The organism is Microvirga soli, from assembly GCF_016734765.1.
GTDB lineage: Bacteria > Pseudomonadota > Alphaproteobacteria > Rhizobiales > Beijerinckiaceae > Microvirga > Microvirga soli.
Genome location: NZ_JAERQE010000003.1, coordinates 227810 through 285480, shown reverse-complemented (window position 1 = coordinate 285480; position 57671 = coordinate 227810). Strand labels below are relative to the sequence as shown.

General features: G+C 60.6%; 39 protein-coding genes (2 of these 39 running past the window's edge). 16 read left to right on the top strand and 23 right to left on the bottom strand.

The features are described from left to right. Positions 1 to 725, top strand: the 3' portion of a protein-coding gene (locus JKL45_RS05015) for a protein adenylyltransferase SelO (RefSeq protein ID WP_201860014.1). 697 nt of this gene lie to the left of the window's left edge; the window shows 725 of its 1422 coding nt (coding positions 698–1422); its start codon lies off the left edge, out of view; the stop codon is at positions 723 to 725. A gap of 259 nt (positions 726 to 984) precedes the next feature. Beyond that, entirely contained in the window at positions 985 to 1911 is a 927-nt protein-coding gene (locus JKL45_RS05010) for a hypothetical protein (protein WP_201860013.1), read from the top strand. Positions 1912 to 2025: 114 nt separating this feature from the next. Here JKL45_RS05010 and glgA (JKL45_RS05005) read toward each other — a convergent pair whose 3' ends face one another. Next, positions 2026 to 3552 carry a glycogen synthase GlgA gene (glgA, locus tag JKL45_RS05005; RefSeq protein WP_201860012.1) on the bottom strand — a complete coding sequence of 509 codons (1527 nt, stop codon included), beginning with the start codon at positions 3550 to 3552 and terminating at the stop codon, positions 2026 to 2028. 250 nt (positions 3553 to 3802) lie between these two features. Between glgA (JKL45_RS05005) and treZ the strand changes: the two genes are divergently transcribed. The 3 genes from treZ (at position 3803) to glgX (ending at position 12894) form a co-directional block, all read left to right on the top strand. After that, positions 3803 to 5623 carry a malto-oligosyltrehalose trehalohydrolase gene (treZ, locus tag JKL45_RS05000; RefSeq protein WP_201860011.1) on the top strand — a complete coding sequence of 607 codons (1821 nt, stop codon included), beginning with the start codon at positions 3803 to 3805 and terminating at the stop codon, positions 5621 to 5623. After that, positions 5620 to 10488: a malto-oligosyltrehalose synthase gene (locus tag JKL45_RS04995; RefSeq protein WP_201860010.1), complete on the top strand. Its 4869-nt coding sequence runs from the start codon at positions 5620 to 5622 to the stop codon at positions 10486 to 10488. The genes treZ and JKL45_RS04995 overlap by 4 nt, the downstream gene beginning before the upstream one ends. Positions 10489 to 10686: 198 nt before the next feature. Next, positions 10687 to 12894: a glycogen debranching protein GlgX gene (glgX, locus tag JKL45_RS04990; protein WP_201860009.1), complete on the top strand. Its 2208-nt coding sequence runs from the start codon at positions 10687 to 10689 to the stop codon at positions 12892 to 12894. A gap of 22 nt (positions 12895 to 12916) precedes the next feature. Here the strand turns inward: glgX and glgA (JKL45_RS04985) are convergent, their stop codons facing one another. From glgA (JKL45_RS04985) to JKL45_RS04970, 4 genes are all read right to left on the bottom strand, one after another. Then, on the bottom strand, positions 12917 to 14365 hold the full coding sequence (glgA, locus tag JKL45_RS04985) for a glycogen synthase GlgA (RefSeq protein WP_201860008.1): 1449 nt from the start codon (positions 14363 to 14365) through the stop codon (positions 12917 to 12919). Next, a complete protein-coding gene (gene glgC, locus JKL45_RS04980) occupies positions 14362 to 15645 on the bottom strand; it encodes a glucose-1-phosphate adenylyltransferase (protein ID WP_201860007.1) in 1284 nt (427 codons plus the stop codon). Before glgC ends, glgA (JKL45_RS04985) begins: the two co-directional genes overlap by 4 nt. Positions 15646 to 15786: 141 nt before the next feature. Then, a complete protein-coding gene (locus JKL45_RS04975) occupies positions 15787 to 16110 on the bottom strand; it encodes a DUF2934 domain-containing protein (protein WP_201860006.1) in 324 nt (107 codons plus the stop codon). Positions 16111 to 16301: 191 nt separating this feature from the next. Continuing rightward, complete coding sequence (locus JKL45_RS04970) at positions 16302 to 16916, bottom strand: DedA family protein (protein WP_201860005.1); 615 nt, start codon at positions 16914 to 16916, stop codon at positions 16302 to 16304. Positions 16917 to 17077: 161 nt separating this feature from the next. On the opposite strand from JKL45_RS04970, the gene JKL45_RS04965 reads away from it, so the two are divergent. Next, complete coding sequence (locus tag JKL45_RS04965; RefSeq protein WP_312896907.1) at positions 17078 to 18577, top strand: phospholipase D-like domain-containing protein; 1500 nt, start codon at positions 17078 to 17080, stop codon at positions 18575 to 18577. 3 nt (positions 18578 to 18580) lie between these two features. On the opposite strand, the gene JKL45_RS04960 is transcribed toward JKL45_RS04965, so the two are convergent. Together JKL45_RS04960 and JKL45_RS04955 are read right to left on the bottom strand one after the other, a co-directional pair. After that, positions 18581 to 19525 (bottom strand): lysylphosphatidylglycerol synthase domain-containing protein, encoded by a 945-nt coding sequence (locus JKL45_RS04960; protein WP_201860004.1) that lies wholly within the window; start codon positions 19523 to 19525, stop codon positions 18581 to 18583. A 103-nt stretch (positions 19526 to 19628) separates the two neighbouring features. Then, a complete protein-coding gene (locus JKL45_RS04955) occupies positions 19629 to 20402 on the bottom strand; it encodes an endonuclease/exonuclease/phosphatase family protein (RefSeq protein ID WP_312896906.1) in 774 nt (257 codons plus the stop codon). 442 nt (positions 20403 to 20844) lie between these two features. Here JKL45_RS04955 and serA point away from each other — a divergent pair, with 442 nt between their 5' ends. The 3 genes from serA to JKL45_RS04940 all read left to right on the top strand — a co-directional run bounded on the left by serA (position 20845) and on the right by JKL45_RS04940 (position 23561). Beyond that, positions 20845 to 22092, top strand: a complete 1248-nt coding sequence (serA, locus tag JKL45_RS04950) for a phosphoglycerate dehydrogenase (RefSeq protein WP_201860002.1) — start codon at positions 20845 to 20847, stop codon at positions 22090 to 22092. Between the two features lie 134 nt (positions 22093 to 22226). Beyond that, positions 22227 to 22778, top strand: a complete 552-nt coding sequence (locus JKL45_RS04945; protein WP_201860001.1) for a hypothetical protein — start codon at positions 22227 to 22229, stop codon at positions 22776 to 22778. 174 nt (positions 22779 to 22952) lie between these two features. Then, positions 22953 to 23561: a hypothetical protein gene (locus JKL45_RS04940; RefSeq protein ID WP_201860000.1), complete on the top strand. Its 609-nt coding sequence runs from the start codon at positions 22953 to 22955 to the stop codon at positions 23559 to 23561. Here the strand turns inward: JKL45_RS04940 and JKL45_RS04935 are convergent. From JKL45_RS04935 to JKL45_RS04920, 4 genes are read right to left on the bottom strand one after another with little or no spacing between them, the layout of a single operon-like run. Continuing rightward, a complete protein-coding gene (locus tag JKL45_RS04935; protein ID WP_201859999.1) occupies positions 23558 to 24517 on the bottom strand; it encodes a Rossmann-fold NAD(P)-binding domain-containing protein in 960 nt (319 codons plus the stop codon). The genes JKL45_RS04940 and JKL45_RS04935 overlap by 4 nt on opposite strands. Next, a complete protein-coding gene (locus JKL45_RS04930) occupies positions 24514 to 25491 on the bottom strand; it encodes a pyridoxal-phosphate dependent enzyme (RefSeq protein ID WP_201859998.1) in 978 nt (325 codons plus the stop codon). Before JKL45_RS04930 ends, JKL45_RS04935 begins: the two co-directional genes overlap by 4 nt. Further along, a complete protein-coding gene (locus JKL45_RS04925; protein ID WP_201860085.1) occupies positions 25488 to 26876 on the bottom strand; it encodes a M20/M25/M40 family metallo-hydrolase in 1389 nt (462 codons plus the stop codon). Before JKL45_RS04925 ends, JKL45_RS04930 begins: the two co-directional genes overlap by 4 nt. Before the next feature lie 15 nt (positions 26877 to 26891). Next, entirely contained in the window at positions 26892 to 28007 is a 1116-nt protein-coding gene (locus tag JKL45_RS04920; RefSeq protein WP_201859997.1) for an aminotransferase class I/II-fold pyridoxal phosphate-dependent enzyme, read from the bottom strand. A 156-nt stretch (positions 28008 to 28163) separates the two neighbouring features. Here JKL45_RS04920 and JKL45_RS04915 point away from each other — a divergent pair, with 156 nt between their 5' ends. Both JKL45_RS04915 and JKL45_RS04910 read left to right on the top strand, forming a co-directional pair. Next, on the top strand, positions 28164 to 29279 hold the full coding sequence (locus JKL45_RS04915; protein ID WP_201859996.1) for an aminotransferase class I/II-fold pyridoxal phosphate-dependent enzyme: 1116 nt from the start codon (positions 28164 to 28166) through the stop codon (positions 29277 to 29279). Continuing rightward, positions 29276 to 29920 (top strand): helix-turn-helix transcriptional regulator, encoded by a 645-nt coding sequence (locus JKL45_RS04910; protein ID WP_201859995.1) that lies wholly within the window; start codon positions 29276 to 29278, stop codon positions 29918 to 29920. The genes JKL45_RS04915 and JKL45_RS04910 overlap by 4 nt, the downstream gene beginning before the upstream one ends. On the opposite strand, the gene JKL45_RS04905 is transcribed toward JKL45_RS04910, so the two are convergent. The 4 genes from JKL45_RS04905 to JKL45_RS04890 form a co-directional block, all read right to left on the bottom strand. Continuing rightward, on the bottom strand, positions 29911 to 30744 hold the full coding sequence (locus JKL45_RS04905; RefSeq protein WP_201859994.1) for an inositol monophosphatase family protein: 834 nt from the start codon (positions 30742 to 30744) through the stop codon (positions 29911 to 29913). The genes JKL45_RS04910 and JKL45_RS04905 overlap by 10 nt on opposite strands. Positions 30745 to 30756: 12 nt before the next feature. Then, positions 30757 to 31593, bottom strand: a complete 837-nt coding sequence (locus JKL45_RS04900) for an aldo/keto reductase (protein WP_201859993.1) — start codon at positions 31591 to 31593, stop codon at positions 30757 to 30759. Positions 31594 to 31693: 100 nt separating this feature from the next. After that, on the bottom strand, positions 31694 to 32674 hold the full coding sequence (locus tag JKL45_RS04895; RefSeq protein WP_201859992.1) for a S1C family serine protease: 981 nt from the start codon (positions 32672 to 32674) through the stop codon (positions 31694 to 31696). Positions 32675 to 33244: 570 nt separating this feature from the next. Further along, complete coding sequence (locus tag JKL45_RS04890; protein WP_246498305.1) at positions 33245 to 34579, bottom strand: globin-coupled sensor protein; 1335 nt, start codon at positions 34577 to 34579, stop codon at positions 33245 to 33247. A gap of 176 nt (positions 34580 to 34755) precedes the next feature. Between JKL45_RS04890 and JKL45_RS04885 the strand changes: the two genes are divergently transcribed. Then, complete coding sequence (locus JKL45_RS04885) at positions 34756 to 35055, top strand: hypothetical protein (RefSeq protein WP_201859990.1); 300 nt, start codon at positions 34756 to 34758, stop codon at positions 35053 to 35055. Positions 35056 to 35597: 542 nt separating this feature from the next. Here the strand turns inward: JKL45_RS04885 and denD are convergent. The 4 genes from denD to JKL45_RS04865 all read right to left on the bottom strand — a co-directional run bounded on the left by denD (position 35598) and on the right by JKL45_RS04865 (position 39565). Beyond that, complete coding sequence (denD, locus tag JKL45_RS04880; RefSeq protein WP_201859989.1) at positions 35598 to 36581, bottom strand: D-erythronate dehydrogenase; 984 nt, start codon at positions 36579 to 36581, stop codon at positions 35598 to 35600. 114 nt (positions 36582 to 36695) lie between these two features. Continuing rightward, positions 36696 to 37706, bottom strand: a complete 1011-nt coding sequence (locus JKL45_RS04875; protein ID WP_201859988.1) for a TRAP transporter substrate-binding protein — start codon at positions 37704 to 37706, stop codon at positions 36696 to 36698. 36 nt (positions 37707 to 37742) lie between these two features. Beyond that, positions 37743 to 39026: a TRAP transporter large permease subunit gene (locus tag JKL45_RS04870; protein ID WP_201859987.1), complete on the bottom strand. Its 1284-nt coding sequence runs from the start codon at positions 39024 to 39026 to the stop codon at positions 37743 to 37745. After that, positions 39023 to 39565 (bottom strand): TRAP transporter small permease, encoded by a 543-nt coding sequence (locus JKL45_RS04865; RefSeq protein ID WP_201859986.1) that lies wholly within the window; start codon positions 39563 to 39565, stop codon positions 39023 to 39025. The genes JKL45_RS04870 and JKL45_RS04865 overlap by 4 nt, the downstream gene beginning before the upstream one ends. A 329-nt stretch (positions 39566 to 39894) precedes the next feature. Between JKL45_RS04865 and JKL45_RS04860 the strand changes: the two genes are divergently transcribed. From JKL45_RS04860 to JKL45_RS04850, 3 genes are read left to right on the top strand one after another with little or no spacing between them, the layout of a single operon-like run. Next, positions 39895 to 41094 carry a mandelate racemase/muconate lactonizing enzyme family protein gene (locus JKL45_RS04860; protein ID WP_201859985.1) on the top strand — a complete coding sequence of 400 codons (1200 nt, stop codon included), beginning with the start codon at positions 39895 to 39897 and terminating at the stop codon, positions 41092 to 41094. Positions 41095 to 41131: 37 nt separating this feature from the next. Further along, the gene (locus tag JKL45_RS04855; RefSeq protein WP_201859984.1) at positions 41132 to 42508 is read left to right on the top strand and encodes an FAD-binding oxidoreductase; all 1377 of its coding nucleotides are present in this window, start codon (positions 41132 to 41134) and stop codon (positions 42506 to 42508) included. Between the two features lie 28 nt (positions 42509 to 42536). Next, positions 42537 to 43307, top strand: coding sequence for an SDR family oxidoreductase (locus JKL45_RS04850; RefSeq protein WP_201859983.1), 771 nt, complete (start codon positions 42537 to 42539; stop codon positions 43305 to 43307). Positions 43308 to 43760: 453 nt separating this feature from the next. On the opposite strand, the gene JKL45_RS04845 is transcribed toward JKL45_RS04850, so the two are convergent. Further along, positions 43761 to 45869 (bottom strand): PAS domain-containing hybrid sensor histidine kinase/response regulator, encoded by a 2109-nt coding sequence (locus JKL45_RS04845; RefSeq protein ID WP_201859982.1) that lies wholly within the window; start codon positions 45867 to 45869, stop codon positions 43761 to 43763. Next, positions 45866 to 51715 carry a HAMP domain-containing protein gene (locus JKL45_RS04840; protein WP_201859981.1) on the bottom strand — a complete coding sequence of 1950 codons (5850 nt, stop codon included), beginning with the start codon at positions 51713 to 51715 and terminating at the stop codon, positions 45866 to 45868. Before JKL45_RS04840 ends, JKL45_RS04845 begins: the two co-directional genes overlap by 4 nt. Before the next feature lie 310 nt (positions 51716 to 52025). Between JKL45_RS04840 and JKL45_RS04835 the strand changes: the two genes are divergently transcribed. Further along, a complete protein-coding gene (locus tag JKL45_RS04835) occupies positions 52026 to 53027 on the top strand; it encodes a Bug family tripartite tricarboxylate transporter substrate binding protein (RefSeq protein ID WP_201859980.1) in 1002 nt (333 codons plus the stop codon). A gap of 51 nt (positions 53028 to 53078) precedes the next feature. Here JKL45_RS04835 and JKL45_RS04830 read toward each other — a convergent pair whose 3' ends face one another. Together JKL45_RS04830 and JKL45_RS04825 are read right to left on the bottom strand one after the other, a co-directional pair. Next, positions 53079 to 57380, bottom strand: coding sequence for a translocation/assembly module TamB domain-containing protein (locus JKL45_RS04830; RefSeq protein ID WP_201859979.1), 4302 nt, complete (start codon positions 57378 to 57380; stop codon positions 53079 to 53081). Next, positions 57380 to 57671, bottom strand: partial view of an autotransporter assembly complex protein TamA gene (locus JKL45_RS04825; RefSeq protein WP_312896905.1) — the 3' end only. Its footprint extends 1676 nt past the window's final position; the window shows 292 of its 1968 coding nt (coding positions 1677–1968); the start codon falls outside the window, past its right edge; the stop codon is at positions 57380 to 57382. Before JKL45_RS04825 ends, JKL45_RS04830 begins: the two co-directional genes overlap by 1 nt.

Sequence of the window (57671 nt, the reverse complement as noted above, 5' to 3'; positions counted from 1 at the left end):
AGGTCAGCCGGCGTGTTGCTCGCATGGGCGCGCAATGGATGGCTGCGGGTTTCGTGCATGGCGTGCTCAACACCGACAACATCAATGTCACGGGAGAAAGCTTCGACTACGGACCATGGCGCTTTCTGCCACATTACGATCCAGGCTTCACGGCTGCTTATTTCGACGAGACCGGCCTTTATGCCTTCGGACGGCAGCCTGACGCGCTGCTCTGGAACCTCTACCGCTTGGCGGAATGCCTGCTTCCTCTGGCTCCGCAGGATCTGTTGGAGCAGGCTCTCGGGTCTTTCGAACCTGCTCTCCACCAGGAGTTCGCGCACGCGATCTTGCGGCGCCTCGGGATCCAATCCAGGGGTTACGAACATGACGGGGCTTTAGCCAAGCATCTATGGAGCTTCCTTCACGAAACTCGTGCTCCATTCGAGCAGACATTCTTTGACTGGTATGGTGGCGTCCTGAGCACCAAGCGTGCGGAGGCGAGCACATCTGCAAACTTCTATGCGCTCGAATCCTTCCAAGCTTTCAGAAACATCTTCAGCGACTTTACACCCTCGCCTGACATCAATCACGGACACCCATATTTCGGGCGGCAGATACCCTGCACCATGCTGATTGATGATGTGGAGGCAATATGGGCACCTATTGCCGCCGAGGATGATTGGTCACTTTTCACTGCCAAGCTCGCGGACATCCGCGCCATGGCAGAAGCCTACCGGATCAAATGAACTTCTCAGAATAAGATCCTGCTTCCCTAGCGGCCATCATAATGGCCAAGCTATAACCAATGCATACCTTGGTTATATGGATATCAACCAGAGCCTTCTAAGGCACACATAGCGTATGCTTTAGGAAAGTTCCCCCGTTAAGTTGAATAGAATTTTTTCAGTGTGCAGGAACGTTATTCATATACATGCGTATATTAGCCAAGTACGCCGTCACTAAGGTGGCTACACATCACAATTGGCTAATTATGTAGGTGAACACATGAAGCGCTCGCACGCTCTTGCCTTGTCTGGTGCAGCCCTCTTCCTCGCTGTCGGCTCCCCGGCCTCTGCCCAGAATCTTGGGCCCGCACCGCAGTGCGTACCGGCTGTGGCCAATCCATCCATGTACGGCAACTGCCGCCTTCGTATCGTACAGGGCCAGGAAGTCTGCCGTTGCGCCATCCTCCCCCAGGCTCTGCGCAAAATGGATGACCGGACCAGCGAACGGAACCAGACCGATGCTGTGACCGGCTCGATCGGCCGTAATCCTGCTTTCAGTCCGGAAACCGGAAGTCCTGTGGTTGGCTCGTCTGGTGGCGTCAGTGACGGACGTGGCCCCAGCCGTGGCGGCGCGGTTGCGGATCGCGGCAACTCGGGAGCAGGCAGCACTGGCGGTACCGGCGGCACTGGTAGCAGCGGTGGCGCTGGCGGCACAGGTAGCAACGGCGGAACCGGTGATGATGGCGGCAACGGCGGCACTGGTGGAACCGGCGGGAGCGGTGGCTCGGGTGGCAACGGCGGCGCTGGCGGAACCGGTGATGATGGCGGCAATGGTGGCACGGGTGGCAACGGCGGAGCCGGCAACGGAAATGGCGGCGGCCACGGTGGTCATGGCAACAACGGTCATGGCAATGACGCTGACGGTAATGACTCCTCAAACCCGGGCAATTCCAACAATGGTGACGGGTCCGATGCTGATGGGCCCGCCGGAGGCGGAAACGGCAATGGCGGTGGCAAAGGGAACGGCAATGGCGGAGGCCATGGCAACAACGGTCACGGCAATGATCCCGATGGAAACGACTCCTCCAACCCGGGCGGCTCCAACAATGGCGATGGGTCTGATGCGGATGGCCCGGCCGGCGGTGGAAATGGCGGCGGGAACGGAAACGGCGGTGGCAACGGAAATGGCCGCGGCGGCAAGGACTAAATCCGCCTAGCAAAAACAGAGCCCGTGGCCACGAAAGCGGCCACGGGCTTTTTCTGTCAGATCAGAGTTAGGGCAAATCTTGGGCGAGCAACATTCTAAGTTGAATCGTCGAGGCTAAGCCAAAGCCGCTTGGCAGGCCCGCTCGTAGACGTCCTGATAGCGTGAGGCGGAACGGTCCCAACCGTGAGGTCTGTTCATCGCAGCCCGGCGCATGGTGATGAGACGCGATCTCGAACGGAATGTGTCGAGACCTCTTCTGATCGCATCCGTGAAACGACTGAGCGAAGGCTCGCCGAACAGGAAGCCGGTGACGCCGTCCTCAATCGTGTCGGCCAGTCCGCCCGTCTTGTGCGCGATCGGCAGTGAGCCGAAGCGCTGCGCATACATCTGGCTGAGACCGCAGGGCTCGAACCGGGATGGCATGAGTAGAAAATCGCTGCCCGCATACATGCGGCGCGCATCGCCCTCGTCATAACCGATCTTCACGCCGACCGAACCGGGATGGCGCGCCGACAGAGCTTTCAGCTCTGACTCAAAGCGAGCCTCGCCTTGACCGATGACGGCAATCTGCCCCCCTTGAGAAACGATTGTTTCCGCCGCCGAGATGGCGAGATCGACACCCTTCTGATGCACGAGGCGCGATACCACAGCGAAGAGCGGACCGGAGGACAGGTCGAGGCCGAAGCTTCTGCGCACCGTGCTGGCGTTGGCGCGCTTGCCCCGGAAGTTTTCGGTAGAAAACCGGCTGACCAGATAGGGATCCGTGCTCGGGTCCCAGCTTGCATCGATGCCATTGATGATGCCATCAAGACGGCCTTCCTCCGCGCGGGTCCTGAGAAGTCCGTCGAGACCGCAGCCGAATTCCGGGCGCGTGATCTCCTTGGCGTAGGTGGAGCTCACAGTCGTGATATGGGACGAGTAGTAGATCCCTGCTTTCAGGAAGGAGAGCTTGCCGTAGAACTCGACGCCATTGATTTGAAAAGCGGCATCGGGAATGCCCAGATGGGCCAAGCGATTACGATCGAAGTTTCCTTGATAAGCAAGATTGTGGATTGTCAGAATTGTCGGAATGCGCTGCCCGCGCCAAGCGAGGTAGGCGGATGCCAGCCCCGACGGCCAGTCGTTGAGGTGCAGGAGATCGGCCCGCCACAGGGAATCGCCATTGCCACAGGCAATGTCGGCTGCCGCTAATCCAAGACGCGCGAAACGGATGTCGTTGTCGCTCCAGTCATTTCCAAATCTGTCGACATATGGCGATCCGTCGCGATCATACAATTCCGGGCACAGAAGCACATAAACCGTCAAGCCGTCCTGGGTCTTACCGCGTCCAAGGCCGCAGGCCGGTATGCCGAATGAAGCCGGAAGACGGCCAATCTCTTCCACATCGCCGATTTGCGACAGAACCTGACGGTAACCCGGAACGAGAATTCGTACATCGTAGTGATGGCGCAGTGCGCGCGGCAGTGCCGCCGACACCTCGCCAAGCCCTCCGGCCTTGATGTAGTCGGCTATCTCGGATGTTACGAAGAGAATTGACTGACGGCGCTTGATGGAAACAGAAGCCTGGGAGCCGGTCAGAAGTTCGGCATGCGCCAAGGTCGAGACACCTGAAACGGTGTCCACTTGAGATGAATCCAGCATGTTAGCTCAGAGGCGCGATCCCCATCGACTCCCCGCGCCATAGGCAGTCGGGCTCTTAACTCCTTCGCCCCGGATATGGTTCCGCAGAAGTTCTAGAAAATTCCTGACTAGCCCTTTGAGCCAGCTTGGCCGAGCAAGCCTGCGAACTCCATTACAGTCAAAGTCAGCTTGGCTGTTTTTTTCGGCTGCTCTGGAACATTGCCTTGCAATTGTCGTTCGCAAGTGCCTCCCCCTGCTTTCCGGAGTTCAAATGCGGCGCGTTCACTCTATGCCCTTTGGGGCTGAGATAACCCCCGATGGTATTCGCTTTGCTCTCTGGGCGCCTACAGCCCAAGACGTGCGGCTCGTATTGGACAGTGCCGAGCTTCCAATGACAGCCAGTGCCGAAGGCTGGTATCGCCTTGTTTCGCAGGAGGCCCATGCGGGCAGCCGCTACGGGTATAAAATCGATGGCAATATTGTAGTGCCCGACCCGGCCTCCAGATTTCAGCCCGATGATGTTCATGGCCTGAGCCTCGTTGTTGATCCTGGAACATACCAGTGGTCCGATACCAGGTGGAAAGGAAGGCCCTGGGAAGAAACGGTTCTCTATGAGGTCCATGTGGGAACGGCAACGCCGGAGGGCACCTATGCGGGCTTCATGACCAAGCTTGAAGATCTGCGCGACTTGGGCATCACCGCCATCGAGCTCATGCCTATAGGCGAGTTCCCCGGCCGACGGAACTGGGGCTATGACGGCGTTCTGCCCTACGCACCGGATGCAGCCTATGGCAGCCCGGACAACCTGAAGCGGCTCGTGGAGCGTGCGCACACGCTCGGCATCATGGTCTTCCTCGACGTGGTCTATAATCACTTCGGCCCCTCGGGAAATTATCTCCACGCTTATGCCAAGACCTTCTTCACGGAGCGCCATCCGACTCCCTGGGGGGCTGGCATCAATGTGGATGGAGACGGCAGCCGCAACGTGCGCGACTTCTTCTTTCACAATGCGCTTTACTGGCTGGAGGAATTCCATATCGATGGACTTCGCTTCGATGCCGTCCACGCCATTGTGGATGACGGCAAGCCGCACTTCATCGAAGAGCTAGCAAACAGAATCCGTGAAGCCATCCCTGATCGACACGTTCATTTGGTGCTCGAGAACGAAGCGAACCAAGCGCGCTGGCTTGGACGAGACACCAGCGGACAGCCTACGCTCCACACGGCACAATGGGCTGATGACATCCACAACTCCTGGCATGCTCTGCTGACCGGTGAGAGCGAAGGCTATTACGAAGATTATGCCAACCGGCCGCTCGAGCATCTCGGACGGGCGCTGGCGGAAGGCTTCGCCTATCAAGGCGATCCATCTCCGCACAAGGATGGTGTCGTTCGCGGCGAGCCCTCGGGCCATCTGACCCCAGCAGCCTTCGTATCCTTTCTCCAAAACCACGATCAGGTAGGCAATCGCGCATTTGGCGAACGCCTTTCACATTTAATCCCGCCTGAGCGCTTGGATTTCGCGCAAGGCGTCTTCCTCCTGTCGCCACAGATCCCGCTGATCTTCATGGGTGAGGAGTGGTCCGCTTCGACACCATTCCAGTTCTTCGTCGATTTCGAGAGCGAGCCGGATCTCGCCAAGGCTGTGCGTGAAGGAAGACGCGGCGAATTCAAGCGGTTTAAGGCTTTCACGGATCCGGAGATGTCGCAACGCATTCCCGATCCGACGGATCGCGCGACGTTCGAGCGCTCCAAGATCGACTGGTCGGAGGCTGCGCAATCATCTCATCAGGAGATTCTCGCGCGAACCCGTCAACTGCTCGACCTGAGGCAGGCGGAGATCGTACCTCTCCTGAAGAGTCAGTATCGCGGTTCGAACTACACAATTTCGCCTGATAAAGTCCTCGACGTGACCTGGACCTTCTCGGCCGGCACGCTTCGCCTGCTGGCCAACTTCGGCGACGGGATCGTGAGCGGAACGGCGGGCGAGAACACGCGTGTGCTCTGGTCGAGCGAGGGCTCCAAGATTGCTGATAAGAGTCTTCAGCTTCCATCCTGGTCGGCCATCGTCATGAAAGGAATAACCGCATGAGCAAGCTGGACGCTCTGCTGGAGCGGATGGCCGCGCTCGTCGGCATTTCCCCGGACTACAGTGATGCCTTCGGAAAAAGGGTCGAGACGAGTTCCGACACCAGAAAAGCCCTGCTGGCCGCTCTCGGTCTCGATGTCGCAACCGCCAAGGGTGCGCAGGAGAGCCTCGAGCGATTGAAGCGGCTGAAGGCAGGCCCGCTGCCTGCGGTGATGACCGTGGAAGCTGAGGCGCCTGCAACAATCAAATTGCGCAGCGCTGCAGGAGCCTCAGCTTGGGCCCTGACGGAGGAAGGCGGAACCACTCACGAAGCCCGCCTTACCAAAACCAGCCGCGCTCTCGAACTCCCTCCCCTTCCAATGGGCTATCACCGGCTCCAGCTAGGCGACCGGGAGGCGACGATCATTGCCGCTCCCGACAGGTGCTGGGAGCCCGAAATCCTGAAGGGCGACACAAGATTGTGGGGTCTGACGGCACAGGTTTATTCCCTGCGCTCGGAGCGTGACCTCGGGATCGGCGACTACTCGGACGTGGCTCTCACCGCAGAAGCTGTCGGCCGGTTCGGCGGCGCGTTTCTGGGCCTCAGTCCGGTTCATGCGCTCTTCACGGCAGACCGCTCCAAGATATCTCCCTATTCGCCGTCCTCACGCCTGTTCCTCGAGTCACTCTACATCGACCCGACTGATGTCGAGGGCTATGCCGAGAGCGGCGCACAGGAGTTGCTCCAGGGCTCGGACGTGCAGCAGCGCCTCGCCAAGCTGCGTGGCGCCTCGCTCCTCGATTATGCCGAAGTCTGGTCCATCAAGCGCCCTGTCCTTGACGCCCTCTGGTCCTGGTTTCAGACCACTGGCGACAAGGCCGCCTTCGAGGCATTCCGCCGGGAAGGTGGCGAGGCTCTGGAGGCACACGCCACTTTTGAGGCGCTCTCGGAACATTTCCGCGCACAGGGTCTCTTCTGGGCCGGCCAGTGGCCCGAAGCCTTTCGGTCGGTCCATTCGGATGAGGTCAGGCGCTTCCAGGCGCAGGAGGCGGAGCGTGTTGCATTCCATGCCTGGCTGCAGTGGCTAGCCGACTGGCAATTGGGCCAGGCTTCTGAGCGGGCCCACGCCGCGGGACTTCCCATTGGCCTCTATCGCGATCTCGCTGTTGGATCGGATGGCGGCGGATCCGAAATCTGGTCGACCCCAGAGCGCTATGCTCCAGGGCTGTCCATCGGCGCACCGCCCGACCCTCTCGGTCCGCAGGGACAGGATTGGGGTCTGCCGCCCTTCAACCCGCTCACACTCGAGGAACAGGGCCTTGCCGCCTTCCGTGATCTCGTCACGGCCAACATGCGCCATGCCGGCGCGATCCGCATCGATCACGCCTTCCAGCTTCAGCGCCTCTTCCTGATCCCATCCGGCGCTCCTGCCTCGCAGGGGGCCTACGTGGATTATCCGTTCGAGGCCATGCTGGCGGTGTTGCGCATCGAGAGCCACCGCGCCCGCTGCCTTGTGATTGCGGAAGATCTGGGAACGGCACCGGAAGGTTTCTCCGACGCAATCATGGAATCGGGTGTTCTCAGCTACCGGGTTCTGCCCTTCGAACGCGATGGCTCCGCCTTCAAGAAGCCGGACCAGTATCCCCGATCGGCCCTCGCGGTGATCACCACCCATGACCTGCCGACCTTCACCGGGTGGTGGCGTGGCCTCGATGTCGACCTGCGCCAGACTCTCGGCATTTTCGACCCGAAAACATCCGACCGCGAGCGTGCTGCGCGAAAGGCGGACAAGAGCCACTTTACTCAGGCGCTCGCGGCAGAAGGGCTCCTGCCTGCAGCGCAGGTAGCGGAAGAACCGCCCCTTGAGGCGACCATCCGTTATCTCGCCCGCACCTCGTCGGTGCTCACGGCCGTGCAGATCGAGGATGCATCCGGCGAGTTGAACCAGCCCAACATGCCCGGCATGGATGTGGGCCATCCCAACTGGCGCCGCAGACTGTCGAACACCATCGAGGACATCGCTGCGCCAGGTAGCCTCATGGCAAAGCTCGCCGTGGCCCTGACCGAGGAAGGCCGTGATGTGCGTGCGCGCAGGAGCGCCCTCGCCGCGCCGCCACCCCGTGCCACCTATCGCCTGCAATTCCACAAGGATTTCACCTTCGACGATGCCGTAAAAATCGTGCCTTATCTGGCCAGCCTCGGCATCAGCCATGTCTATTCCTCGCCGATTCAGGCGGCGGCTCCCGGATCCACACACGGCTACGACATCGTCGATCATTCCGTCATCAATCCGGAACTCGGCGGAGAGGAAGGATTCGGCCGCTTCTCGGAGGCGCTGAGGAAGCACGGTCTTAAGCTCGTCCTCGATATCGTGCCGAACCATATGGGCGTCGGCGGTCAGTCGAATGGCTGGTGGCTCTCCGTGCTGGAATGGGGGCGTCTCTCCCCCGTGGCCGATGCTTTCGACATTGACTGGGAACGTCCCGGAGCCGGCGGCAAGCTGATCGTCCCGTCCCTGGGCGGTCTCTATGGTGAGGTTCTCGAACGGGGCGAACTGCAGCTGAAATTCGACCCGGAGGACGGCTCCTTCAGCATATGGCATTGGGAGCATCGTTTTCCCGTTTGCCCCACTAATTACCCCAAGATCCTGGGTCACGCGCTGGCGTCGCTCGCCAATCCTGCCAAGGCCGGGAAGCTGCGAAGCATCACCGACCGCCTGCGAGCGATGGGACAGCACGACACCGGGCAGAGTTCCTCTTTCCTTCCGGAGGAAGCGGAGGGGCTCAAGCACGATCTGGCACAGGCGGTTGCAGGTTCGTCGGACCTACGAAAGGCCATCGATCGGGCTGTCGCTGCCATCAATGGCAGTCCGGATGATCCGGGTAGCTTCGATGCCCTGCACCGTCTTCTGGAAGCACAGGCCTACCGCCTCGCCTTCTGGCGGGTAGCATCGAGCGAGATCAACTACCGCCGGTTCTTCGACATCAACACCCTGGCGGGCATTCGCGTCGAGATCCCGCAGATCTTCGAGAAGACCCACGAGCTGATCCTCCGCCTCGTGAACGAGGGTCTCGTTCACGGCCTCAGGATCGACCATATTGACGGTCTTGCCGATCCGGAGGGCTACGCTCGCGCCCTCCAGGAGAAGGTGGGCCCTGGCTTCTATGTGGTGGTCGAGAAGATCCTTGAGCCCGGCGAAGAGTTGCGTTCCTGGCCCGTCGCCGGAACATCGGGATACGATGTGCTCAACGTGATCGATGGCGTGCTGGTGGACACGCGATCAGGAGAAGCCTTCGAGCGGATCTACCGTGAGGCAGCGGGCCTTCAGGGCTCCTATGAGGAACTCCTTAAGGAAGCCAAGATTGACATCACCGAGAAGAACTTCGCCAGCGAGCTCGAGGCTCTGGTCTCGGACATCAAGGCTGTTGCCGATGCCAACCGCCGCACACGCGATTACACGACGTTCGCCCTGCGCCAATCTCTGCTGGAGATTGTTGCCGCGTTTCCCATCTACCGCAGCTATCTGAACGATGGAGCGCCTGCCCCTGAGGACGTCCGCCTGATCGAGGAGACGATTGAGGCCGCCAAAACCTCCAGCGCGCTTCCCGATCAGACCGTGCATGACTTCATCGCCTCAGTCCTTTTGGGACGGACGCAATCCGGCGCCCCTGGTGAAGTGCGCCGCTTCCGCCGCCGTTTCCAGCAGCTCACAGGCCCCGTTATGGCGAAAAGCCTGGAGGACACCCTCTTCTACCGCTATGGGCGCCTGATTGCCTTGAACGAGGTAGGCGGCGACCCCGGGCATTTCGGCCTAACGCCGGACGCCTTCCATCAAGCGAATGCGGACCGTGCCCGGAACTGGCCGCATGCCATGATCGCCACCGCCACGCACGACACCAAGCGCGGCGAGGATGCGCGCGCCCGACTTCTGGCTCTCTCCGAGATGCCGGAAGAATGGGCGAATGCCCTGAGCGTCTGGAAGGAACTGACATCCGCTCACCTGTCTGAGATCGGAGGCGTTCCCGCACCGGACGCCAACGATCAGGTCATCCTGCTGCAGGCTCTGCTCGGCGCGCTGCCCCTGGAGCTTCTGGAGAAGGCTGATCGCAGGAAACTGGCCTCATTCCAGGAGCGGATGGCGGGCTACCTCACCAAAGCGCTTCGTGAAGCCAAAAGGCACACGAGCTGGGTTGCTCCAAACCAAGCCTATGAGGATGCGGCTCTTGCTCTGCTAAGAGCCGTACTCGATCCGAAGAGCTCATTCCTGGAACGTTTCGGTGACTTGGCCCGGCGCCTCTCCACGCTGGGCATGCTGAACGGCTTGACCCGTACAGTTCTTAAGCTGACATTGCCCGGGGTGCCCGATATTTACCAGGGTACGGAGTTCTGGGATTTCTCGTTGGTGGATCCGGACAACCGGCGCCCGGTGGACTATGCGGCCCGCGCAAACGCTTTGGAGAAGAGTGACCCGCTCACATCTCTCATGAGCAACTGGACCGACGGGCGGATCAAGCAGCAGATCATCGCTGCCCTGCTACGTGACCGGCTCCAGTCACCGGCGCTTTATGCCGAGGGGGACTACCGGGTCATACAAGCCGAGGGCGCCCGTGCCGACCGTCTCATAGGCTATCTAAGGCAACATGGCACCAGCACTCTTGCCGTCCTCGTTCCGCGCCTGTGGGCGAGCTTGGTGAAGAAGAGCCCTGACCCAACGGTCGACCCTGCAATCTGGGGCAATACAAGCATCGAGCTAGGACGAGGCACTTGGCTGAACGTGATGACAGGGAACGAGATCCTCATTGATCGAGGGCGGACAAAAGTCTCCGATCTGATGAAGGAATTCCCCTTTGCCGTGCTCAAGCTGAAATCCTCCGAGGGGCATACATGATCGATAAGGGAGCCCACCTCCCAAATCATCCATCCCTGCTCCCTCAGGCTCAAGATTCCGAGCGTTTCAACACTGATTCTTGTGTTCGGTCATGAGAGTGAGGGAGCGAATTTATAGTTCAGCTTGGCGGGGACTTCCGGCAGGCTTGCGCGTTGATGAACACAGGCAATTCGCCTCGCTTGGCTTCTGAGATCTCCAATGAATGATAAAGTCGATATCCGTGAGCAATCGTCGGCTCAGGTCGTAGCCCCGAACGTGCGGCGCACTTCCCGCGTCCGGGAAGGCCTTCCCTATCCCCTTGGAGCCACATGGGATGGGCTAGGCGTGAATTTTGCGATCTTCTCCGCGAATGCCACGAAGGTTGAGCTTTGCCTGTTCGACGAAGACGGCGAACGGGAAATCGAGCGGATCGAGCTTCCGGAATATACCGACGAAGTCTGGCACGGGTACCTGCCGGATGCGCGGCCAGGCACGACTTACGGTTACCGTGTCCATGGCCCCTACGAGCCCACGGCCGGCCATCGCTTCAACCCCAACAAGCTCCTGCTCGATCCTTACGCCAAGCAGCTCATCGGCGACTTGAAGTGGAATCCCGCCCTATTCGGCTACACCCTCGGCTCGCCCGATGCCGACCTCTCCTTTGACAAGCGCGACAGCGCGCCGTTCATGCAAAAATGCCGCGTGGTCGAGTCGGCCTTCACATGGGCGCGGGCGCGCCGGCCGCAGATCCCGTGGGAGCGGTCGATCATCTACGAGACTCATCTGCGCGGCTTCACCATGCAGCATCCGGCGGTGCCGAAAGAATTTCGGGGCACGTTCTCGGGCCTCATGCAGCATGAGGTCATCGAGTACATCAAGAATCTCGGCGTCACGGCCGTCGAGCTGCTTCCGATTCATGCTTTCGTGGATGACAGTTATCTGATCGAAAAGGGCTTGAAGAACTACTGGGGCTACAACTCGATAAGCTTCTTCGCACCGCAGCCGCGCTACCTTGCAACACCCTTCATCAACGAAGTGAAGGAGATGGTGAGTCATCTCCACGATGCCGGGATCGAGGTGATCCTGGATGTGGTCTACAACCATACGGCCGAAGGCAATGAGCTGGGGCCAACCCTGTCCTTCAGGGGCATCGACAATGCCTCCTATTACCGGCTCGCCCCTGATAAGCGCTACTACATCAATGATACGGGCACCGGAAACACGGTTAATCTCAGCCACTCCCGTGTGCTCCAGATGGTCACTGACTCCCTTCGCTATTGGGCGCAGGAAGTCCAGATCGACGGTTTCCGCTTCGATCTTGCGACAATTCTAGGCCGCGAGCCGCATGGCTTCGAGGAGGATGGCCGATTCCTCGATGCCTGCCGCCAGGATCCCGCCCTCAGTCAGGTCAAGCTCATCGCTGAGCCGTGGGATTGCGGACCAGGCGGCTATCAGGTCGGTCGCTTCTCGCCCGGCTGGGCCGAGTGGAACGACCGCTACCGCGATACGGTGCGGGCCTATTGGAAGGGTGAGGAAGGAAAGTTGCCGGAACTCGCAGCCCGCCTGACGGCGTCGGCAGATATCTTCAACAAACGCGGGCGACGGCCCTGGGCCTCGGTGAACTTCATCACCGCCCATGACGGCTACACGCTGAACGACCTCGTCTCCCACAACGAGAAGCACAACGAAGCGAACGGCGAGGACAACAAGGACGGGCACGACCACAACCTGTCCTTCAATTACGGCGTCGAAGGCCCGACGGACGATCCCGAGATCCGCTCCCTGCGATCGCGCCAGATCCGCAACATGATGGCCACCCTGCTCTTCTCTCAGGGGACTCCGATGCTGCTGGCCGGCGATGAGTTTGCCCGGACGCAAAAGGGCAACAACAACGCCTATTGTCAGGACAACGAGGTGTCCTGGATCGATTGGGAAGGGATCGACGAGGATGGGGTCGAATTGCTCGAGTTCACCCGCAAGCTGATTCAGCTGCGTCAGAACCTGCCGATCCTGCGACGGGTGCGTTTTCTCTCGGGAGTCTACAACGAGGAACTCGACGTCAAGGATGTGACATGGCTTACGCCTTCCGGCGACGAGATGACGCCCGAGAACTGGGAGGACCCTAACGCCCGCTGCATCAGCATCCTGCTGGATGGCCGCGCGCAGCCGACCGGCATTCGCAGGCGGGGCACGGATGTGACCCTCCTGATGATCATGAATGCCCACAATGATGTGGTGAAGTGCACGTTACCGGAAGTAGTCGGCGGCGACGCATGGATGTGTCACATCGATACCAACCAGCCTGATCTGGACACTCCGGCGGAGTTCAGCTTCGGCAAGGTCTACTCGGTTACAGCCCATTCCCTGCTGCTGTTTCAGCTTAAACCCGCCAAGCAGCCGAAGCCCGAAAAAAGGAAGAGCGCCTGATACGGCGCTCTTCCCATCGATCTTACGTCGATAGACAGGACCGGTAGAGGGCGGCATATTGCTTTGCAGGGCGCCGCCAACTCACGTCCGCGCTCATGCCGTTATGCTGCAGGCGTCGCCATGCTTCCGTGTCACGCCAGAGCTTTGTCGCTCGTTGGAACGCATCCGTAAACGACGAGAGCGATACGGGCGCGAACTGGAAACCTGTGGCAACACCGGTGGCGATAGCCATCTCGTTGGCATCGATCACCGTATCGGCCAGCCCACCTACCCGGGACACGATGGGAATGCTCCCGTAGCGCATGGCGCATAACTGCGTCAGGCCGCAAGGTTCGAACCGCGAGGGCACAAGCAGAGCGTCGCTGCCGCCTTGGACCAGGTGAGCAAGCCCCTCGTCATAACCGAAGAAGCATCCGACCTGACCGGGATGAGCAATGCTTGCGGCCTGGAAGCTGTCCTCAAGGATCCGGTCTCCGGAACCCAGCAGCGCCAGTTGTGCTCCATCGGCAAGAAGCCTCGTCAGGCCGGCGAGCACGAGGTCGAGCCCCTTCTGCTCGGAGAGGCGGCTAACGACACCGAAGAGCAAAACGTCCGGGTTCTGGCTGAGGCCCAAGCGCCTCTGCAGAGCCGTCTTGTTGGCAATACGAGTGTTGAGAGTGTCGCGGTTGTATGTCTGTTCGAGATATGTGTCCGTCTCAGGATCCCAGACCTTGTCGTCGATCCCGTTCAGAATGCCGGAGACAACACCAGAACGGACCCGAAGCAACCCATCGAGACCCATCCCGCCTCCAAGCGTCTGAATCTCCTTGGCATAGGTTGGTGAAACGGTCGTGATCCGATCAGCGTGCTGCAGACCGGCCTTCAGAAACCCAATCTGCCCGTAATATTCGACGCCGTCGATGGTGAAGGTGCTGGCCGGTAGTCCCAACTCGAACAACAGATATGCAGGAAAGGCACCCTGAAAAGCGATATTGTGGATCGTCATCACCGTTGCAGGACGAGGGCCTTCTGCAAGGCTCAGGTAAATCGGCACAAGACCTGCCTGCCAATCATGGGCATGAATCACATCGGGCACAAACCCAGGCGCCAGCCCCAGTCCAATATCGGCGGCTGTCCGCGCTAGGGCCGCGAAGCGCCGCGCATTGTCCGGCCAGTCTTGGCCATCAGGCGCAAGGTAGGGAGACCCAGGCCGGTCGTAGAGATGCGGAGCATCGATGACGAAGAGGTCCAGATCTCCTGCCCTTCCGGACAGCAGGCTTGCCGTTCCGCCGAAGAAGCCGGAATAGTGATGGACGACCCGTGAGCCTTCGAGCGCCTTCAGAACGGCTGGATACCCTGGAACGAGCGTGATGACTGTCACGTCCTCCAGCGCGAGGGCGGATGGAAGGGCTCCGGCGACATCTGCCAATCCGCCGGTCTTGATGATGGGAAATATCTCTGACGTGACGGAGAGAACGTTCAGAGGCCTCATCCGGCCAATCTCTCGATCATCGGCTTCGTAATCAGGCTGATGCCCTTCTCGGTGCGGCGAAACCGTTTGGCGTCGAGTTCAGGATCCTCGCCCACCACAAGACCGTCAGGAATGCGAACACCCCGGTCGACGACGACGTTCTTGAGCCGCACACCCTTTCCGACATCCGCATAGGGGAGAATAACGGCTCCTTCGACGGACGCGTATGAATGGAGATGCACGCCGGTAAAGACGAGGGACTGGCGCAGAGCCGCTCCAGACACGATGCAGCCGCTGGAGACGAGCGAGTTGATGGCGTGACCGCGGCGCCCCTCTTCATCATGCACGAACTTCGCCGGCGGCCATGTCTCCGTAAAGGTCGAGATCGGCCAATCGTGATCATAGAGGTCGAGGGAGGGAACGATCGCCGTCAGATCGATATTCGCTTCCCAGTACGCGTCCACGGTCCCGACATCCCGCCAATAGGCCTCCGCATCCCTTCCACCGGCTTCCGCCCCGGAGCGGACGCATGAGCGCGTGAAACGATGCGCCACGGCTTTGCCGTGCTGAACCAGATAGGGGATGATGTCCTTCCCGAAATCCCGGTTGGAGCCGGGCGTCTCCGCATCGCGTCTCAACTGATCGAAGAGGAACCGGGTGTTGAAGACGTAGATGCCCATGCTGGCCAGGGCCTTGTCCGGGTTGTCCGGCATGCCGGGCGGATCGGCAGGCTTCTCGAGGAAGGAGACAATGCGATCCGTCTCGTCGACGGCCATGACGCCAAAGCCGGTAGCCTCCATGCGCGGCACCTCGAGGCAACCGACTGTCACGTCGGCCCCCATATCGACGTGCTGCCGCAACATGAGCTCGTAATCCATCTTGTAGATGTGGTCGCCGGCCAGGAGGATGATGTATTCGGGATCGATGCTCGCGATGATGTCGATGTTCTGATACACCGCATCGGCCGTGCCCTCGTACCACATTGTTTCCGAGACACGCTGGCTGGCCGGCAGAATATCGAAGCTTTCGTTTCGCTCGGCGCGGAAGTAGTTCCATCCGCGCTGCAGATGACGGATCAGGCTGTGAGCCTTGTACTGCGTCGCCACTCCGATGCGCCTGATGCCGGAGTTCAGGGCGTTCGAGAGTGCAAAATCGATGATCCGTGTATTGCCGCCGAAATAGACCGCAGGCTTAGCGCGAATGTCAGTCAGTTCCATTAATCGGCTGCCGCGACCGCCGGCTAGAATGTACGCCATGGCATGGCGGGCGAGAGGCGCGTAGGGAACGCTGGAATTCGGCAAGGCCGGGTCCTCACATCAAAGGCAGTCACCTGATTATATAGAGGCCGGGATGGCTGCTGGTAATTGTCGCCCGCTCGACTTCAACGGAGTACCGCCCGGGAGCCTTTGACCGATGGCCGAAGGCTCGTATGCTGATCGTGCTCAAGTCACCCGCGTGGTGCGCTTGCGCTTTGGCGCGGCGGCAGGAGCCTCGCTGCTTTCCTCCACTGAAGCAGGAGCAGAACTGCGCTTCTTACGGGTCTTCGGAGCAGCCGGAGGAGCCTCATCGGCCGTCATGCTGGTCATGCCCAACGGGGCAGGATCGATGAGGGATGGAGGTTGGACACCTGATCCTTCACTGCTTTCGCCGAGAAGCTCGCGCTCGGCCTGATACCAGTACTCGTCCGCCCGATCAGGAAGCGCCCCGTGCCGCATCCAGAGCTCGTAAGCCCGTTCACGGATTCTGCTTTCAAGTTCCTTGTCCATAGTCGCCCTTCAGTCCTGATGTCATGCCCAGCCAGATGAACGCAGAAGAAGAGCAGGGCCAGCCTGCCGCGTTTGGTGCGCCCACCGTTCGAACTGTGTAAATTATTATGCGCTTCGCCAAATTGGCAACGGCAGAGGCTGGAATCTGCAGCAAATGCCTGCTTAGAAATCGAACCAGCACCGATGAATTTTCAGGCACCTTCGGCGGCTTCAGGCGCCTTGAAGCGGATGACCCTGTACACATACCAAACAGCGAGACCCGCAATGACCACATTCGAGACAGGGTTCAGCCATTCCGCAACTCTCTCATACTGGCTCTCCAGGAGGTACCCGGCGCCTGCAAGAAAGCTCGCCCAGAGGGCCGTTCCGAGAGAGCTCCACAGCAGGAACGTGGAAATCGGAATACAGTTCACCCCTGCTGGAACCGAAATCAGAGAACGGATCGCCGGAATCAGGCGCCCGAGAAACAGGGCAAGCGCCTGATGACGGGAGAAGTAGGCCCTGGCCTGGTCCACCTCGTCGGGATGCATGGTCAGCCATCGCCCATGCTTGGCCGCGAACCGCTTCAGACGGTTTGCTCCGATCCAGCGGCCGATCAGAAACCAGAAATAAGCGCCGGCGAGCGAACCGACCGTCCCTGCAATAAGAACACCCGTGAGGCTGAGTGTCCCTTTGGCGGCGGAAAATCCTGCCAAGGGCATGATGAGTTCCGATGGGATTGGCGGAAACACATTCTCCAATAACATGAGCAGGGCGATGCCGAGATATCCGGCCTTGTCGATCAGGCTGACGATCCAATCAAACACTCTGTTCCACCAACTCTTTGAAGTGATCCATAAATTTCCGATGCGGGCTCAATCCGCAAGCCCGCTCGATCTGGGCAACGATTTTGAGGCGCTCTGTTTCCATCGGAACCTTGGCCTCGGCTCCCGAGTTGGCACAGGACTGCGTTTAGGATCTTAGTCGCGTGCAGCTTCTGGAAGAAACGACGACCCGGCAAGAACTTCAGTTCGCCCAGGCTGCCCTACGGCTGCCCGAGGGCTCGATCCTGCGTTCAGGACAGAATTGCTGGCGCGCTGCCCCGGCCGATCGTGCATCGGTCCTGATCGACGGCGCCCCTTACTTTGCCTGCCTGGAAGCGGCCCTGCGCCGCGCCAGACGCTCCATCCTCATTATCGGCTGGGATTTCGACGGCAGCATCCGCCTGCGCCCGGACGCGAGCGCCGAGGAGTCGCCCCCGCTCGGCCCCCTGCTCCGCACTCTCGTCGAAGCCAATCCGGAGCTTGAGGTTAGGATCCTGGTGTGGAGCGTTGCCGTCGTGCATGCCCCCGGGGCTCCCGGCCCGCTCATCTTCGGCGCCGAGTGGCAGGACCATCCACGCCTCCACCTTAAGCTCGACACCCACCACCCACTTTACGCCGCCCACCACCAGAAGATCGTCTGCATCGACGACGCCTTGGCGTTCGTCGGCGGCATGGACCTGACGGTCGAACGCTGGGACACCCATCGCCATGCCTGCGATGACCCTATCCGCCTCAAGGATGATGGATGCATCTACGAGCCGGTCCACGATCTGCAGATGGTTGTGGATGGCGAGGCGGCACGATCCGTTGCCGAAGTGGGCTACGGCCGCTGGAAATCTGCCACGGGAGAGGATCTGAGCCCGGCCATGCCGGACGGGGCTGACCCATGGCCGGAGGAGCTTGCCGCCGATTTCGTCAATGTGCCGGTGGCCATCGCCAGAACCTATCCGGCCTGGGGAGACCAGCCTGCCGCGCAGGAGGCAGCCGCCCTGACCCTGGATGCACTGTCCGCAGCCAGGAAGAGCATCTACATCGAAGCTCAGTACATGACCGCCCCTGCCATTGGAGACGTTCTGGAACAGCGTCTGGCCGATCCCGACGGGCCGGAGATCGTGGTGATCCAGACACATGAATCCCATGGCTGGGCCGAAGAGCTGGTCATGGGCACGAACCGGGACAGGCTGATCCGGCGCCTGCGCAAATGCGATCACTATGATCGCCTGCGGGTTTACTACCCGGTCATCCCCAATGGAGCAGGCGGGGAATGCCAGGTGCTCATCCACTCCAAGCTCATCATCGTCGACGACGTGTTCCTGCGCGTTGGCTCCTCGAACCTGAACAACCGCTCCATGGGTCTCGACAGCGAGTGCGACCTCGCTATCGAGGCGACGGGTGAGGAAGAGCGCAGGACCATTGCCTGCCTGAGAGACCGGCTCCTTGCCGAGCACCTGGAGACTCAGCCGGATACATTTACTGAGGTCCTTGAAGAAGCAGGCGGATCCCTCATTCGGGCCATCGATCGGCTCAATATGGCGGTCCGTGGCCTGCGTCCCTTTGGAGCCATGGCCGACGACGGGCCGGATGCGCCAGCACCGGGAACCGGTCTCCTGGACCCGCTCGAGCCTTTCGAACCGCTCTCCCTCTTCCGTCGCCGCAAGGGCTAATCTCTAGGCCTTCGCGGGGACAGGAGCATCTCCTTCAGAGCCGGATCCACGATGCCGCATAACCAGCTCGGTTACGGCAAACAGAATGCTCCCTAGGCCAAGCGGTGCAAGGAAATAGACGAACCGGAATACCAGCAGCGGGCCGATCAGGTCGCTCTGCGGCAGAAGGTACATGACGACGCTCTCGATCACGCCAAGCCCTCCAGGCACATGGCTGACCAACGCCGTCGCATTGGCGATCACATAGACGGAAGCCACGCCCAGATACGCTACGTCTGCCACGGCCGCGAGGGCTTGGTGAAGGCAGGCGGCCACGAAGGCGAAGTTGATGGATCCGACGAGGACCTGTCCGATGGCAAGCCGAAAGGCTGGAATCTCAAGCGACCAGCGCCGGATCCGCAGCGGCCTGCGCACGAAGAGGGACAGGATCAGATAGATCACCGGCACCGCAAGACAGCCGAGCCCCAAGACGATGACCACCGGATGCGTCAGCCCGGTAATCTCCACGGCCAGGCTGGAGCGCAGAAGCAAGGCTGTCCCACCCAGCGTCAGCAGGCCTAGTCCGACGGTGACACCGCAGAAGACGATGACCTTCGCGACCACGCCTGCACTCAGGCCCCAGCGGCTGTAGAAGCGATAGCGCACCGCACCACTGCTCAAGGCGGCCAATCCAATGTTATGGCCGAGGGACAGAGCTGTGAAGGAGGCCAAGGCGGCTTTCGGATAGGGGAGCGGCCTGCCGACATAGTGCAGGGCCAAGTAGTCGAAGAACGTCAGGGACACATAGCTTGCTGCGGCAAACCCTGCGGCAGCCAGGAGCCTCGGAACGGGAACGGCAGTGACGGCGGCAATCAGCTCGTCCAGGCTGTAGCGATTGAGCGTACGATACAGCAGGAAAGCTGCCAAGCCTATGGCAGCCGCAGCAATCAGGTACTTCCAGTTCCGCATTCCTCTCCTCATCGGCGTTGAGCCGCAGCAGCGAACGGCCACGCTCCTGAAGCTCAACGCAAAAGCCAGGCGTGCGATCCGTCAGACGCCTCTATAATGCCTCTCACCCGTGGGCCTGGGCCATGCTGGCTTGGTGGACCTTGCCACGGAGGATCTGGAATTCGACCAGAAGCGGAAGATGGTCTGAGGCGATACGGGCCAATGGCGTCCTGACCGCCTCCACCCGCTGGACTGCAATGCCGCGGCTGACGAAAACGTGGTCGATGCGCAGCAATGGCAAGCGCGACGGAAAGGTTGCCCTGGGCTTGGGAAGTTTTGCAAGCGCTTGCGCGTCCCAGAGTTGTGCAGTGAGACGCTGATACGTACGGGATCGCGGTGTGGCGTTGAAGTCCCCCAGCAGAATGGCTGGTTCACGGCAGCTCTGATGACCGAGCCAGTGCGGTCCCAGCAGGGCATTCACCTGGGCGAGCCTCTCGTGGCGGCGCAGGCCCAGATGGGTGTTGATGATCTGGACATTGGTGCCTGCGAGGTTGATCGAGGCCCAAAGAGCCCCCCGTGGTTCAAGGCGTGGCTTTCCGGCCAGGCCCGGCAGGGCCTCCGCCTTGATGAGCTTCGAAGGTCGAGGCGTCAGGATTGCGTTGCCGTACTCCTCTTCGAGCACCCGCATGCTGGCATGGAAGTGGACGTGCATTCCGAGCGCCTGGGCGATCGCATGAGCCTGATCGACGCTCCCTGTTCTGACCCGCCCTACGTCGAGCTCCTGCAGGGCGACGACGTCGGGTTCATAGGCTGCAATCACATCGGCGATGCGAGCAGGAGACAGCCGCCCATCTGTGCCTAGGCAGCGGTGCACGTTGTAGGTCAGGATTCGCGGCACTTCGCCCCCTCTGGCAGACCTCCGGAAGGAGCTTCCGGTTCCGTTGGCTGTTCCGATCCAGCTGGAACCAGAACTCCCATCCAAGGGGCCTGGATCCATCCAAGCTCGGCTTTTTGGCCGCGTGAGCGTCTGAGGTCACCGAAGAGGCGGGCAGTTCCCCTCTCAACCTGGGGGATCTGATGGGATGAGGTCCGGATATGGAACGGGGACCGTGCGTACATCCGGCACCGGTCCCCGCCTCATCGACCGGCTGCAACTGCGACCGGATTCAGCCATCATAGACCAGGCGCGGAAGGCCGGATCAGAGCATAGGAGGTAGGAGGCCTCACCCTGTCGGGGGCCGGAACCCGTTCCCGCGAAAGCCTACCTATGCAGGAAAAAGGGATTCCCGCCCCTGCCCCGGCGCGCTATGGCATGCGCATGGAAGGCCGATGGAGCTGATATGTCCGAGATGTTCTCTCTTCAGAAAGACAAGATCCGTGTTCTGTTGCTCGAGGGAGTGAACGAGAGTGCCGTGGATCTGATTAAGGCCGCGGGCTACACCAACCTGACCTACCTCAAGACGGCCCTCGACGAGAACGAACTGATCGAGGCCCTGCAAGGCATCCATCTCCTGGGCATCCGCTCCCGTACCCAGCTGACGAGCAGGGTTCTGCAATCCGCCAACCGGCTGATCGCTGCCGGCTGCTTCAGCGTCGGGACGAACCAGGTCGATCTGGAAGCCGCCCGGCAGGCCGGCATTCCCATCTTCAACGCTCCGTTCTCCAACACCAGGAGCGTCGCCGAGTTGGTGATCGGCGAGATCGTCATGCTGCTGCGGCGCACCTTCCCCAAATCCACCGCGGCCCATGGAGGTCAATGGGACAAGTCTGCCGCGGACAGCCATGAGGTACGCGGAAAGACCCTGGGCATTGTCGGCTACGGCAATATCGGCTCGCAGCTCTCCTATCTGGCGGAAGCCATGGGCATGCGCGTCATCTTCTTCGATCAGACCGACAAGCTCCGCCACGGCAACACCGAGCCTGCCGACAGCCTGCATGCTCTGCTGAGCCAGAGCGACATCGTCAGCCTGCATGTGCCGGAGACACCGGCGACCCATGGGATGATCGACAAAGCCGAGATCGCCATGATGAAGAAGGGCGCCTACCTCATCAACAACAGCCGCGGCACCGTGGTCGACCTCGATGCATTGGCTGAGAGCTTGCGGAGCGGTCATCTGCGGGGCGCTGCCGTCGATGTATTCCCCGTAGAGCCGGCATCCAACAAGGAGCCCTTCGTCTCGCCGCTGCAGGGTCTCGACAATGTTATTCTAACACCTCACATCGGCGGATCCACGGAAGAGGCACAGGAGCGCATCGGTGCCGAAGTCGCCAAGAAGCTCACCGATTATTCCGACGTGGGCACGACGGTCGGAGCCGTGAACTTTCCCCAGGTCCAGTTGCCCGCCCGGACCACTGGCACCCGCTATATCCATGTGCACAGGAACGTACCTGGAATGCTCGGGCGCTTGAACAATGCTTTCTCCCAGCGCGGCCTCAACATCACGGCCCAGCACCTGCAGACAGATGGCGAACTCGGGTATGTGGTGATCGAGGTGGAAGGTCAGCCAGAGCAGAGCCGCGAAACCCTGGAGGAGATCCGCGCTCTGGAGGGGACTATTCGCGCCCGGCTGCTCTATGCCCGCGGGTAGACGGCATATGGTGACCCGAGAGGCCGGATATTTGAGATGACCTTCATGGAGCATTCGTGCTCAAGACATGATACCGTCTGGTGAGCCATCCCTCGTGAAGAAGATGGCGCACTCTTCCGAGCGAAAGCAGGAACGTGATTGCCGGTGTTCAGGTGAAGTTACGTCATTTCATGCAGCAGGCGGCGACCAGGGTTGCCCGCACAATCGGGCTTCCCCGTATCATTGCAGAGAAAGCGGGACCTGTGCTTGGAGAGCCTTTGGCTCCGAGTGTAAATCCCAAAACCCTAGAGAACGATCAGCCCTCACCCTCATCTCCCAAGATCGATCATCAAGACGATCATCGCCCGCCTATTCATGCCCAATTGGAACGCTTCAGCGACATGAACACCTCCTTGGATACCCTGGCCGAGCAGATGCTGACTCTCGTCGAAATCGTCTCGGCTCAGGAGAGGGACATCAAAGCGCTCAAGGAACAATGTCGCGTACTGGAAGAGCACGATCAGGCGATCGCGGTGGCATTCTCGACATTCTTTCACGTTCTCTCCGCCGGGCGCGTCGCGAAGCTGAGCGAGATTGCCACTATCCTGAACCACATCATCAAGGTCGCCGAACAGGAAGGGCGCCCGGCCGCATCCATCAAGTTCCTTCAGGACCTGGCCGGCATGCTACCCGAGGATCAGCGCTAACCCGTTCCTGGCCCTGCTTAAGCGAGATTGTCTGCCAGGATATCCCGCGAACAGTTGCTTCGGTTAAGCATCCATTAACCCTGTTGTTTCACACTTCATCAACTGCCGCAGCAATGGTGCCGGCGAGCGTTCCGCCTTCGACGTCCGGCAGGCCAAAGGCGAAGGAAGCTGGTGATGTCGAGCGACAGGGCAGAAGCAACGATCGAAACAGCGATTGCAAGGCATGTCGCCAGCACGTTCGAGCGCCAGGGACAGGGAGCCACCGTCACTCGGATCCGCCGCCGCATCACGGAAACCTTCGACCCGACCGCTCTCCAGACCAGTCAGGACAACCAACCTCCGGCTCTCGTTGCTCTCCACCGCCGGATCGTCGCGGCCTTTGCGCCGAAAGAGCGAGCTTACGACACCCCGGATCGTTTCTCCGATATTGCGGCACTCAAGGGCGTCCTTGAGCGGCAGCGCGGCTCCCGGACGGTCGATCATCAAAAGCACCTGTTCGAATACGCCAAGAGCCAGCTCATGATAGAACGGCAGCAGCTGTTCATGAGAAACGAGTTCACCGAAGGCTTCGGGCGCATCGAGGCATGGATCCTATCGATCGCCTTCCTCACCCTCGTGCTCCTGAACGTCATCAGCATTCTCTGGGCAATGCCGCTCTTGGCGCTGAGCATCGGCCGAGCCTGGCATCTCGACAGGCAGTGCAAGCGCCGCATTGGAAAGATGGCAGAGATCGATGCCTTGATCGAGAGGATCGACCATGCCCCTGAGGGGCAACGATCTTAAGATCGGCTGAGAACAGCCGACGCGATTGCAATGTCCTGAACGGCAAGTCCTGAGAACGTCGAGACCGTCACCTGCTCGGCGGCCGTTCGCCCATTGACTGCACTGGAAACGATTTCACCGATCTCGACGATTCCGCTCATCGCTGCGTCATCGGCCCGGTAGGCGTGCCAGAGCTCTCCTCTTGACCGGCCCTGCGCCCGGCTGTCCGTCACGACGAGATCAGCTTGCCTGATGATCGATGCATCAAGCTCCTGCTTGTCGGCACTGTCGGCGCCGATGCACGCGATGTGGGTGGCGGGCTGAATGTCGCTCCATTGCAGGAGTGGCTCCGAGCTTGCGGTTGCGGTGACGATCAGGTGGCAGCGGGATGCGACCTCGGCCGGCGAACGCGCAGCCTCTACGAGGAACCCTCTATCGCGCATCCGCCGGGCATAAGCTTCTCCCCTCTCCCGATTGCGTCCCCAGAACACGATGTTTCGACACGGCCGCACCGCCTGGAGCAGTTGAACTTGAAGTTCAGCCTGAATTCCGGTGCCGAGCACGCCGATAGCCTCGATCTGCTCAGGCGCAAGGTATTTGGCCGCAACGGCTCCTGCGGCGGCCGTGCGCAGATCCGTCAGGCGCCCGTGATCGTTGAGCACGGCGGCCAACTGTCCCGTATCCTTTCTGAAGACGAGCAGCAGGCCGTCGCTGCTGCTCAAGCCATGTGCAGGATTGTTCCAGAAGCCGGATGCGATCTTGACCACATAAGTATCGCCGGACTTCAGGTAGCCATACTTGATGTGGACCTCACCCGGCGGATCCTCGAACAGGAGTTCACCCGGCGGTGGAACCACCGCCTCGCCGCGGGAGAAGGCTGCGAAAGCGCCTTCCATGAGGCGTACGAGGTCGAGCCCTTTCAGACGCTGCTCGATTTGCGATGCATCGAGAAAGGTGATCGAACCAGCATCCGTCATGACTGTCGCCCTTGACCGTTCAGGACAGAGAAAATCTTGTCCCGATCGAAATTCGCTCCACAGAGCACGACGACGTTGTTTTGACCTCTGCAGCTTTCTGCGACCTTGAGGAACCCGGCCAGCGCGAGAGCCGCCGCACCTTCCACGATCTGGTTCTCCTTGTAAACCAGATCCCGGAGAGCACTGGCGATCTCGGCCTCCGTGCAGGTGACGACCTCGTCGACGACCGCGACGGCAAGGGGTAGCGTGATGCTGTCCTCATCCATCCCGCCTGCAACGCCATCCGCAAGCGTGTCGCGATGCTCGGTCTCGACAACACGTCCGGCAATCATGGATGCCGCAAGAGCCGCCGAGTTCTGGGCCGCCACGCCGTATATCCGCGTTCCGAGACTGAAGCTCTTGAGCACGGCCCCGATGCCGCCGATTAGCCCGCCGCCTCCCATGGCGATGAAGATGTTGTCGATCCTCTCCGCCTGCTCGAGCAGTTCGAGTCCGATGGTCCCCTGCCCTGCAACGATTTCGGGGTCGTTGTAGGGAGACACATAGACGAGACCGCGGGCCGCCGCCTCTTCCTGCGCGTGAAGCTCCGCCAATCCGCTCTCCGCGCCATGCAGAACGACGTTCACATTGAAGGAACGAATCCGTTCGAGCTTGGCCTGCGCTACGGTTTCGGGCAGCACGACGGTGAGTGCCTGACCAATGGATGCAGCGGCCTGCGCCGAGGCAATGCCATGGTTGCCGGATGAGGCCGTGATGACCTCGCGGTCGACGCCAAGCGACGTCATCTTGCTTGCTGCGCCTCGGATCTTGAAGGATCCGGTGAGCTGGAAGTTCTCGGCCTTGAAGTATAACGACGAGCCTGTCTCCCGACCGATCTGCCGCGATGGAAGCAAGGGTGTCTCGTAAATATGATTGCGGATCCGCTGGCGCGCCTGCACTGATCGGGCGGCGGCCTCAAGAACGATGCTGATCATGGCGTTTCTCCATGTGTCGGCTGCGCAGGGCTCGACTGCCTCATTCGATACGCTCTCTCTGAGAGCCTTGCAAAGATGGCAGCAGAGCATTCGATCATCCTGACGAACTGATCGATGATGATGTTCTCATTGGGCGAGTGGAGCATGGCGCCATGATGGGTCAGGCCGAGGCCGACGATCTCTGCGCCCAGCTGCTCGACGAAAGGATGGGCGGTGCCCGACGCCGGGGAGCTGGGCTGCACGATGGCCGGCTGGCCAAAACACTCTTCGAGAACCGCCTTCGCATCCTGAACGAACCAGTGATCGGCTGCTGATCGTACCGGCTTCACATTGGCATCGTGAACGATGAGTTCGATGTCCCCGAAGCCATGTTTGTCGAGATGAGCGCGCAGAAGCGCAACGATGCGCTGCGGGTCCTGATCGGGCACGAGCCGGAGGTCGATCTTGACCGCACCTTCCGCCGGCAGGACGGTCTTTGCGCCCTCGCCCGCATAGCCCCCGGAGAAGCCATTGACGTTCATGCAAGGCTCAAAGTTGACGGCGCGATAAAAGTTTGCGGCATCGATCCCGTCGAGAAGCCGCTGCGCGCCAGTGGCATCCATCAGGCTGTCGAGGGAGTATGGAGGAGCCGAGGCCAGCTCATTATCGCTGGGAGCGGGCTGCCGGACGGCATCGTAGAAGCCGTCGATCAGGATCCGCCCCGTTCCGTCGCGCAGCGATGCCGTTGCGGCTGCAAGCCTCCACAGCGGATTGTCGAAGACGGCGCCCAGACTCGAATGCATGTCCGCCTGGGCCGTTCTGGCGCGCAGCTCGACGGCCATCACGCCTTTGAAGCCGCAGAGAATGATCGGCCGCCCGCTTGCGTCGACCTCGCCATATTCCCACCAGCAGACATCCACCGCCTCGCCGTCGAGGCGCCGCTTCAGGAACGCTTCCAGCGAAGGACTGCCGATCTCCTCCTCGCCGTCGACAAGCCAGATGAGCCTGAACGGCAAGGGGCCGGGATGATGTTCCCGAAACAGGCGCCAGCCTGCGAGCCGGCTGATGAATTCGCCCTTGTCGTCGGCAACGCCGCGTCCGTACCAGCGCCCATCGCGCTCGGACATCTCGAAGGGAGGGGAATGCCAGAGCGACACCGGATCTTCGGGCTGAACATCGTAGTGATTGTAGATCATCACCGTCAGAGGGCCGCTGCCGATCTCGCCGATGACGAAGGGACCTACGTCTCCCTGTTGGATTTCCGTATCGAAGCCCGCCTCAGCGAGCAGGTCGCGAACAGCCTCGGCGCACTCGACGAGTTTCTCTCCACGCGCGCTGACCGATGGAATGGCGACGAGACGGCGAAGATCTTCGCTTGCCTTCAACAGATTGGCGTGTGGCAGCATCACGTTGAACTCGCTTCAAGCCAGATCGCGACGCGCCAGAAAGCTGTCGAGCCGGGCGAGGCCCTCCACGAGATGCTCCGTCTTCACACCGATGCCGACACGGATATGGTTCTCGATCCCGAACCAGCTTCCGGCCACGACGAACACACTTTCTTCTTCCCGGAACGCATTGGACAAATCCTCGGAGGACATGTCGAAATCATAATGCAGGAAGGCCATGCCACCGGCTGCTGGGCGCTGCCAGGACCAGCGATTTTGCTTTTCGATCCAGCGCTGGACGATGTCCGCATTCTCGCGCAGCAAAGCCCGCCCCCGCGCCAGAATGCGCTCGCGGTTCTCCGGTGCCATCACGGCGGCAGCAACGATCTGGCTGAGGATTCCGCTGCCGATGGTGGTGTAGTCCTGCCGCTTGGCAGCCTCCTCAGCGACGACTTCAGGTCCGACGATCCAGCCGAGACGTAGGCCCGGGCAGGCGAAAGATTTCGACAGGCTGCTGGTGACGATGACGCGGTCGTAGCTGCCATAAAACGTTTCCGTCTCAGCCCCATCGATCTCGCCTCCGCGATAGATCTCGTCGACCATGAGCCAAGCTCCTGCCTCGCGCGCGGTCTCCAGCAGAAGCTCGCGGCTACGGGGCGAGAGAACGGCGCCTGTCGGATTGCCGGGATTGGTCACGGCAATCAGCTTCACGCCGCCGCTCACTTCCTGCGCGAGCGCATTCGGATCGATCTGCCATCCTTGATCGGCCATGAGAGGCAGCCGCTGAACATTCATGCCGAGAGCGCGCCCGAGGCCATCAACCTGCATGAAGTTGGGAACCGGGAAGAGAACCTTGTCGCCCGGATTCACCATGGCCATCAGGGCGATCATCGTGGCCTCCGAAGAGCCGTTGGTCACCAGCACGTTGGAGGGCGATGCACCCGGATACCAGCTTGCGATCGCGGATCTCAGATCCGGCCGTCCGTCGGTCCAGCCATAGCCGAGCGGCAGCCGCAGGAGCGCCTGCGCGGCGTCCGCCGGCATGATCTCCTCGATGGTGCAGGGATGTACGCCGCTCTCGGTCAGATTGATCTCGACGCCGTTCTCAAACAGCGTTTGGTTCCGTTCCATGAGAAAGGTATCGAACTGCACGATGGCTCCAATGCGGGAATGACAGCGCTCCGGCGCTGAATGAACCCGGACCATGGCAGAGGAAGTTTTGAACCGTCAAGTCTAAATTGGACTTTCTTGTCCAAATCCATGATGCTACAGAACCTCAAAAGCCTTGCTCAGCCTTGCGGAGATCCCATGAAAATCGAAGAGTTCACGCTGGAGCGCATTCAGTCGCTGTATGAGAACACGGTCGAGTACAACCTGTCCGACAGCGGGGTGCATCCCTATTCCCTGCGTGAACTCCTGACACCTGCCCAGCAGGAGCAGCTGCTCGACGTGGAACTCGGTTACGGCTGGACGAACGGGCGCGTCGAGCTGCGGCAGGCCATTGCCAAGTTGTACCGCGAGCGCACCGCCGACGAAGTGATTGTCACCAACGGTTCGGCCGAAGCCAACTTCCTGCTCGTCATGTCGCTCTTGGAGCCGGGCGACGAACTCGTCGTCTTCGTTCCGAACTACCTGCAGATCTGGGGGTGGGCCCGTGCCATCGGCGTGACCGTCAAGGAGGTTGTTCTCCGCGAAGAGCTGGGATGGACTCCCGATCTCGACGACGTGCGAAAGGCCGTGTCGTCCCGCACGAAGATGATGACGATCTGCAACCCCAACAATCCGACGGGCAGCGTTCTATCGCGCGAGACGATGGACGGGCTGGTGGCGATTGCCCGCGAGCATGGGATCTACCTGCATGCTGACGAGGTCTACAAAGGAGCGGAGCTGGAGCAGGATGAGCCTCCGAGCTTCGCCGATCTTTACGAGAAGGCCATCATCACCAGCGGCCTCTCGAAGGCGGTGGCGCTTCCCGGTCTGCGCATCGGCTGGCTCGTCGGACCCGCGCAGGAGATCTACGCCTCATGGCAGAGCAAGGACTACACGTCGATCACGACAGGTGCCGTCAGCGAGTTCGTGGCCGAGATCGTCGTGGAACCGGCAAAGCGGCAGGAAATTCTTTCACGCAGCAAGCGCATCCTGCGCGAAAATCTCGCTCTCCTGCAGCGCTGGGTCGATGAGAACAGCGACCTGTTCTCGTTCGTGCCACCCAAGGCCGGCGGCATGGCGTTCATCCGCTATGCCATGCCCATGAACTCCACGGAGCTGGTGCATCGTCTGCGCGAGGAGCGCAGCATCATGCTGCTGCCGGGCGATGTCTATGGCATGGATCGCTACATCCGGATCGGCATCGGTGCCCCGGCCCATCATCTGGAGGCGGGCCTTCAACGCCTTGCAGCCTTCGTACGCGCGGAGCTGTCATGACACAGGCGCAGAAGGCGTCTGCAACCACGAGCCTCGCACCGGAGCTGGCCGCCTATGCTCCGGTGTGCGACGCCATTGCCCTGCTCTTCCAGCCCTATGCGGAAGTGGTGCTGCACGATCTTTCGACGGAGACCGTTGTTCACCTGTCGAACCCATTCTCCAAGCGGGAGCTCGGCGAACCGTCTCTTCTGCATGAGATCGATTTCAAACCCTCCGACGTGATCATCGGCCCCTATGAGAAGGTGAACTGGGACGGGCGGCGCATCAAATCGGTCAGCGCCGTTCTTCGTGCAGGCCCCAAGTCCGTCGGCATTCTCTGCATCAACGTGGATGTGTCCCATTTTCATGCGGTGATGCAGACGCTGTCCGCCCTCGTGGCGGTTCCCCAATCGGCCGAAAAGCCTGCCTCCCTATTCAAGGAAGACTGGCACGAGCGCATCAACGAGTACATCCAGAGCTGGACCCGTGAACGCGGGCTCTCCATCGCGGAAATGACCCGCCTTCAGAAGCAGCAGCTCGTGGCCGATCTGGCCGGTGACGGCGCCTTCGGCGGACGCAATGCGGCGGCCTACATCTCGCGGATTCTCGGCCTGGGCCGCGCCACCGTCTACAACTACCTTCGCAGGAAGGATCAGGCCTGAAGCGGGAGGAGCGCGTCGCGCACAGCCCGCCAGCTCGCCTCATCGGGCGCGCTGATGAGGCCGCCACTCCGGTTGGCCGGACGATAGGCGGAGCCGTCGAAATGCGCCGTGTAGCCGCCGGCTTCACGATGAATCAGCCAGCCGGCTGCATGATCCCACGGCATGACACTGGACGAGAATGAGAAGTGCAGGTGACCCGCGGCGATGAGCCGATAGGTATGCGCCGAGCACCGAAGATCCGCTGCCATCGCGACCTTCGGGAGGTTCCCCGTCACCACGGGGCGCATGCTCTCGGGCAGATAGCGCCAGGAGACGTTGCCGGCCATCTCTGCGAGCGGGACGGCGGGCGAGACCTGGAGGGGAGAGGTGCTGCCGTCTGGACGCTGGATCCAAGCTCCCTCACCACGAACGGCCATTGCCCAATCATCGGAGATGGGATCCAGAATCACTCCGCACACAACCTCCCCCTTCATCACCACGGCGGCCATGACGCCGAACAGGGGGAGCCCGGAGGCAAAGTTGAGCGTGCCGTCGACGGGATCGAGGATAAAGGCGAGCTCAGCATCGTCCAGTCCGTCGAGCAGTCCGGGATTGCCGCTCACCCCCTCTTCTCCAACCACGAGGGCCGAGGGGAACAGACGCTGAAGTTCCGCCTCGATCATCCGCTCGGCCGCTTCGTCCGCATCCGTCACAAGGTCGAGATGTGAGGTCTTGGTTCGAACGGCACCGGCGGACAAATTCCGGAACCTCGGCAGGATCTCCGTCTGCGCGGCGGCCCTGAGAAGGTCCGCGACAATCATGGCGTCGGATCGGGAGAAATTCATGAGAGTGTTCACCTAAATCATCTCGAGCGGACGCTTGCGTTTCGGCGCCGGAAACTCGGCATCGATGGCCGCCAAGTCCTCGGGAGTCAATCGTATCTCCAAGGCCTTGTGGTTCTCCCGCACATGTTCGGCACTGGATGCCTTCGGAATGGCAATCACACCCGACCTGTTCAAAAGCCATGCCAGAGCGATCTGGAATGGGCTTACCTCATGCCTTAGCGCGATGGCCTGCAGCGCACCACCTCGAGGAAGCCTTCCCTGCTCGATGGGGCTGTAGGCCATCAACGGCATGTTGCGTGCTGCCATCCAGGGGATAAGATCGAACTCGGGCCCTCGCCGCGTCACATTGTAGAGAACCTGGTTGGTGGCGCAGTTCTCGCCTGCTGGGACGCCGAGCAATTCCTCCATGTCGTCTGCATCGAAGTTGCTGACGCCCCAATGGCGGATCTTGCCGGACCGGCGAAGCTCCTCGAAGCCGGCGACCGTCTCCTCCAGCGGCACATTCCCTCGCCAATGCAGGAGGTAGAGATCGAGCCGATCCGTCTTCAGCCGCCGGAGGCTGCGCTCGCAGGCTTGGATCACACCCTGGCGGCTTGCATTGTGAGGGTAGACTTTGCTGACGAGGAAAATGCGCTCCCGCTCTCCAGCCAGAGCCTCGGCGACCAACTCCTCGGCAGCCCCTTCCCCATACATCTCGGCCGTGTCGATGAGGGTCAATCCGAGATCGACCCCGAGCCGCAAAGCCTCGATCTCCTGCGCCCGGCGGTCAGCCCTTTCGGCCATCTGCCAAGTCCCCTGCCCGAGCGTGGGAATGCTTTCGCCGTTCGGCAAGGTGACGGTTGGGTTCATTGTCAGCTCTCCTGGGGCAATCGCCTCTATAATTCGGTTTGGAACCAGCCCGCATCCGCATAGATCAGCGATGCCACGAGGAGCCTTCAGAGAAGATCCGTTACTGCAGACGGGGAGTCTTCATGAAGCGGCCCCTGTCCCCCGACCGGATCGTCACATCGAACCTGTCGCCTTCCCGCTCAAGGGTAAGCGGAACATCGACCCCGGCCGGACCCAGGGCCCATATGGCCCGGTAGAACTCCGCCAGCGAGGTCACGCTCTGCTCTCCAACCGCATGAATCTGATCGCCGGCGCGCAGGCCAGCCCGCTGAGCCGGGGCATCACCAGCAAGGCCGATGATCGTGAGCTCGTCGTCCTCGGCTTCCGCCACATAGAAGCCGAGCCAGGGTCGCGGCTCGTGCTTGACGCGCCCGGCAGTCAGGAGGTCATCGAGGATGGGCTTCAGGAGATCGATGGGCACGCTCATGTTGAGGGGCACGACGGTTCCGCCGGAGGCCTGGTGCTGCAGCTGGAGCGAGCCGATGCCCATGAGATCGCCGCGCGGGCCGATCAACGCCGTTCCGCCCCAGTTGGGATGAGCCGGCGCGGTGAAGATGGCACTGTCGATCAGGTACTCCCAATAACCTGCAAATTCCTGGCAGGCGACGACCTGGGCTGCGAGGGAATGGATCTGCCCGCCGCTGCCCCCTACCACGACTTGGTCTCCCGGCTTCAGGCGCCGGGAATCCCCAAGGGCCAGCACAGGCACGCCGAGAGGCTCGAGCGCCTGCACCAAGCCGAAGCCGCTCTCATAGTCGTAGGCGATCACATGCGCCTGTACGACCCGCCCCCGGTTGGTGGTGAGCCAGACCTCCTCGGCTTCTGCGATGAGATATCCAATCGTCACGACGAGGCCATCGTCCCTGATGACCACGCCCTGCCCTGCCCGCTCGACCCCGAGGGTCTCGGCAGTAAAAGCATCCTCGGGAACACGCGCCCGTAGGGAAACCACAGCCGACAAAGCATTCTTCAGATCGTAGTCGAGAAGCCTTGGATCGGGCTGAAATTCAGGAGGGATTTCCCATTCGTCGGGTGGTTGCATCAAAAACTCCCCGGACTCTCCGCCGAGAGCCTGCACCCTTTCAACATGGCAGGAAAAACCATCCCTTCAACAGCCCTCCGCCTTTTTGACGCACAAAAAGCCGTGTTCCTGGGACAGGTTGGACTGAGTCCGGGACGTCGCTTCGATCCCGGAACGAGAGGTATAGTCGTGCCCCAAAAAGGGAGGAGCGGGGTCGCCTAGGCGCTCTCCAAGGCCCTGACCGGAGGCGTTTCCGGCTCGACCCACTGCACCTGTTCTTGGCGTCTCTCCAGCATCCTGATGGCATGTCTGGCATAGAGGCGAAACTCATGCTTCAGGCTACGGGAGGCGTCCTCCCAAGCTCCTGTCTCTTGCCGAGCGGCAAAAAACGCTCGGGCAATATGCTCGACCTCAAGATCCACCTGGTCCACCTTTGCCCCCACGGAGAAACCATTGCGTCTCTCACGGCACACGGAACGATGCCGCTGCGTCAATCGCCAAGGTGTCTGATTTGCAGGGACGTGTCTGTATCCAAAAAGACACGGCCCGGGAGCTTTGAAGAAGAAGGGAATGTAGCCGCCGCGTGACGGTTTATGCCGCCTGAGCCTTTGTGAGGAAGTGATCGATATCCTGCTTCAGTCGTTGCAATTGCTGATCCAAAGTCTGCTTGGCATTCGACACTTGGTAAGCCGCAGATGCAGCGGAGGCCGTCGATCCTGACAGAGCCTCGATGCTGCGCACCACCGCATGGGTATGATCGGTCGTCTGGTTGACGTTCACGGCAATCTCAGAGGTGACAGCGGCCTGCTCCTCGACCGCAGCGGCGATCGCTGTCGCTATGCCGCTTAAATCGTCCATGATGCGCCCGATGTCGTCGATGTCGGAGACGCTTTGCCGGGTTGCCTCCTGAATGGCGCCGATGCGCGAGGCGATCTCCGTCGTAGCCTTGGCAGTCTGGTTCGCCAGGGTCTTGACCTCCTGGGCCACCACAGCAAAGCCCTTGCCCATCTCTCCAGCGCGTGCTGCTTCGATGGTGGCATTCAGGGCGAGCAGGTTGGTTTGAGCGGCAATCCTCTCGATGAGATCGACCACGTCACCGATCTGCCGAGCTTGCTCTGCCAGTCCGTTGACCGTGTCCTTCGTCCGCCGGGAGCTCTGCAATGCATGCCGGGCGACATCGGCGGAGCGGCTGGCCTGCTGGCCGATTTCGCGAACGGATGAAGCGAGCTGTTCCGTAGCCGCCGCACCGGACTGCATGTTGGATGCGCTCTGCTCCGCGGCGCTCGTCACTTGATTGGCAAGGCTGCTGGCATCAGCCGTGGCAGCGTCGAGAGCAGCAGCACTTTCAGAGAAAGCTCCACTCGCCACACCTGAAATCTGCAGGCTTTCCTGAACTGCACCGGAAAACGAAGCAACAGCCTGCGCCAGCATCTCGCCCTTCTTCTGTCGCTCCTGGACGAAGGCATCCTGGTACACGGAGATCGCAAAATCCATGTCCAGCATAACGGCCCGGTTCACGACCATGAGCTTACGGGCCAGCAGCGCTCCGTTGAAACGGTGCTTTTTCGAGAGCGCAGTCGCCAACTCGTTCAGGATGAAGGCATAGCCGCCGATGTACCACCGAGGTTCAAGGCCGATCTTGTTATGAATGAGGCCGATGCGATGAATGCCTTCGACGTAGGAGGCGTCGAAACTGCCGCTGAAAAGGCGCCTCCAATGTTGCAGCTGAGCCGATACGAGGCGCGATTGCTGCGCTCCGATCATCTTTGACAGCTGCGGCTGCCGGTGCATGTGCTCATAGAACCGTTCAAGGATTGCGGGCAGAACCGGATGAATATCCTGCCAGACCGCGCGCAACTCCTTTCGAACGTTTTCATCAACGCCAATAAATAGAAGCCGCTCTGCAACCGCTATATCGTTGTGCAATACACCTACTCCAATCAATGGAGGAGCTTTATCCATCTAGGCTTGAGTGAAGCTTGCAAATCACCTCATCGGCTCTAGTGAAGGGTGATCTTGTAATCCGTCTTGAGGGTCTGTTTCGCCAATCTGCAACCAAGACCAGCATGATGCGTTAATCATAGCAGTTGTGGGGCTACAACATGATCGCTAAAGCAACAAAGTTTCTTTACTCGCTGAAGGCTGACAGATCCGCACCGCGGTACCTCAGCAATACTCCTTCACTTCCGGCCGATATCCAGGATCATCTGGGCCGGATGTTGAGAGCAGAGTATTACGAACGCAGCGACAAGCCGCGGTTCCTGGGGGACCCTGCGCTCCCGCTCGAATTCGATCCCTATCTCCAGCGTCTGGATCAGAAAGAGAGAGATCTGAGATCCTCGATGATCGGTGAAAAGGGAAGGCATGCCGTCGCTGCCGCTCTTCTAGGAGCCCATGCCTAAAGCGCTGTCTGGATGGCCTATAGCCGATATGGGTTGCGCATATTCAACACCACGGCCAGTCTCGGTTGCCGGAGCCTGACAGACATCTTTCAGATGACTTGTTCCCAGCTCCTTCTCTCGTGGTTGGAACTGAGACTTCTAGAGGATTGTGGAACTCTCTTCATGGATGAGCACTTCAAAAGCCATGAGAGCCATTAGCGGCAAAGCCGTTCTGAGGCAGGCATTCAGACATTTGGAGCATGAAGTGCCCGGCAAAGTCGCACGGGTGCTCCGAAACCTTCGCCATCCAGCGGCCAAGTGGATCAGGTTGCCCGTCGGCGTCCTCTTCGTTATCGGAGGGATATTCTCGATCCTACCCCTCCTCGGGATATGGATGCTGCCCTTGGGTCTGCTGCTGATGGCCTACGACATCCCTTTCCTGCAAAAGCCCGTCGGTCGTTTTACGATATGGGCCGTTCGCAAATGGGCCCTGCTCCGACAGCGGCTTTTTCCAGGGCGCCCTCACTCATAAGCGGGATCGGCAAAGACCATGGTTCGAAGTCTTATCGATCCGGCAGAACACCCCCGAGTTCGTCCTCAATGTAAATCGAAATGATCTCCTCGAAAGTTTTCTCTGCCTGAAAGCCCAGACTTTCGGCTCTGCGGGCGTCGAAGCGCTTGGGCCAGCCCTCGACAAAACGCACGATGTTCGGATCGATCTCGTGGCGGATCCGGGCAACGCAACGCTCGCCGGCGATCCTCTTGAGTGCATCGATCTGCTCCGCAACCGTCACCGATACGCTCGGCATCGTCAGATTACGGCGCGGTCCAACCTGCGACAGGTCGAGGGTTGCCGCGTGTATGAGGAAATTGACGGCAGATCGAGGCGAAGCGTGAGAATGACGTACATCCAGCGGTACCGGCAAAATAGCCTCATGTCCGTTCAAAGGCTCCCGAATGATGCCTGAGAAGAACCCAGATGCGGCCTTGTTGGGCTTGCCGGGACGCACGCAGATGGTCGGCAGACGAATTCCGATTCCGTCGAAGAAGCCACGCCGTGAATAGTCGGCCAGCAGCAGTTCGCCGATGGCCTTCTGCGTGCCATAGCTCGTGAGAGGCGTCAGGAAGAACTCGTCGCCGATGGCCTCCGGGAAAGGCGCCCCAAACACAGCGATGGACGACGTAAAGACCAGCCGCGGCCGATACCCGTCTCCGACATGCCGAATGGCATCGACGAGGAACCGGGTTCCATCCAGATTGATCCGGTAACCTTTTTCCAGATCGGATTCCGCCTCACCGGACACGATTGCTGCCAGATGAAATATGACATCTGGGCGGCTTGCCACCAGGCGCTCCGCCTCTCCTGAAATGGAGAAATCGGACGCCAGGGCATCAATGGCGAACGGTGCCTCAGGGCGCTCCGGCTCGACCACATCATGAAGAACGAGACGTGTGATCTCCTGGGCGCCAAGACGACGCTCTTTCACCAGGCGCTCGACGAGCTTGCGGCCGACCATTCCGGCTGCTCCGAGGATGAGGATCTGCATCGTTCGAAATCCTTTTCAGAAGGCCGAATCTGGCTCTGGTGAATTCATATCTGGATAGCAGAAACGTATGTGGCGCCGCTCGGCAGCGGCGCCACATTGCTTAGAAGCGGATGATTACTTTCCCCGAACCTTCGTCAGCTCGTCCTGCATCATCTTCACGGTCTCCGGACCAATGGTTGCCGCATGCTTTTCCCAGACGCTCTTGGCCTGCTCACGCATCCGATTCGCTTCCTGAGCATTCAGCTCGTTCACCACGGTGCCTTCGCCCTTGATCTTGTTGAGCGAGGCTTCCGAGAGTTCGCGGGAGACTTTGCGCTGCTCATCACGAGACACGACGGCACAATCGCGCAAAGCGGCCTGCTCGTCCTTCGACAATCCGTCCCACAGCTTCTTGGAGTAGAGAACAAGGAACGGCGTATAGGCATGACGGGTAACCGACAGGTACTTCTGCACCTCATAGAACTTGGAGGTGTCGATGGTCACGAAGGGGTTCTCCTGACCGTCGATGGCTTTGGTCTCCAGTGCGGTGAACACCTCGCCGAAAGCCATCGGGACGGCATTGGCCCCTAAGGTCTTAAAGGTGTCGAGGAACACGTTGTTCTGCATCACGCGAACTTTGAGCCCCTTGAAGTCTTCCCACTTCTCGACCGGGCGGCGCGAGTTGGTGAGGTTGCGGAACCCGTTCTCCCAATAGGCCAGATTGACGAGGCCGACGGACTCGAGCTTCGCGTCGATGTGCTTGCCGAAGTTGCCGTCGAGAACCGCATCGGCCTCCTTCTCATTGGCGAAAAGGAACGGCAGATCGAAGACGCCGAGATCCGGCAGGATGCCGATCAGCGGGGAGCTCGAGGTGACGACCATTTCCTGCGTGCCGGAGCGAAGGGCTTGGGTCGCCTGAAGATCGCCGCCGAGGGCATTGCCCCAGAAGCCCTGAACCTTCAGCTTTCCGCCCGACTTGTCGGTCAGGCATGCCTTGAACTTCTCGACGCCCTTGCCATTGGGGTGATCCTCGTTCACGCCGTTGGAGAGACGGATGTTGCGTTCCGTGAACTGCGCATAGGCCGGAACAGCCGCAAGGATGGTTGCTGCAACACCTGCAGCAAGGGTGAATTTGAACGCTTTCATGGTTGTTTCCTCTCTCTTTTATTAGCTTCAGTCGACTTACCGTCCCCGCAACCACGCCAAAGGCACCGTCACCAGTTCAGGAATCAGGATCAACAGGACAAGCACGATCAGCTGGGCGATCAGAAACGGGTTGACGCCTCGGATCACAGCTCCCATCGGCACGCGGGCAACGCCGCTCACGACGTTGAGCACAATTCCGACGGGAGGTGTGATCAGTCCGATTGCATTGTTGATGATAAACAGGACGCCGAAATAAACAGGGTCAATACCGGCCTGCTTGACGATCGGCATGAGAACCGGAGTCAGGATCAGGACGGTGGGGGAGAAGTCCAGTGCCGTTCCGACGATGACGACAAGGAACATCAGGGCAAACATGAGCAGGGTCTTGTTGCCCATCAAAGGCTCGATAAGCCCGCTGATCTCACCGGGAATGTTGGCTTGAGTAATCAGCCACGCGGAGACCAAGGCGGCTGCCACGAGGAACATCACCACGGCGGTCGTTTTGGCGGCCGTGAGGAACACTCCATACAGCATCGAGGGCTTGAGCTCGCGATAGACGAACATACCGATCAGAAGAGCATAAACCGCAGCGAGAACGGCCGCCTCTGTCGGTGTCACGATGCCCCACTTGATGCCACCCAGGATCATGACCGGCATTAGGAGCGCATAAAAGCCGTCGACGAAAGCTTTGCCGCGCTCTCGCATGGTGGTGCGCGGGAACGTTTGCATCTTGTCCCGTCGGCTGACGATGGCCCAAGCTGCGACGAGAGAGATACCCATCATCAGGCCAGGCACGACGCCTGCGAGAAATAGCTGCGAGATCGATACGTTGGCTGCAACGCCGAAGATGATGAACCCGATAGAAGGTGGGATTACCGGAGCGATGATGCCGCCTGCTGCGATGAGCCCCGCGGCCCGCGGGATATCGTACCCTGCATTGCGCATCATCGGGATCAAAATAGCCGCCAGAGCTGCCGTATCCGCCGCAGCGGAACCGGACAGAGCGGCGAGGATCAGAGCCGCCACGATGGCAACATAGCCGAGGCCGCCGTGGATATGCCCTAAACACGCCAGGGCGAAGTTGACGATGCGCTTCGACAGCCCTCCGACATTCATCAGCTCTCCGGCCAGGAGAAAGAACGGGACAGCCAGGAGCTGGAAATTGTCCGCTCCGATGATCATGTTCTGAGCGACGATCTGGCTGTCGAAGTTGCCAAGCCAGAGCATGAGAGCCAGCGCGCAGACGATGAGCGCGAAGGCTATCGGCATTCCCAGGGCCATGGCGCCCAGAAGAGACGTGAGGAATACGACAATCGTCACTCGAGGTGCCCTCTCAGATCATTCGCTTCATCGTCACTGTAGTCCCCCGCGAAGGCTCGGAGTTCCTGATCGCTCAGGCGGCCTGTGAGAACCCGCAGGATGCGGAGCGCAGCCATGAGCCCCAGCCCGATGCTCGCGAAGAAGCCGACGCCATAAACCCAGAGCATCGAAATCTCTGTAATCGGAGCATAATTGGTGGCGTTGATCTCAGCCTGCTGCCAAGTCCCCCAGAAGAAGACGACACAGCAACCGATCACGAAAAGGTCCGACAATATCATGCAGAGCTTGCGCCCCTGATCGCCTAACCGGGACACAAGGGTCTCCACGCCAAGGTGGGCGTTCTGCCGCCCGACCACGACGGCGCCAATGAATGTCAGCCAGACGAAGAAATAGCGGGAAAGCTCTTCGGATACGTCGATCCCCGTGTCGAAGAGGTAACGCAGGACGACATTGCCGAAAACCATGACGACCATGGCGGCGAGCAGGAGGACCAAGAGTCCCTCCAGACCCTTGAAGAAGTATGATACAGCCCTGTCCACCGTTACTCCCTGCCTCCGGTTCCTGCCCACATTATTCTGTCCGCCTCCGGCGCCTGTTCAAGGTCGCGCAAGGGCAAAGTTTCACTGATCTAAGGCCCAGCGTTGCAGAGTGTCAATTCGGTGTGGAACAGACTTGGAGCGCCGAATACTGGAGTATGTGCGAACTTCAGGGAAGCGTTCCATTGTTTCAAATTATACTTATGACTACGAAGACGCGCCTCCATTTCAGTGGAAATCACCGCTGTTCTCCAAGATCCAGCCACCTACCGTAAGTGTTGTCCTGTGGTGCTGTTTATGCCCAGATGGAGCGCAGACGTAGCGAGAGCACAATGAAGATCACCGGTGTCGAGACAATCCGCCTGCAGGAATTTGCCAACATCATCTGGGTCCGCCTGCACACCGATGAAGGCCTCATCGGCCTGGGTGAAACCTTCATGGGCGCCGCGGCGGTGGAAGCCTATATTCATGAGACAGTCGCGGCCAAGCTGATCGGGCGCGATCCGCTTCAGATCGAGGCTGTCAACCGAGACCTTCAGAACTATCTCGGCTGGAGATCGGCCGGGGTGGAAACACGGGGCAATTCAGCTGTCGACATCGCCCTATGGGACCTGTTCGGCAAGGTTCATGGCCGGCCTATCTGCGACATGCTGGGAGGGCGCTCCCGGGACCGGATTCGAGTCTATAACACCTGCGCCGGATACAGGTATATCCGTGACAGCCGGGCGCAGAAGGTTGCCAATTGGGGTGTCGGCAGCGCCGCGGGAGCATACGAGGACCTGGAGGCATTCCTGCATAAGGCCGACGATCTGGCGCATTCGTTGCTGGAGCAGGGCATCACCGGCATGAAGATCTGGCCGTTCGATGTCGCTGCCGAACGCAGCCACGGTTATGACATATCCCCTGCCGAACTGAAGACGGCCCTTGAGCCCTTCGCCAAGATCCGCAAGGCTGTCGGCGACAAGATGGATATCATGGTCGAGTTCCACTCCCTGTGGAGCCTGCCCATGGCCAAGAAACTTGCCGCCGCTCTCACCGAGTTCGACACCTACTGGCATGAGGACCCGTTTCGTCTCGACAATATCGGGGATCTCAAGGAGTATGCCCGGCACTCGAAGGCATGGGTCTGCGCATCCGAAACGCTTTCCTACACGCACGCTTTCCGGGAATATCTCGAAACCGGCGTCGCGGGCGTCGTCATGCTCGATCTGTCCTGGTGCGGTGGCCTTACCGAGGCGCGCAAGATTGCCGCCCTCGCCGAAGCATGGCATGTGCCTGTTGCACCGCATGACTGCACAGGGCCGGTGGTTTACGCGGCCTCCTGCCACTTCTCCCTGCATGCGAGGAATGCGCTGATCCAGGAAAGCGTCCGGGCGTTCTACACCGGTTGGTATACCGAGCTTGTGACGGAACTGCCGACCGTTACCAACGGAGAAGTCACAGTCAACATGAAGCCGGGCTTAGGCCTGGAATTGCTGCCGGACCTCTGCAGCCGGCCGGATGCAATCGTCAGACTATCCGAGGGCTCATAGTCAAGACGTGACCGCCCAGTTGAAGATATGGAATGCCATGAGCGAATTGATTGATGCCCTGAAAGCTGCCCTTGGATCTCAGGTCAAGACAGGATCTGATATCCCTTTACGCAACCATGCCGATGCCAGCGGGCTTTCGCCTACACTTCCCAAAGCTCTGGTTCTGCCGCAGACGACACAGGATGTCGCCACCGCGCTGCGAATCTGCCATGCGCATGGTCATCCAGTCGTCACCCAGGGGGGCCTGACAGGATTGGCAGGCGGTGCGCACCCTCAGGCAGGAGAAATCGCCCTCTCCCTTGAGCGCATGAACGGCATCGAAGAGATTGATGCAGCGAGTGCAACGCTCACGGCGCTAGCCGGCACACCGCTCGCCGCTGTGCAACAGGCCGCCGATGAAGCAGGCTATCTATGCGGGATCGATCTCGGTGCGCGAGGCACCTGCACCATCGGGGGCAATGCCGCCACCAATGCCGGCGGCAACCAGGTGCTGCGCTACGGCATGGCCCGCCGCAACATCCTTGGGCTCGAAGTCGTTCTCGTGGATGGCACGGTTATCCGTTCGCTCAACAAGATGCTGAAGAACAACGCCGGTTATGACTGGACGCAATTATTCATCGGGAGTGAAGGAACGCTCGGCATCATCACACGGGTTGTGATCGGACTGCACCCGAAGCCCCAGGGCCTTCAAACCGCTCTCTGCGCCGTCGAGAGCTTTGAAGATGGCCTGCTCGTGCTGCGTCAATTCCAGCAGGTGCATCCGGGGCGCCTGCTCGTGTTCGAGGCCATGTGGCGGGAGTTCATGACCGTCGCCACCCAGGTCTGCGGCCTCCCGAACGCCTTCGAGGCCGGGCATGATCTCACGTTGCTGATCGAAGCAGATATGGGAGAAGATCCGGCGGGAACAGAAGCGTTCTCACTCGTCCTGAGCGACTTCTATGAGCAGGGCCTGATTAAAGACGCGTTGGTCGCACAATCGCGCACCGACCGGAACAGGTTCTGGGCCTACCGGGAAACGCCTTATGAATACGGACGCTTCTTGCCCGAGGAGATCCGCTTCGATGTCAGCGTTCCGCTCGACCGGATGACGGAGGCGGTCGCGCATTTGCGCGAGGAGATGCCCAAGCGCTGGCCAGAGGCAATCTGGGTTGTCTTCGGCCATGTTGCAGATAGCAATATCCATATCAACGTGGCCATCCGGGATATGAATAACGAGACCAAGAAGGGCGTTCAAGGGCTTGTGTATGAACTCGTCTCACGCCTCGGCGGCTCGGTGTCGGCCGAGCATGGCATCGGGCGCATCAAGCGGCCTTACCTCTCGCTGAGCCGGTCCGAACCTGAACTCGCCCTGATGGCCAAGATGAAGCATACCCTTGACCCTGCCGGCATTCTCAATCCTGGCCGGGTGCTTTGATGGTACGCAGCGGCCAAGGCGAATGACAATGAATGTTGCAGGACTTTTCGATCTCTCCGGACGTGTCGCTCTGGTGACAGGATCGAGCGCCGGGATCGGCTTCGCCCTCGCCCAAGGATTGGGAAGAGCCGGAGCGAAGGTCGTTCTCAACGGCCGCGAGCGCGGCAAGCTCGCATTTGCGGCGGAAAAGCTCCGAGAGGAAGGCCTCTCGGTGCATGACATAGCTTTCGATGTCACCGTCAGCGGCGCCGTCAGGCCTGCCATCGCGCGGATCGAGAATGAGATTGGCCCTATCGATATCCTGATCAACAATGCTGGCATGCAGTTTCGCGCGCCCCTTGAAGATTATCCGGAAGACGCCTGGCATGCCTTGATGAAGACGAATGTCGACAGCGTTTTTCATGTTGGCCAAGCCGTTGCAAAGTGCATGATCCCGCGTGGTCGAGGAAAGATCGTCAACATCTGTTCGGTCCAGAGCGAGCTCGGTCGCCCTTCCATTGCTCCCTATGCGGCTACGAAGGGAGCGGTGAAGATGCTCACCAAAGGCATGGCTATTGATTGGGGAAAGCACGGACTTCAGGTCAATGGGCTTGGTCCTGGATACTTTAAGACGGAGCTCAATCGCGCGCTCGTAGAAGATAAGGCATTCTCCGACTGGCTGACCGGCCGCACTCCCTCACGTCGCTGGGGCGAGCTGGAGGACCTCGTCGGAGCTGCAATCTTCCTTGCCTCGGACGCATCGAATTTTGTGAATGGGCAGATCATCTATGTCGATGGAGGAGTGACAGCATCGCTGTGAAGCATCTTAGGTAAGATGGGTTACTTCAGCGTTCTGAATACCTTCTCATCGCTGAAGCCAATGTCGGTCAGGCAAAACCCGCCATTAACTTTTTGGCCATAAGAGAATGGTCATTGGCGGTTGCATTCCTGTTGCAGGATCGATAGCAACTGCCCTGTGATTTGCCAGACAAGCTACTTGGGAGGATTTGATGGCCCACGGAGCGTACTGCGTTGTGTTCAAGCATAATCGCTGGACGGTTTCACATTCTGGGAGAGATCTGGGATCGTTCTATTTTCGAGCCAAGGCTCTGAAGTTCGCAGTCGAGTCGGCATGCTGGTCGGCGCTGTCGAACAGCCCAACTGTATTTGTCCTTGACCGCACCGGTGACTTCTACACGGCATGGCAGGGTGACAGGGACACGCTCACTGCAGCAACATAAATCTTGTCAGATGCCGCAGCGTCAGCAAGCGATCAGGCTACAGCGGCAGCCTGAAGCACAGGAGTATTCTCCAACTCAACAGTCTCCGGCAGCTTCATCAAAGCTTGAATCTTCTCTGCCAGATCGGTCGCGCGATAAGGCTTGTAGAGCAGATTGAGATCGCTCAGCGTCTCTTCCCCATCGAAATAGCCAGTCGTCAGCAGAACCTGAATATCGGGATGCTCACTTTGGATGAGGCGGGCAAGGTCGACGCCACTCAGTTCCCCAGGCATTCGCACATCGGAAAGAACGAGAGATATGTCTCTTTTCTTCTTCAGCATCCGGGCAGCTTCGTCGCCATTTTCGGCTTCCTGGACCGTGAAGCCGAGCGACCGGAGCGTTGATGTAGCGACCTGCCGGACCGCAGGATTGTCCTCGACCACCAATACGGCTCGCCCGTCCCCGAAAGGGGCGGCAATGCGTGCGTGGCTCTGAGACACGTCCTCGGCGACCTCAAGAGAACGCGGGAGGAAAATGCGGATCGTTGTTCCGACGTTCTGTTCGCTTTCTACCTCAACCCGACCGTGACATTGCTGGACGAATCCATAGACCATGCTGAGGCCGAGGCCTGTGCCCTTGCCACTTTCCTTCGTAGTGAAGAACGGCTCGAAAACCTTCTCAAGCACTTCAGGCGACATTCCGATGCCGGTATCCTGGACGGCAATCGTTACATAGTCGCCGCTTGGAAGCGGCTTTCCTTCTTCGACAACCTGGTTTGCGACTGTGATCGTCAGATCGCCACCGTTCGGCATGGCGTCGCGGGCATTCACAGCAAGGTTCAGGAGGGCCGCCTCGAATTGAGCCTTATCAACCTGAATCGGCCAGATGCTCTCATCCGATTGCACGCTGGCATGAATGTTTTCACCAAGAGTCCTGCGCATAAGCTCCAACAGGCTCGGCATCAGGCTCGTCACATCGATGGTCGATACCTGCAACGCCTGACGGCGGGAGAACGTAAGGAGTCTGTAGGTGAGATCTGCGCAATGCTGCGCGCTCTCCATGGCCATTCGAACCCGCCGCTCCGCCTTCTCATTGCCCTGAACGGATTTCTTGAGAAGGTCGAGATTGCCGATGACGACGCTCAGCATGTTGTTGAAGTCGTGAGCGATGCCACCCGTAAGGCGGCCAACAGCTTCGAGCTTGCTGGCATGAAGCAGGTTCTGCTCCATCTGCTTGCGCTCGCTGATGTCGAACCACATTCCGAAGAACTCGCGTGGGCGACCGTCGTCATCGCGCATGAGAACAGTCTGATCGAGAAAATATCGCTCAACGCCGTCCGAGCAAAGCCAGCGATATTCAAGGCTGACAGCCCCCTCTTCCTCCAAGCGCTTAAGTTCGTTCAAGACCCTAACTCGGTCCTCGTCGTTGATCCGGGAAGACCAGAAGTCTGAACGTTCGAGGAAAGCCTCCGGCCGGAAGCCAGTGATCCGCTCGATGCTTTCGTTGGTGAAATGAAGCTGCCGGTGGTCTTCCTGGACGGAAGCCGTGTAGAGCGCAATCGGCAGCGACTGCAGAACGATGGCCTGATGCTCCTCGCGCCGCCGCAAGGCCTGCTCGGCCTTCAGCTTCTCGCTGCGGACCCGCAGATTATCCATGAGCAGATGCCGCTCCTGCTCAGCCTGACGACGGATCTCCTCCGTCTTGCGGTAGAGATCGACGAAGATATCCACCTTCGACTTGAGGATCAGGGGCTCGATAGGTTTGAAGACATAGTCGACCGCGCCTGCCGAGTATCCCTTGAAAACATGCATATCGTCTTTGTTGAAGGCCGTCAGGAACAGGATGGGCACACGCGATGACCGGGGCCTGTTCCGGATGAGGCTTGCAACCTCGTATCCATCCATGCGGGGCATCTGCACATCGAGAAGGATAGCGGCGAAATCGCTCTGAAGAACTTGACGCAAGGCGGCCTCGCCCGAGTCGGCGGTGACGATCTCCACTCCGGGAGATCGCAACACCTCTTCGACGGCAATCAGGTTCCTGGGGTCGTCATCGACCACCAGGATCTTGGCCAGGATAGGATCCGCCAAGGGGCGGGCCGAGACCAGATGAAACTCATCCGCCCCGAGGCCCGCATCTACCCGCCCAGCGTCTTCGATCATGAATTCAACCCGACCCCTGCCGTGCCATTGGGAGCAGTCTTCCCCTCAGGGATATAGGTGCTCCGGCTCAGTTGGACGCGCAGGACGGCGAGAAGCTGATCGATATCCACAGGTTTCGACACATAATCCGTCGCGCCTGCTTCGATACATTTCTCACGATCACCCTTCATCGCCTTGGCGGTTACAGCGACAAGCGGCAGATCACGGTATTGCGGGATGTTCCGGATCTCTCGCATGGTCTCGTAGCCGTCCATTTCCGGCATCATGATGTCGACCAGAGCAACATCGATATCCGGATTGGCCTGAAGCTTCTCAATGCCTTCAAGGCCGTTCTCCGCGAAGATGACAGACAAACCATGTTGCTCGAGCGCACTCGTCAGCGAGAAGATATTGCGCATGTCATCATCGATGATGAGCACCTTACGGCCATCGAGCGACCCATCGGCGCGATGTTCGACAATGATGTGCTTATCCTCCGGAATGGCGCTAATCGCCCGGTGGAGGAACAACGCCGTATCGTTGAGAAGCCGCTCGGACGAGCCCTCACCCTTGACGACAATCGTCGCGGCGATGTTTTGCAATCGACGCTCCTCGTCCCTGGTGAGATCCTGCCCTGTGTAGATGACGATGGGCAGTTCCTCACCGCCATTGGTCCTGCGAATGCGCTCGATCAATTCGGCTCCAGGCAGGTCTGGCAGGCCGAGGTCCACGATGGCACAATCGAAGGGACGCACCTGGATGACCTCCAGAGCACCTTCGGCCGTTCCCACTGCGGTGACATCGACTTGCTCGCTCTTCATGAGCTCAGACAAGCTCATACGCTGATTGTCATCGTCCTCGACGAGGAGAAGCTTCTTCACCGGGCGATCGATAAACTCCTTAGTGCGGTTGAGCGCCCCCATGAGAGCCTCGCGGTCAACAGGCTTCTCAAGGAAGCCGAACGCGCCAGCCTTGAGGCCGCGCTTCTTCTGATCGTCGACCGAAATCACATGAATGGGAACGTGTCTCGTCCTCGCGTCGTGTTTGAGAAGATCAAGCAGCGCCCATCCGTCCATATCCGGCAAGCCGATATCGAGAGTGATCGCATGCGGCTTGTAGCGGTGGGCCAAGGCAAGCGCCGAAGCGCCATCCATGGCGATAAGCCCCTTGAAGCCTTCTTCACGCGCGAGTTCCAGCAGAACCGACGCGAACATCGCATCATCCTCGATGATGAGAACGATGCGGTCGCCCACCGTAATCGCGTGGCGATCATCGAGGGACGCCGAGAGCGCCATAGCGGCGGAAGGCTGCCGGATCATCGTTCCGGAGGTATCATCGGAAGATGTATAGGGCCCAGTTCCGTCCCCATTTGGGCGTGCTGCGGATGTTATGCCGAGCGGTCCGTGACTTGCAGGGGGCTCCACGGGGACGAAGATTGTAAAGGTGGATCCGCTCCCTGGCGTGCTCGACACCACGATCTCGCCGCCGAGGAGCCGCGCGATTTCGCGGCTGATCGACAGGCCAAGACCTGTCCCGCCATACTTCCGGCTCGTGGTGCCGTCCGCCTGCTGGAACGCTTCGAAGATGATCCGCTGCTTGTCTTCCGGAATGCCGATGCCGGTATCCGTCACCGACATGGCAATCCATTGGCTTCCGGCGCGTAACGGCGAGCCTTCGGCGGAGCCGATCTGAAGCGTCACGCCTCCACGTTCCGTGAACTTGAAGGCATTCGACAACAGGTTCCGCAGCACCTGCTGGAGACGCTTCGAGTCCGTCCTGATGGCCAGCGGGAGCTTCGGGTCGACCTCGACCCGGAAGTCGAGCTTTCTCTCCTCCGCGACCTGCCGGAAGGTCCGATCCATGTTCTCGACGAGATCCTTGAAGGCAACATTGGAAACCTCAAGGCTGACCGTTCCAGATTCGATCTTGGACAGGTCCAGAATGTCGTTGATGAGCGATAGGAGGTCGGAACCGGCCGCGTGGATCGTCTTGGCGAACTCCTTCTGCTTGTCCGTGAGGTTGCCTTCGGAGTTTTCAGTCAGAAGCTTCGAAAGGATCAGAAGCGAGTTGAGAGGCGTCCTCAACTCATGGCTCATATTGGCCAGGAACTGCGACTTGTAGCGTGAGGTCAGGGAGAGCTGCTCAGCCTTCTCCTCAAGCGCGGTCTTGGCAATGGAGACCTCCTGGTTCTTTGTCTCCACTTCCCTCTTCTGAATTTCGAGCAGGCGCGCCTTGTCCTCAAGCTCCTCGTTGGTCTTCTGGAGCACGTCCTGCTGTTGCCGCAGGAGTTCCTCGGATTGGCGCAGCGTAGCTGCCTGCTGCTCCAGACGGTCGTTGGTGTTTCGCAGTTCCTCCTGCTGGCTCTGAAGCTCGGTGGTCAGAAGCTGAGACTGCTTCAGGAGACCTTCCGTGCGCATGTTGGCCGCGATCGTGTTGAGAACGATACCGATCGACTCCGTCAGCTGATCCAGGAACGACTGATGAGTTTCGGAGAAGCGGTTGAACGAGGCGAGCTCGATGACCGCCTTCACCTCCTGCTCGAACAGGACCGGGAGCACGATGATGTTGAGCGGCGCGGCTTCGCCAAGCGCGGAACCGATCTTGATGTAATCGTTCGGCGCGTTGGTGAGCAGAATGCGCTTCTTCTCGTAAGCGACTTGGCCGACGAGACCTTCCCGCAGGCGGAAGCGGTTTCCAAGATGCTTCCTTTCGGTGAAGGCGTAGGAGGCAACGAGTTCCAGTGCCGGCTCGTCACCTCGATTCTCGACAGTGTAGAAGACGCCCTGCTGCGCGTTCACGAGCGGCGCAATCTCCGACAGGATCATGTTTGAGACTGTGGCAAGATCGCGTTCACCCTGCAGCATGCGGGTAAACTTGGCGAGGTTGGTCTTCAGCCAATCCTGCTCCGCATTCTTGAGCGTCGTATCGCGCAAGTTGCGGATCATCTCGTTGATGTTGTCCTTGAGCGCGGCAAGCTCGCCGAGGGCTTCCGCGGTGATCGACCGGGTCAGGTCGCCGCGCGTCACGGCCGTGGCGACCTCCGCGATGGCTCGCACCTGGTTGGTCAGGTTGGCGGCGAGCTGGTTCACGTTGTCGGTCAGATCGCGCCAGAGACCCGATACGCCTTCCACGCGAGCCTGGCCGCCGAGCTTGCCTTCCGTGCCAACTTCCTTGGCCACGCGGGTCACTTCCGAGGCGAAGGAGTTGAGCTGATCCACCATGGTGTTGATGGTGTTCTTCAGCTCCAGCATCTCGCCTTTGACGTCGACGGTGATCTTCTTGGAGAGGTTACCGTTCGCCACCGCCGTGGTCACATCGGCAATGTTACGCACCTGACCTGTCAGGTTCGCCGCCATCATGTTCACGTTGTCCGTGAGGTCCTTCCAGGTGCCGCCGACACCGCGGACCTGCGCTTGACCGCCTAGCTTGCCTTCCGTGCCCACTTCGCGGGCGACGCGGGTCACTTCGGATGCGAAGGAGTTGAGCTGGTCCACCATGGTGTTGATGGTGTTCTTCAGCTCCAGCATCTCACCCTTGACGTCGACGGTGATCTTCTTCGACAGGTCGCCGTTCGCCACCGCGGTCGTCACATCGGCGATGTTTCGCACCTGACCCGTCAGGTTCGCCGCCATCATGTTCACGTTGTCGGTGAGATCCTTCCAGGTGCCGGCGACGCCCTTCACTTGGGCTTGGCCGCCGAGTTTACCCTCGGATCCCACCTCGCGGGCCACGCGCGTCACTTCCGAGGCAAAGGAGTTGAGCTGGTCCACCATGGTATTGATGGTCGATTTCAGCTCCAGCATCTCGCCTTCGACCACGACCGTGATCTTCTTCGACAGGTCACCTGTCGCAACGGCGGTCACGACCTCGGCGATGCCGCGCACCTGACCGGTGAGGTTGGCGGCCATGAGGTTCACGTTGTCAGTAAGGCCTTTCCAGACGCCGCCGACGCCCTTCACCTGCGCCTGGCCGCCGAGTTTACCCTCGGACCCCACTTCCTTCGCCACGCGGGTCACTTCGGATGCGAAGGAGTTCAGCTGATCCACCATGGTGTTGATGGTGTTCTTCAACTCCAACAACTCGCCGCGCACATCGACCGTGATCTTCTTGGAGAGGTCGCCGTTCGCCACCGCAGTCGTCACATCGGCAATGTTACGCACCTGACCGGTGAGGTTCGCCGCCATCATGTTCACGTTATCGGTGAGGCCCTTCCAGACGCCGCCGACGCCTTCCACTCGGGCCTGACCGCCGAGCTTGCCTTCCGTACCCACCTCTTTTGCGACACGCGTCACCTCGGAGGCAAACGAGTTCAGCTGATCCACCATGGTGTTGATGGTGTTCTTCAGCTCCAACAACTCGCCGCGCACATCGACGGTGATCTTCTTGGAGAGGTCACCATTCGCCACTGCGGTCGTCACATCGGCAATGTTTCGCACCTGACCTGTCAGGTTCGCCGCCATCATGTTCACGTTGTCGGTGAGGTCTTTCCACGTGCCACCGACACCCTTCACCTGCGCCTGGCCACCAAGCTTGCCTTCAGTGCCTACCTCGCGCGCCACGCGGGTCACCTCGGACGCAAACGAGTTCAGCTGATCCACCATGGTGTTGATGGTGTTCTTCAGCTCCAGCATCTCACCTTTGACGTCGACAGTGATCTTCTTGGAGAGATCGCCGTTCGCCACAGCAGTGGTCACATCAGCGATATTCCGCACCTGGCCAGTGAGGTTCGCCGCCATCATGTTCACATTATCAGTGAGATCGCGCCATAGACCGGCGGCGCCAGGCACGAGGGCCTGGCCGCCGAGTTTTCCTTCGATACCCACCTCGCGCGCCACGTTCGTCACCTGATCGGCGAAGGTGGCGAGCGTATCGATCATGCCGTTGATGGTGTCCGCCAGCGCTGCGATTTCGCCCTTGGCATCCACGGTCAGCTTCCGTGTGAGATTGCCGACGGCGACGGCGGTCACGACCTCGGCGATACCACGCACCTGACCGGTGAGGTTCGCCGCCATCATGTTCACGTTGTCGGTCAGGTCCTTCCAGGTGCCACCGACACCCTTCACCTGTGCCTGTCCGCCGAGCTTACCTTCGGTGCCCACTTCCTTCGCCACGCGGGTCACTTCGGACGCGAAGGAGTTGAGCTGGTCCACCATGGTGTTGATGGTGTTCTTCAGCTCCAGCATCTCACCCTTGACGTCGACGGTGATCTTCTTCGACAGGTTACCATTCGCCACCGCGGTGGTGACTTCCGCGATATTCCGCACCTGACCTGTCAGGTTCGCCGCCATCATGTTCACGTTGTCGGTGAGATCCTTCCAGGTGCCGGCGACACCCTTCACCTGTGCCTGACCGCCGAGCTTACCCTCGGTGCCCACTTCCTTGGCCACGCGGGTCACTTCGGACGCGAAGGAGCTCAGCTGGCCCACCATGGTGTTGACCACCTTGCCGATGCGCAGGAACTCGCCGCGCAGGGGCCGGCCTTCAATCTCAAGCTGCATGCTCTGGCTCAGATCGCCCTTGGCGACCGCGCCGATCACGCGGGCAACCTCGGTCGTCGGCTGGACGAGATCGCCGATCATGGAATTTACAGAGTCGATGCACTCACTCCAGCAGCCGCTCGCAGCAGAGAGCCGCCCGCGCTCGCCGATCCGCCCTTCCTTGCCGACCACCTTGGCCACCCGGTCCAGTTCCTGGGCGAGCCCTTTGTTCAGGTCGGCGATGTCGTTGAAGGCCTCGGCAATTTCGCCGTCGATCCCCGTCAGATCGGAGGGCAAGCGCGCGGAGAAGTCGCCTCTCCGGAATGCGCGCAGAGTTTTGAGCAGCAGCTTGGGATCAAGCTGCGAAATGGCGGTTTCGACTTGTGACATAAGGCCCCCCGTTACGCTGTTCCAGGCTTACTCGCGCCTGGATCCCCATGTGCCGACGTCCCAAAAGCTACTTTGTTCGTCTTCGGATGGAATTCGACCCTGCGTAACGCTTTTCAAGGGATCAAAGTTCCCTAAAAACCGAAATATTTTTCAGCCGTGAGGCACTGAAGCAATGTTCAGGCAGAAACGGCTTCAGAAACTTCGGCTGCCTCTCGGGACCCATTGCTCTGGGCCATGGGTTGCGCTCACATGGTGGCTGCCGCTCCGGAATATTGGCGCGGTCAACGACACTAAACCCTAGGGAGCTGCCATGTCACCCTCTTCCTGTTCCACACGCCGGCGCATGCTTGGCCTTCTGCTGGGAGCCGGAGCCTGTCTGGCCTCAGCAGCCGCCCTGGCTCAGCCCGCAACCTATCCGACACGACCCGTCCGCGTCATCGTGCCTTTTACACCGGGCGGCACGACGGACATCTTCGCTCGCCTCGTCGGTGAAAAGCTGTCCCAATCCCTCGGGCAGCAATTCGTCATCGAAAACCGCGGCGGCGCTGGTGGCAATATCGGGGCGGATGCAGTCGCGAAGGCAGAGCCGGATGGCTACATGCTGGTGATGGGCACGGTGGGCACGCACGCCATCAATCCGAGCCTCTATGCCAAGATGCCCTATGACGCGCTCACCGATTTCGCACCTGTTGCCTATGTGGCCGGTGTGCCGAACCTGATGGTGGTGAGCCCCAAAAAGGTGAAGGCCACCACCGTGCAGGAGTTCATCGCCGAGGCGAAGGCGACTCCCGGCAAGTTCACCATGGCCTCATCCGGCAACGGCACCTCGATCCATCTTTCGGGCGAGCTCTTCAAGCAGATGACCGGCATCGAGATGCCCCACGTTCCCTATCGCGGCAGCGGACCGGCGGTAAACGACCTGATCGGCGGACAGGTGGACGTGATGTTCGACAATCTCCCCTCCTCCATCGAGCATGTGCGCGGCGGGAACCTTCGAGCGCTGGCGGTCACCTCGTCGAAGCGTTCCCCGGCCCTTCCCGATAAGCCAACGCTTGCGGAAGCGGGCCTTCCTCAATTCGAGGCCACGAGCTGGTTCGCGCTGTTTGCCCCAAAGGGCACGCCGCCGGAGATCACGAACAAGCTGAACCAGGAAGTCCGCAAGGCTCTTGAGACACCGGAACTGCAGAAGCGCTTTACCGATCTCGGCGGCGAGATCCAGCCCATGAGCCCGGATGAACTCATGGCCTATGTCAGGGCCGAGCACGAGAAATGGGCGAAGGTGGTCAAGGCCTCGGGCGCGAAGGTCGACTGATACTAGCGAGACGGGGCTGCTTCGGCAGTCCCGGCCGGCGCGATTGAGCCGCTAGTATTCCATTTCGAACCCGAGCCCAACCGAACTGCCGCCCTCGGCATTCACCTCGCCCTGGGCCTTAAGGCGTCGCGTCAGGTCGATATCCACCGTGACGCCGCTTTCCTCGGGCCGTGCACCAGCTCGCACGCCCACGCGCACGTTGTCGCTGATGTAACGGGAGACACCGACCCCCGGCCCACCGCCAGCACCGACCGTGATGTCGAGGCTGTCGACACCGAGCGAACGGCGCAGGCGCTCGAACGCATCGTTGCCGGATCCGCCGGAGAGCTGCGCCACAGCCTGCGCGAGTTGCAACGCCTGCCCGGCCGAGAGCCCTCCAGACGGCTTCTGGAACAGGACGCGGGAGAGCACTTCGTCCTGCGGCAGATCGGGACTGGAGCTGAACGAGAACTCAGGGCTCGACGCCGGACCCGTTACCCCGATGCGCGCCGTAACGTCCCCGGCCTGAGTCTCGGCCAGGAAATCGAGTGACGGCGTGAGATCGCCCGTGAAATCCAGGCGGCCCCGCACAAGATCGATCCTCTGCCCGAGAAGATCGAAGCGTCCGCGGCGCAGCTCGAAAGCACCGATGGCGACAGGATCCTGGGTCGTGCCCTGAAGCCGAAGATCGCCGCCGAGTTCCGCATTCAATCCCCTGCCTCGCACGAAGATGCGGTTCTGCGCCGTCAGCACGAGATCGAGCTCGGCTCGGAAGGGCGTTCCTCTGGAAGAAGCGGCTTGCCGCCGCTGAGCCAGGGCAAGCCGCGCCGCGGCCGTTGGCGTCGGCCGCACATGCTTCGTTCCGGGCAATGGCCGCAAGGTCGTCGGCAGGCGGTCGGGCACCGAGACATTCATCGTAATGATGTTGATGCGTCCCGCTGCGCGCGGCCGGCTGGTCAGGGGTCCGGAGAGGGTCAGGTCCAGATCGGCGCTCGCCTCGATGGTTTCATTGGATACGAGCTGAGCCCTGTTGCCCGTGATCCTGATCTCGCCGGGAAAGCCTGCCGCCGGATCGATGGTCACCTGCCCCCGAGCGGCAAGAGAGCCGCCGTTCGGCGTCTGCGCCGTCAAGCTCTCGATGACGAGCACCTGTCCGCGCGCAGAAAGCCGCCCGGTAATGCCATTCAGCTGGATCCCCTGCAGCGCATCGGAGAAGCTGCCGTTGGCAAGGGTGACATTCCCCTGAACGCGGGGATCGGAGATCGTTCCTGCAATGGAGAGATCCAGGTTGGCTGCACCGGTAAGGCGCTGGCCGGAGGCCGAGAGGAACGTGTTCGCGACAGCAAGGTCGGTGCGGCCCGAAATCCTGAGCGCAATCTCATCGGTCGGCTCGATCGGGACGCTGCCGGACACCTGGAAGGTACCTGCGCGTCCGGCAGCAACCCGCGCATCGATACCGAGGCGTTGATCGGCCAATCGGCCCTGGGCTTCGATGCCAAGCGGTGGCAGGCCGGCCTGCCGTGTCTGCGCGGTCGCAAGGCCGGCTAGGGTGAGCCGATAGGTTCCGCTCGGATTGCTCGTGGTTCCCGTCACTGCGGCAGTGCCGTTGACAGTGCCCGCCAAGCCGAGATTCGGCACAAAGATCTCAGCCGTCTGGAGCGGAAGATTGCGGATATCGACATTCAGATCGAGCCTGTCGCCGATGGTGCCGGACAGGGCAACGCGTCCCTGATCCGCCGCGATCACGACATTGGACAGGGTCACAGCGCCGTCCCGTAGCGCAATGGTGGCCGGCTGAGCCAATGCCAAGCGCCTGCCGCCGCGGCGCGCGTTGAAGGAGGCCAATTCGATCCGCGTCGCATCACCCGGCACCACGCGCCCCTGCGCGTCGAGATTGAACCCCTGCCCCGTCGCCGACGCGGTAAAGCGGGAGGCATCGGGTGTGCCCTCGGCGATCAGACGCACGTCGCGATAGGTCTGACCGCCAGCACTCACCGAAGCTGCAGTGACTGAGCCGTCGATCATGGGTCGACGGTAGAGATCCTGAACCAAGAGCCGCGTGTCGAAATCCCGCACGGCTATATCGGCAGCCGAGAAGCGCGCGCCACGGGCGGTGACCTGTACGTCCTGTCCGCCACCGCGTACGCCGAGGGTGACGACCGCATCGAGCGCCCCATCGAGCTTTGTGAGCACAAGCGGGGAGAGATCGTCGAAATTGCTGCCGGCCAGGGAAATTTCACCCTGCGCTAGCTGATCGGCACCCAGACGAAGATTTCCGTTGAGAGCAACTGAGCCGATGTCGATGTCGAGCCGGTCAAGCAGCCAGCCACCCTCCGGTGGTTTCGCCAGATGGAGGGAGCCCGTAGCCGGCTTGTCGGCAACCCGTCCGTCCAGGGTGAGAGCCGCGTCGAGTGCGCCCGTCACATCGCGAGCGTTGATATTCAGAGCAAGGCGCGGGATGGAGCGGCCGAGGGCGCGAACATCGGTGAGCGTCGCGGTGCCGTTCACATCCGGTTGTTCGAGGGAACCTGTCAGACGCGCCGCAAGAGTGGCCCGTCCGGCGGTGACACGCTCGTCCACATGCCTCAACTCATCGATGGTGACGTCAAGCCCCAGATCGGCAGCCGATTGCGTCGCCTGTCCGTCCAAACGTGCGTCGAGATGGGCTCCGTCGATGCGGAAGTCATTGAAGGCAAATCCATTCGGAATGCGGCGCAGCGTGCCTGCGGCAGTGACCGAGCGACCCAAGAGGCCGTCGATGGCTGGCGTTCCGGTCGAAAGCTCGCGAAGCCGCGCATCGACAACGGCTGCCATGTCATAGCGCCGCGGATTGCCGGTCAGCCGAGCGTTGAGGTCGGCCGAGCCCCGCAGCGTGCGCCCGGCGATGCCGGAGAACGGCGCCAGCGCCGGAATGCTCGCATCGAGTGTGCCATCGAGGACGGCCGGTCCAACGCGTCCGGTGAAGCTCGCCCGTGCAGTAGATGTTTCAATGCGTGCGGTTTCGACACTGGCGATACCTTCCAGATCGAAGGAGCCACGGGAGGTCACCGTGAGGGTTGGCCCAATCGCCCGCGCCAGCGCCTGATCGGCGGGGCGGATCCCGCTGGCATTGGCGTCGATGGCGAAGGAGAAGCGATCCGGAGGAGAGACGCCGTCCACCGGGTTCATGGTCACGCGGGCATTCAGCGTATCGAGGGAGCCTTCCGGCAGCCGGACCTCCGCAGCATCCAAGGTGCCGTTGACACGCGGGGCTGTCAGCGGGCCTTGCACGGTGCCGTCGAAGTTGAGCCGGGCAATCTCCGCCACGCCGGCGCGCGTTTTGCTGCCATCCGTCGGCAGAGCGCGTGCGTTGAGCCGGATATCGAGAACCTGACCGGAACTGACGGTCCCATTCATGTCGAAGCGGGCGACATTGGAGGTGATCTGTATCGGCTGGAAGCGGATACCTCCGTCATCGGCGACATTCACATTGCCGACGAGCTGCGTGGTGCCGCTGAACACTGGGGCTGCCGGCGCCGGCAGAAGCCCTTCGATGCGGGCTGCAAGATCGACGTTCAAGTCATAAGCGGCGTTCGTGCGCCGCACCGTTGTCGTGCCCGCAGCTCCGATCGTCGGACCGGCGGTGAAATCAAGCCGCGCCGCGAAGTCACTCAAGGGCCCCTGCCCCGCAACCTTCAGGTCGACAGGTGGCAGGCCGGGAAGCTCCAGAAGACGGGCAGCAATGCCCCCGGCAGGCTCCTGGTGCGTGAGATTGAGCGAGAGGCGGTTGGTCTGCGGCACGTAATTGAGATCGATCGACAATTGGCCTGGAGCGTCGAGGCGCTGGGCCGCGAAAGTCAGATCGAGCCCTTCCGAGGGGTTGCCGATCTGTGCCGAGCCTGCCGCCGAAAGACGTGCCTGCGTGCCCAGCACCGGCTCGCCCAGCACGAGCTCCTGCAGGGCAAAGCGGTCGACGATGACCCGGACCGGCAGCTCGGGCAGGATCGGCTCGTCTGAAACCGCCGCATCCTCTTCGGCGGGCAACGGCCGGCGCTGAAGCTGGAGGCGGCCGATAGTGAGCTCATCGACCTGGAGTTGCCCGCGCAGGAGCGCCGTCCGGCTCCAGACCAGGTTGGCGCGGTCTAGGCTGAGCCACACACCGTCTCGATCCGCGATGCGCACGTCGCGGATAACGGCATTGGAGGAGAGCGCGCCTTCGACGCTGCCGATGCTGACTCGCGTGGTTGGCGTGGAGAGGAGACGTGAAATCAGGCTGGCCAGAACGCCCTGATCACTCTGCGCCTGGCTTGGGCGTGAGACGAGGAACCATGAAGCGACCAGCGCAACAGCGACGAAGAGCATCAAAAGGGCAAGGGAGCGGATTGGCTTGTTCATCAGAAGGCCTGCCCGATTCCAACATAGATAGCATAAGTAGGATCGCCTTGTTCCCGATTGACCGGGATCGCGACATCCAGGCGGATGGGGCCGATGCCCGTGTAGTATCGAAGGCCCAGGCCGGCGCCAATGCGGATGCGCTCGTCGAAGTCCGGATAGCTCGACTCGAAGGCGGTGCCTGCATCGACGAAGGGCACGATACCAATTGTGTCGGTGATCTTGATCCGGGCCTCGAGGGACGCCTCAAGCAGGCTGCGCCCCCCCACGGGCTCGCCCTGGAATGTCGGACCC

Coding starts and splice junctions, on each gene's coding strand:
- JKL45_RS05010 (WP_201860013.1), top strand. CDS start 985: ATGAAGCGCTCGCACGCTCTTGCCTTGTCTGGTGCAGCCCTCTTCCTC.
- glgA (WP_201860012.1), bottom strand. CDS start 3,552: ATGCTGGATTCATCTCAAGTGGACACCGTTTCAGGTGTCTCGACCTTG.
- treZ (WP_201860011.1), top strand. CDS start 3,803: ATGCGGCGCGTTCACTCTATGCCCTTTGGGGCTGAGATAACCCCCGAT.
- JKL45_RS04995 (WP_201860010.1), top strand. CDS start 5,620: ATGAGCAAGCTGGACGCTCTGCTGGAGCGGATGGCCGCGCTCGTCGGC.
- glgX (WP_201860009.1), top strand. CDS start 10,687: ATGAATGATAAAGTCGATATCCGTGAGCAATCGTCGGCTCAGGTCGTA.
- glgA (WP_201860008.1), bottom strand. CDS start 14,365: ATGAGGCCTCTGAACGTTCTCTCCGTCACGTCAGAGATATTTCCCATC.
- JKL45_RS04975 (WP_201860006.1), bottom strand. CDS start 16,110: ATGGACAAGGAACTTGAAAGCAGAATCCGTGAACGGGCTTACGAGCTC.
- JKL45_RS04960 (WP_201860004.1), bottom strand. CDS start 19,525: ATGCGGAACTGGAAGTACCTGATTGCTGCGGCTGCCATAGGCTTGGCA.
- serA (WP_201860002.1), top strand. CDS start 20,845: ATGTCCGAGATGTTCTCTCTTCAGAAAGACAAGATCCGTGTTCTGTTG.
- JKL45_RS04940 (WP_201860000.1), top strand. CDS start 22,953: ATGTCGAGCGACAGGGCAGAAGCAACGATCGAAACAGCGATTGCAAGG.
- JKL45_RS04935 (WP_201859999.1), bottom strand. CDS start 24,517: ATGACGGATGCTGGTTCGATCACCTTTCTCGATGCATCGCAAATCGAG.
- JKL45_RS04930 (WP_201859998.1), bottom strand. CDS start 25,491: ATGATCAGCATCGTTCTTGAGGCCGCCGCCCGATCAGTGCAGGCGCGC.
- JKL45_RS04925 (WP_201860085.1), bottom strand. CDS start 26,876: ATGCTGCCACACGCCAATCTGTTGAAGGCAAGCGAAGATCTTCGCCGT.
- JKL45_RS04915 (WP_201859996.1), top strand. CDS start 28,164: ATGAAAATCGAAGAGTTCACGCTGGAGCGCATTCAGTCGCTGTATGAG.
- JKL45_RS04910 (WP_201859995.1), top strand. CDS start 29,276: ATGACACAGGCGCAGAAGGCGTCTGCAACCACGAGCCTCGCACCGGAG.
- JKL45_RS04905 (WP_201859994.1), bottom strand. CDS start 30,744: ATGAATTTCTCCCGATCCGACGCCATGATTGTCGCGGACCTTCTCAGG.
- JKL45_RS04900 (WP_201859993.1), bottom strand. CDS start 31,593: ATGAACCCAACCGTCACCTTGCCGAACGGCGAAAGCATTCCCACGCTC.
- JKL45_RS04895 (WP_201859992.1), bottom strand. CDS start 32,674: ATGCAACCACCCGACGAATGGGAAATCCCTCCTGAATTTCAGCCCGAT.
- JKL45_RS04885 (WP_201859990.1), top strand. CDS start 34,756: ATGATCGCTAAAGCAACAAAGTTTCTTTACTCGCTGAAGGCTGACAGA.
- denD (WP_201859989.1), bottom strand. CDS start 36,581: ATGCAGATCCTCATCCTCGGAGCAGCCGGAATGGTCGGCCGCAAGCTC.
- JKL45_RS04875 (WP_201859988.1), bottom strand. CDS start 37,706: ATGAAAGCGTTCAAATTCACCCTTGCTGCAGGTGTTGCAGCAACCATC.
- JKL45_RS04860 (WP_201859985.1), top strand. CDS start 39,895: ATGAAGATCACCGGTGTCGAGACAATCCGCCTGCAGGAATTTGCCAAC.
- JKL45_RS04855 (WP_201859984.1), top strand. CDS start 41,132: ATGAGCGAATTGATTGATGCCCTGAAAGCTGCCCTTGGATCTCAGGTC.
- JKL45_RS04850 (WP_201859983.1), top strand. CDS start 42,537: ATGAATGTTGCAGGACTTTTCGATCTCTCCGGACGTGTCGCTCTGGTG.
- JKL45_RS04845 (WP_201859982.1), bottom strand. CDS start 45,869: ATGATCGAAGACGCTGGGCGGGTAGATGCGGGCCTCGGGGCGGATGAG.
- JKL45_RS04840 (WP_201859981.1), bottom strand. CDS start 51,715: ATGTCACAAGTCGAAACCGCCATTTCGCAGCTTGATCCCAAGCTGCTG.
- JKL45_RS04835 (WP_201859980.1), top strand. CDS start 52,026: ATGTCACCCTCTTCCTGTTCCACACGCCGGCGCATGCTTGGCCTTCTG.
- JKL45_RS04830 (WP_201859979.1), bottom strand. CDS start 57,380: ATGAACAAGCCAATCCGCTCCCTTGCCCTTTTGATGCTCTTCGTCGCT.